This window comes from Methylophaga frappieri (assembly GCF_000260965.1).
GTDB classification, from domain to species: Bacteria; Pseudomonadota; Gammaproteobacteria; order Nitrosococcales; family Methylophagaceae; genus Methylophaga; species Methylophaga frappieri.
In genome coordinates this window covers 173,014-229,492 of record NC_017856.1, presented here as the reverse complement: position 1 = coordinate 229,492, position 56,479 = coordinate 173,014, and the positions used below count along the sequence as shown (strand labels likewise).

Below are 56,479 nucleotides of genomic sequence, written 5' to 3'. Positions count from 1 at the left end.
ATTGGCGGCTGAATCAGTGGCACGAGTGCCATGTAAGAATAGGAAGCAACAGCAATCGCACCCAATAATTCAGGTGCCAGTTTACTGGCAACATAAATTGAGGTTGGCCCATCGGCACCACCAATAATGCCGATAGCAGCAGCATCCGCAAGGCTAAAGTCGAAAACCCCCATCGCAGAAAGCAAGACAGCGCCCATTAAGGTAGCAAAAATACCAAACTGGGCTGCCGCGCCTAAAAACAAGGTTTTCGGATTGGCAAGTAACGGACCGAAGTCGGTCATGGCGCCAACACCCATAAAAATGATTAAGGGAAAGGCACCGCTTTCAATACCAACAGTATAAAAAATATGCAAAATACCGCCGGCTTCCGCCAGGCCGGCACCCGGAATGTTTGCCAATACGCCACCAAAACCAATCGGAACCAACAACAAGGGTTCAAAGTTTTTCTTGATAGCGAGATAAAGCAACAGCATGCCGATTAAAATCATAACGGCTTGACCAGCTTCTAGCTGATGGATGCCGGTTGCGTTCCAAAGTGTGACTAGTTTTTCCATGCTGCGCCTTTATCCAATCGTTACTAATACATCGCCGACTTTTGCCGTATCGCCCGGTTTAACATAGACACCGGTAACCGAACCTGCTTTTTCTGCGACAATCTGGGTTTCCATTTTCATGGCTTCAAGGATTAACAGAACATCACCTTCATTGACTTCTTGACCTTGATTGACAAGGACTTTCCAGATATTTCCCGATAAGGGCGCCTTGACAGGCTGGTCATTCCCAGAAGTCGCCGCAGGCGTTGCAGCAGCGGGTTGACTGGCTACCTGACCAATATCACCACCTTCGTTGACTTCAACAACATACTGTTGACCATTCACGTTAATGGTGTAAGTTTCAGGGCTATTTGCTGATTTTTGTGCCGTTGCCGCCGCAGCCGAGGCCAATGTCGGTACCGGCTCAAACGCATCTGGGTTGTGACGATTTCTCAAGAACTTCAAAGCCGTTTGGTGGAACAGGGCATAGGTTAATACGTCATCAATCTTCTGATCACCTTCAGCCAACTCGAAACCTTCTTCTGCAGCAAGGCTATCAAGCTCGCTGGTTAAGGTATCAAGCTCTGGATCTAAATTATCTGCAGGGCGGCAGGTAACAGGCTGATTGCCTTCCAATACCCGTTGTTGCAATTCCTGATTAAATGCCGCTGGCGCTGCACCGTACTCACCACGAAGTAAAGCCTGGGTTTCTTCGGTGATGGTTTTATAGCGTTCACCGGTCAGCACATTGATGACCGATTGTGTGCCAACGATCTGGGAGGTTGGCGTGACCAACGGGATAAACCCCAGGTCTTCACGGACACGTGGGATTTCTTTCAGAACTTCGTCCATTCGATCCAAGGCATTTTGTTCGCGAAGCTGGTTTTCCATGTTGGTTAACATACCGCCCGGAACCTGCGCGACCAGAATACGAGAGTCGACGCCACGCAAAGACCCTTCAAATTGCGCGTATTTTTTGCGAACTTCACGGAAGTAGGTAGCGACTTCTTCAAGCAGCTCAATATTTAGACCTGTATCTCGCTCAGTCTCTTCAAAAATAGCGACAACCGACTCAGTTGCTGAGTGGCCATAGGTCATCGACATTGATGAAATGGCACTATCAACATTATCAATGCCTGCTTCGACGCATTTCATAATCGTTGCGGTTGATAAGCCTGTGGTTGCATGAGACTGCATATGGATTGGAATAGTGACGGTTTGCTTAAGGCTTTTAACCAGTTCATAAGCTTTATAAGGCTTAAGCAAACCAGCCATATCTTTGATGCAGAGCGAATCAGCGCCCATTTCTTCAATACGCTTGGCCATGTCCAGCCACATTTGCAAGTCATGAACCGGGCTGATGGTGTAAGCCATAGTGCCTTGGGCATGTTTGCCGGTTTCTTTGACGGCTTTCAGGGCGACTTCCAAGTTGCGCGGATCATTCATCGCGTCAAACACACGAAATACGTCAACGCCATTGATAGCGGCGCGTTCTACGAATTTGCGAACCACATCATCAGCGTAGTGCCGATAACCTAATAGGTTCTGTCCGCGAAGCAACATTTGTTGTTGGGTTTTAGGCATCGCTGCTTTCAAGCTGCGGATACGATGCCACGGGTCTTCGCCTAAATAACGAATGCAGGCATCAAACGTGGCACCACCCCAGCTTTCTACTGACCAGAAGCCAATATTGTCGAGTTTGTCAGCAATAGGCAGCATGTCGTCGAGCCGAAGTCGCGTGGCAAAGAGAGATTGATGCGCATCACGCAGGACGACATCAGTAATGCCGAGTGAATTTTTGGTATCGCTCATAATAGGGCCTTAAGCAATTCGAAGGAACAAGAGGAATTATTTGTTTTTTTGCCGAAAACGATGAACGGCAGCAGATAAAACGCTGATAAGATTGGCATCTTTATCTTTCGTCGTGGTGTTATTAACCGGGTTGCCTAATACTGCCGTGGGCGCCGGAATGCCTTCTTCGGGCAATAAACCAACCCGTTTTTCATAAAAAGTAATGACGCGAGACATCAGTGCTGTTGCCACAACCAAAAGGGTGAGAAAGACAAAGACAAAACCCATTCCCAGCAACATCAAGTTAAGTCCTTCCGAAATCAGATCATTTTCTGTCATTTTGTTCTCCAGAGTGAACTGGCCATTAGCGTATGAATCTGTGAATTCAGGCAGTCCGGTTAAAACAGCCGGGCATTATAACATTCTTGACCGGTGTCACCTATTGTCACTTATTAATAACCTTTTACTGGGGATAACCAAGCGCTTGCTGCAATTTAATGCAAGCACGTTTGGCAGGGTATACTGCGAGGCTGAAAATATCATTTTAAGGAGTATTTGCGATGAATCCCGGGCGGACAGATTTTTGGTTTTTACCGCTGGGAGGGTGTGGCGAGATCGGCATGAACCTGAATCTTTATGGCCACAATGGACGTTGGTTGATGGTGGATTGCGGGGTCACTTTCGAAAACCCGGAAAATGACGCTCACGTGGCGAGCCATGCAGAAATTCAAATGGCCGACCCCCAATTTATTGCAGATCGTTATCAACAGTTGGATGGGTTGGTTATTACTCATGCCCATGAAGATCATATTGGCGCAGTAGCGTATTTGTGGCCAAGATTAAAGTGTCCTGTCTACACCACGGCATTTACGGCAGAAATACTTCGTCGCAAACTAAGCGAGGCAGGGTTAGCAGAGGTGGTTCCAGTCATCGTTGTTGACCCATCAGAAAGTCAACAAATCGGGGTATTTAATGTCAGCTGGCTGCGATTGACACATTCGATCCCAGAGCCATTTGCACTGCTGATTTCAACGTCTGTGGGTAAGGTTTTTCACACTGCTGACTGGAAACTGGATAAGTCACCGGTTGTTGGCGCAGCGTTTGATGCGGCGGACTTTAAAGCTTTGGCTGCAGCGCAAATCAATGCCATGGTGTGCGATTCTACCAATGCCAATATGCCGGGCTGGTCAATCAGCGAGTCAGCGTTGTATGAAGGCCTATTAAAACATGTCCAACATGCCACCGGCCGCGTCATTGTCACTTGTTTTGGCAGCAATATTGCGAGACTCAAGACCCTAGCGAGGATAGCTGATGAAACCGGGCGGCATTTGGGGTTAATGGGGAGGTCGCTTCGTAATAATTACAGTGCGGCCAAGGTGAGTGGATTTTGGGAGAATGCTGGTTCATTGGTTGATTCTTCACATTTGGGTTTTTTACCACGACAAACGGTGATGTTAATCGCAACGGGTAGCCAAGGCGAACCGCGAACCGCATTAAACAGATTGAGTCACCACAGTTTTCGAGATATGCAGCTTGAGGCTGGGGATACTGTTATTTTTAGTTCAAAGGTCATACCCGGAAATGAGCAGGCAATTGCTGAACTCATTGAACGACTAAAGGCAATGCAAGTTGATGTGATTGATGAGCATAATAGTGCATTACCTATTCATGCTTCTGGGCATCCAGCAACAGAAGAATTAAAAATGATGTATCAGTGGGTGCAACCGGATTGTGCGATTCCGGTTCATGGCGAAATGCATCATCTGCGTGCCAATGCCGGTATTGCTAAATCGGTTGGCATTCGTCAGCAGTTGGTTGGTCAGAATGGGGATATTTTTTATATTTCACCCGCGATCGGTATTCGGCGACATGCGGTGCCTGTTGGCCGACTTGGTATGCAAAGAAATGGAAAATTAAAAAAGCTCTACTAAGCTTCTGCATCAAATAACGGGCCACGTCTATCCGCTGAGACCCGCCGCTCAATAACGGGTTTTTTTGCTTGTCGCCGCCGCTCTTGATTTCGTCGCTCATGCATGATCATATTGGGTGCTTGAGAGACAATTGCATGCACCGGAGGTACCGATGTGTTGGGTGCTTGATAAGTAAATGTCTGCTGATAAAAACGTGGAATCTCAATCATGTCTGCACGATTATGTTGTTAACTACTAATTTTATCGGATTGATTTTTAATAACTTTAAAAATCAAGTTTGATACAAGACCGCCAACGTTTTTTGAAATGCGAGCCTAGTCAGCGAAGCCTGAAGAGCCTAATTCAGAAATTAAAGCTGTGAGACAGCCCAACTTTTTGTCAAAATCTAGGTCACAAATTTAATAACAACCGTTTGGTTGTGTTTCACACGGTGGAGTAGAGAGAGCAATGCAATATATTTTAGCGTTAGTAATGAGTTTGATGAGCCTGTCTGTTTCAGCTGAATCAGACAAAGTGTGTCCTGAGTTTCTGGATTACGAATTACCAAGATTACATTCGAATGAAACGGTTAATTTGTGCGATATCGCGGCTGGAAAACCGCTGATGATTGTCAATACGGCGAGCCATTGCGGATTTACTCGGCAATTTGAAGGCTTGGAAGCCGTCCATCAAAAGTATCAGGACAAAGGGTTGGTTGTTGTCGGTTTTGCCAGCAATGATTTCAATCAAGAAGCGAAAAGCGAAGCAGAGGCCGAGCGGATTTGCCGCGAAAACTTTGGTGTAACATTTACGATGATTGCACCGAGTTACGTAACAGGCGATCGTGCAAACCCCATTTTTCAGGAAATTAACAAACAGACGCGTGAGCCTGGCTGGAATTTCAATAAGTACCTGATTACACCGCAAGGTCGTGTCAGCGCTGCATTTCCCAGCAAAATTGAACCGGATAGCGAAACTGTGAGTGATGCGATTGCCTCACTTCTGCGATAAACTCACATTACGGTAGCTGAAATTAAGTGATTTCCCCTCAAGTAGGGGAAGTCACTTATTGGTTTTATATCGGTGTATTAATCATCTCAATAAACAGCATTACTTTTCTACGCGCTTCCTATCTCATTTTCCCAAGCAAATTCCATTTCATCTGCGCTATCGCTGGTTCAATTATGCTCAATCTATTTTTACTTGAATGTGGGTGAGGTTTTCTATAAATTTTCTATTTAGAATAAATTTTGTGGAAAATATAAAAATGCTGACTAAACGAGCCAAAGATACTCTCGTTTTTATTGAAAATTACATCCGCGAGCATCATGAAGCGCCAACCATTGAAGAAATTGCTTCTGGAATCGGGATTTCCTCTCTAGGCAGTACTTATACCTATATCAGTCAACTAGTTGAGGCTGGAAAATTAAAGCGGTTTAACAATAAGAGCAGAGGCCTTGAATTGATGTCTTTCACTACAGAGCAAGACTTTGCGCTTCCGATGATGGGTAAAATCGCCGCGGGTCGCCTGATAGAGGCGGTGCCAGATGAAACAGAAATTAATGTTGGGCAAATGTTTGCTGGGAAAGGGCGCTACGTATTAAAAATATCTGGCATGTCGATGATGAATGAAGGTATTCGATCTGGTGATTATGTCGTGATAGATAGCACACGCGCCGCCAAGCATAAAGATATTGTGGTGGCGCTTGTCGATAATACGGATGCAACGTTGAAAACGTTATTGATCAATGATGATGATACTGTGACATTAATGCCAGCAAACCCCGATTTTGAGGCGATCACACTGGGTGCCAGACGAGTTCGTATTCAAGGTGTGGTGGTAGGGCAAATGCGAACCTACCCATAATGCAAATCTATCTATGGGCCAGTTTGTGTTTGTGTAAGCATTCAGGGCGTTAGAAATAAACAAAAAAGGCCTAGCAATATTAGCTAAGCCTTTTATGATTATGGCGCGCATGGAAGGATTCGAACCTCCGACCGCCTGGTTCGTAGCCAGGTACTCTATCCAGCTGAGCTACATGCGCTAAAGCGGTAAATTATACTTTTTTTCTACATTGGTTAGCAATGATAAAAACAAGTAATTTGGCGGAGAGCGAGGGATTCGAACCCTCGATAGGGTATAAGCCTATACGCCCTTAGCAGGGGCGCGCCTTCAGCCACTCGGCCAGCTCTCCATCAAAGCCGGCTATTATACCAGCTATGATAGATTTGGCTAGTTAAAACCGAAGATTATCCAACATTAGATTGATCTTTTTCTGCCTGAATTCGATCATAAATTTCTTCACGGTGAACAGTAACGTCTTTTGGTGCATCCACACCAATACGAACTTGGTTACCTTTGACTCCCAAAACGTTGACTACAACATCATCACCGATGATCAGTGATTCTCCAACGCGTCGTGTAAGTATTAACATGGTATTCCCCTTACTCTGTTATTGACCGGACTGTACTTTATTTTAACCGGACACTTTTATCCTGTTTAACTTTTAAGCGGAGCTCTTTGTCTCCTGCACAATATCTGACAACGGAATTAAGTAATCTATCCGAAAACAGTTGTGCACTATTATATCAGGCTTTAACTGATATAATCAGGAATAAGTTCCTGATATCAATGGTTTAGTAACCCTGTTCAAGGTTGAAGGCTTTGTGTAAGGCGCGTACGCCAAGTTCAAGATATTTCTCGTCAACCACGACGGAAATTTTGATTTCTGACGTGGAAATCATACTGATATTGATATTCTCTCTGGCAAGTGCTTCAAACATATTGCTAGCGATACCAGCGTGTGAACGCATGCCAACACCCACTACGGATATTTTTGCAATATGGTCATCACCGGTGACTTTTCGTGCGTTGAGTTCAGTGGCGATGTTCTGCAGGATTTTCTGTGCGGCGAGATAGTCATTTCGGTGCACCGTGAAAGTAAAGTCCGTCGTGGCATCATGCCCCGTATTTTGAATAATCATATCCACTTCAATATGCTGAGCGGCAATCGGTCCCAGAATTTTGTGAGCAACGCCAGGTTGATCCGGGACCCCATCAATCGTCAACTTAGCCTCATCGCGATTAAAAGCGATACCAGAGATTAAAGCTTGTTCCATATTTGTTTCCTCAGATGTAATCAGTGTACCGCCACCTTCAGTGAAGGAGGAGAGTACCCGTAACGGAACATTGTATTTACTTGCAAATTCAACAGACCTTATTTGTAATACTTTGGCGCCCAAACTTGCCATTTCCAGCATTTCTTCAAAGGTAATTCGATCCAGTCGCCGTGCTTCAGGCACAACTCTAGGATCGGTTGTATAAACCCCGTCAACATCGGTGTAAATCTGACATTCGTCGGCCTTCAAAGCCGCAGCCAAGGCGACGGCAGTTGTGTCGCTTCCACCACGGCCAAGCGTCGTGATATTGCCTTGTTCATCGCAGCCTTGAAAACCAGCGACGACCACTACTTTGCCTGCCTCTATATCCGAACGAATTTTGGTTTCATCAATTTTGATAATGCGTGCTTTGTTGAAGGCATCATCAGTGAGAATTTTGATTTGAGGGCCCGTGTAAGATTGTGCCGTCATACCCGCTTGCATAAGTGCCATACTGAGCAGGGCAATAGTGACTTGTTCACCGGTTGACAGCAAAACATCCAACTCGCGACCACGAGGATCTTGGTTAATATCTTTGGCTAAGTTGAGCAAGCGATTTGTTTCGCCACTCATCGCGGAAACAACCACGACAATGTCGTGACCTTGTTGCCGGTATTGAATAACTTTTTTTGCGACTTCCTGAATACGTTCGACAGTGCCGACAGAGGTTCCGCCATATTTTTGTACAATAAGCGCCATAATTATGCTTCCAGCTTGTCAGTTACCCATTGGGCTACTGAATCAAGGGCTTGAGAGAGATTTTCGGGTTGATTACCACCGCCTTGTGCCATGTCTGGGCGACCGCCACCTTTACCGCCTACTTGTTTGGCAACATGCGCGACTAAATCGCCGGCTCGTACTTTTTCTGTTTGCGCCTTGGTGACACCGGCTATCAGGGTGATTTTGTCATCGCTAACGTTGGCGAGAACGATAACGGCATCTCCTAACTTATTTTTCAATTGGTCCATAGCATCACGAAGCGCTTTGACATCGACGCCATCTAATTTTGCGGCCAAAACTTTGACACCATGAATATCAATAGCCTCGTTCGCCATATCTTGTCCGGCGCTACTCGCCAATTTTGCTTTTAGTGATTCTAATTCTTTTTCCAGCTGCCGGTTTTTTTGAACCAATTGCAATGTCTTCTCTTCGACATTATCCGCTTTGGCTTTCACCAGATCAGAAATTTTGCTTAATCGATTTTCGGCATCTTCTACGATATCCAGGGCAATATCACCCGTAACGGCTTCTATTCTGCGAACACCTGAGGCAATGCCAGCCTCATTGATGATTTTGAACAGGCCAATATCACCAGTGCGTCCAACATGCGTGCCGCCGCAAAGCTCGATAGAAAATTCCCCCATGCTTAAGACACGCACCTCATCATCATACTTCTCGCCAAATAAGGCCATTGCGCCACAATCCCGGGCTTTTTCGAGCGGCATGAGTCGGGTTTCAACAGTATGATTGATACGAATTTGCTGGTTTACCAGACGTTCTATTTCTCGCACTTGTTCGGCTGATACCGCTTCGTAATGCGAAAAGTCAAAGCGTAAACGCTGCGCGTTAACAAGAGATCCTTTCTGATTGACATGATCGCCCAAAACTTGCCTCAGAGCGGCATGCAATAAATGCGTTGCAGAGTGATTCAGCGCGGTGGCCTGTCGGTTTGACTCATCAACATGGGCAATGATTTGTTGGCCAATTTCAAATTGACCATGTTTGCATTCCCCCATATGGGCAAAGGCTTTGCCCTGTTTGCGCGTATCCATGACAGAAAAGTGCGCACCGGCAGAATTGATTTCACCTTTATCGCCAACCTGACCACCAGATTCAGCATAAAACGGCGTATGGTCTAGCACGATAATACCGGTTTGACCGGCCTCGAGCGTATTGACGTTTTCGCCATCCACCAGTAATGCCATGATCGTGGCTTCTTGCCGGGTGTGATCGTAACCACAAAAAACGGTTTCACCATCAATAATCAAATTTTCTGACAGTCCACCAGCAAACTGACTGGCGTTACGAGCTCGATTTCTCTGAGCTTCCATATGCCGTTCAAAGCCAGCGATATCGATGGTAAGATTTCGTTCTCTTGCGATATCAGCAGTCAAATCAATAGGGAAACCATAGGTATCGTACAATAGGAAAACGGTCTCGCCCGGAATCTCTTTATCAGCCATCGCATCGATAGCTTGATCAAGGATTTTGAGGCCATTGTCGAGTGTATCCGCAAAGCGTTCTTCTTCCAGTGCCAAGGCACGTTCGACCAGGGGTTGTGCCTTGACCAGCTCAGGAAAGGCGTCTCCCATCTCGTTAACAAGCGGGGCGACCAGTTTATGAAAAAAAGCCTGTTTTAAACCCAGTTTGTGACCATGACGGATCGCGCGTCGGATAATGCGCCGTAGCACATAGCCACGACCTTCATTCGATGGCTGCACTCCGTCAGTAATCATAAAAGCACAAGAACGAATGTGATCAGCAATAACGCGAGCGGAGGTATGTGTCGTATCGTCAATACCCGCAAGTTGGACGATGGCTGTAATCAGATTCTGAAACAGATCAATGTCGTAGTTGTTGTGTTTACCCTGCAGAACGGCGGCTAATCGCTCCAGACCCATACCGGTATCAACCGACGGTTTCGGTAAGGGTGTTAACGTGCCATCAGCCGAACGATCAAATTGCATGAAGACCAGATTCCAGATTTCAATATAGCGATCGCCATCTTCCTCTGGACTACCTGGTGGTCCACCTGCAACTTCTTCACCATGATCATAGAAAATTTCTGAGCAAGGACCACAAGGGCCCGTGTCACCCATTGACCAGAAATTATCTTTGGCGCCAATACGCGAAAAACGGTCGGCGCTGATACCTACTTCGTTTAGCCAAATATCAGCCGCTTCTTCATCTTCTTCAAATACAGTGACCCATAATTTTTCTGGCGGCAGGGCCAATGAAACGGTCAAAAATTCCCAAGCATATTGAATTGCTTCACGCTTGAAGTAATCACCAAAACTGAAATTGCCGAGCATTTCAAAAAAGGTATGGTGCCTTGCGGTATAGCCAACATTTTCCAAATCGTTGTGCTTACCACCCGCACGAACGCAGCGTTGTGTACTGGTGGCACGGGGGATTTTTCGCGACTCATTCCCTAAAAAGACATCTTTAAATTGCACCATTCCTGCATTCGTAAATAGCAGGGTAGGGTCATTCGCAGGCACCAATGGGCTACTCTCGACCACCTCATGGCCTTTACCGGCGAAGTAGTCCAGAAATAACTGGCGTATATCAGCACTAGTTTTCATGGGTTGTTATTAAAACTTTCTTTAATCTCATCAAAAGTAAATCCCCGGTACTGCAAAAAACGTTGCTGTTTAGCTCGTTCTTTCAAGTCGCTGGGCGCTTTATTACCAAAACGTTTGCATCGTACGTTGACCGCTAATACAAACCAATCAATTTCTACTTCCATCATCGCCTGTTGAATGTGCTCATTCGTCAAGCCACGTTGTTGCAACTCCTGCTTTATCCGCAGGGCGCCATAGCCTTTATTAGCGCGATAACGCCAATATTGCGAGGCAAATCGCGCATCATCCTGCAAACCTTGTTCTTGTAACAACTGCAAAACGTGTTCAATTTCATTGTCCGAATACGCGTGTTGTGACAACTTTTGCCTTAATTCAAATGCACTGTGTTCGCGTCTTGCAAGCAACGAGATCGCATGCTCTTGGCAAGAGCGGCTCACGCCTCTGATTCAGTCTCAGATAAATCACTTTCCGGTTTTGCTTTGCTGTTTTTAGGCAGCATCACCGCGCGAATTTTGCTTTCGATATCCGCTGCGATGGCGTCATTATCTTTCAAATACTGACGGACATTATCTTTGCCCTGACCGATTCGGTTGCCGTCATAGCTATACCAAGCCCCCGATTTTTCAACAATATTCGCCGCCACGCCTAAATCAATGAGCTCGCCTTCGCGTGAAATGCCTTCACCGTAAAGAATATCAAACTCAACTTGCTTAAATGGAGGCGCGACTTTATTTTTCACCACCTTGACGCGCGTTTCATTACCTAAAATTTCATCGCCTTTTTTGATGGCGCCAATGCGTCGAATGTCCAAACGGACAGAGGCGTAAAATTTTAGGGCATTACCTCCCGTTGTTGTTTCAGGGTTCCCAAACATGACGCCAATTTTCATCCGAATCTGATTGATAAAGATAACGAGGGTGTTAGAGCGTTTAATATTGGCTGTTAACTTTCTCAATGCCTGTGACATCAATCGGGCTTGCAAGCCCATATGACTGTCGCCCATATCACCTTCGATTTCTGCTTTTGGTGTCAGGGCGGCGACAGAGTCAACAACAACAATATCGACTGCACCACTTCGGACCAGCATATCGGCGATTTCCAAGGCTTGTTCGCCGGTGTCGGGTTGTGAAACCAGTAAATCATCAATATTGACGCCCAGTTTTTCTGCGTACAATGGATCGAGTGCATGTTCTGCGTCGACAAAAGCCGCTGTGCCACCCATTTTTTGCATTTCGGCAATGGCATGCAGCGTTAAGGTGGTTTTGCCCGAAGATTCCGGACCATAAATTTCAATCACCCGTCCGCGCGGTAGGCCACCAATACCTAGCGCCACATCAAGACCAATTGAGCCGGTTGAAACAGCTTCGATATCACGGGCGGCGCTTCCATCGCCTAAACGCATCACGGCGCCTTTGCCAAATTGTTTCTCAATTTGACCTAAGGCAACGCCAAGCGCTTTTTTTCTGTTTTCATCCATTTGGAATACCCCTGATCTGGTTCATTTAAAACATGTGATTATCACATACTCGCGTTTGTCACTCTAGCATTTTGATGAGTTCAGTTAAGGCAAAGGCAACGGCTTGTTGCCTGACTGCGCTACGATCGCCAGTAAAGCGTTTTTGTGTGCAAAAAATGTTTTCAGAATTGGCAAAACCAAACCAAACCAGGCCAATCGGTTTTGCCTTGGTGCCACCACTTGGCCCTGCAATACCGCTGATGGCAACGCTGACATCGCCACCAAGTTGTTGCAAAGCGCCCATTGCCATGGCACGAACAACCGGCTCGCTAACGGCACCATGTTGCATGAGCGTCGCTTCGGAGACCTGAAGTAGCTGGCGTTTTAACGCATTGCTATAACTGACGATGCCGCCTTGAAACCAGACGGAACTGCCTGCCAAATCGGTGCAACACTTCGCCAGCCAGCCGCCGGTACAGGATTCCGCTGTAACCAACTGTTTTTGTTGTGCGAGCAGGAGTGATGCAAGTTTTTCAGTGTATTGATAAAGAGATTCATCGGAAACAAGTGGCATACGGTAGACTATTACTTATGAAAGACCTTTCTCATCATACCCCTATGATGCAGCAATATCTGCGGATTAAAGCTGCGCATCCCGATACTTTATTGTTTTATCGCATGGGCGACTTTTATGAGCTGTTTTATGATGATGCGCATAAAGCCGCTCAGCTGCTGGATATCACGTTGACAGCCCGTGGCAACAGCAATGGTGCCCCCATCCCGATGGCGGGCGTGCCGTATCATGCGGCGGAAAGTTATCTGGCAAGATTATTAAAGCAGGGCGAGTCCGTCGTGATTTGTGAGCAAGTAGGGGATCCGGCAACCAGTAAGGGGCCAGTTGAACGAAAAGTAGTCCGGACTTTAACGCCGGGTACGCTCACCGATGATGCGCTGTTAGACCAAGGTCGCGAGCATTATCTGGTAGCGATAGCGGGGAATGCCAAAGGGTATGGCCTAGCGGCAGCGGACCTGAGCAGCGGCCGGTTTTGGATAACAGAATTAAACGATAGTGCTGCGTTACAAGCCGAACTGGCCAGATTAAAACCAGCCGAAATTCTGGCTGATGACAGCCAAACATCACAATTGAGACATTATCAATCGCAATGGCGTGTTGTACCGGAATGGCATTTTGAAGAATCTGCAGCGCGCCAGCGTCTCTGTGCCCACTTTGAAACCAGCGATTTACATGGCTTTGGATGCGAATCAGCAACCTTAGCTATTCGAGCTGCTGGTTGTTTATTGAATTATGCTCAACAAACCCAACAAACCGCGTTACCCCAGATACGTTCGATCAGTTATGAATCCCTTGCCGACTTTATTCTGATCGACCCGCAGTCGCGGAGAAATCTCGAATTAGAAGTGAACTTGAGTGGGGGGAAGGCGCATACCTTAATTTCTGTTATTGATCGAACATTGACGCCAATGGGCGGACGCTTGCTTCGTCGTTGGCTGCTTCAACCAGATCGCCGTTCCAGTGTGATTAAAGAGCGTCACCAGGCTATTGAACAGATATCAGAACAAGACTTAGTGGCCGATCTGCAAGCCTGTCTGAAGTCGGTGTCGGATATTGAACGCATTATTACCCGGATTGAAATACGCTCAGCCCGGCCGCGGGACTTTACCCAATTACGACAGACATTGGCACAGCTGCCAACGCTGCATCATGCTTTGCGTGACGTAAATGGTCCTTTGAAGCAGGTGGATAGAAAGCTAGGCGAGTTTCGCGAAGTTAAACTGTTGTTGGAGCAGGCCATTATTGCTGAGCCACCGCTGTTAATTCGGGATGGCGGTGTGATAGCGGCAGGCTACGACGCAGAACTGGATCATTTACGCCAGATGCAGCACAACGCTAATGATTATTTGCAAGCCATAGAGAGTCGTGAGCGCCAACGAACGGGCGTCAATACGCTTAAAGTGGGCTATAACAAGGTACACGGCTATTTTATCGAATTAGGCAAAGCACATCAGCTTGATTTACCAGACGATTATCAACGTCGGCAGACGCTTAAAAATGCGGAACGCTATATCACCCCAGAGCTAAAAGAGTACGAAGATCAAGCGCTTCGTGCTAAAGATAAAGCGCTGGCACTGGAAAAATCGCTTTACGACGCTTTGTTTGACAAATTAGCACCGGATTTACCCGCCTTGGCAGAATCGGCACGAGCATTGGCATGTTTAGATGTGTTTTGTAATCTGGCTGAGCGTGCAAAGACATTACATTACAGCCAGCCAGTCTTGACAGAGAGATCCGAAATATCAATCACAGCCGGCCGACATCCCGTTGTTGAAGCGGTGCAAACTGCGCCGTTTTGCGCCAACGATCTGCGGTTTGACGCAACCCGCATGCACATTGTGACCGGGCCAAATATGGGTGGCAAATCCACCTATATGCGGCAAACAGCGCTGATTATCATCATGGCCGCGATGGGCAGTTATGTGCCAGCGGACAAGGCTTTTATTGGACCTGTCGATCAGATCTTTACTCGAATTGGTGCCACGGATGATCTGGCTGGTGGTCGTTCCACATTTATGGTGGAGATGAATGAAGCGGCAAATATTTTGAATAATGCAACAGCCAACAGTTTAGTACTGATGGACGAAGTCGGCCGTGGTACCAGTACCTTTGATGGGTTGGCATTAGCCTGGAGTTGTGCGGAAAAATTAGTCCGTGATATTGGCGCGTATTGTCTGTTTGCCACGCATTATTTTGAAATGACACGGTTACCAGAGCTTTATGAAGCCGCTGGTAATGTGCATCTGGATGCGGTTGAACATGGTGATGACATTGTTTTTTTACATCAATTAAAACCCGGTGCGGCGAGCCAGAGTTACGGTCTACAAGTCGCCAAGCTGGCTGGCGTTCCAAATGACGTTATCCATGCTGCTCGTCAGCAACTTACGCAATTGGAGCAGCAAACACGGCAACTGACGTCGTCTGAAAAGCCAGCTGATAGTGCAATTAAGCCGGATACGACCGCATTACTCGCTGCGATGCAGCAACTTGACCCAGATGAGTTAACGCCTAAACAGGCGCTTGAGACGTTATACCAGCTGAAAAAATTATTATGATGCGGCGGCGTTAGTCGCGCGTTCTTTTTCCAGCAGACTCATTGCTGATGGTGGCATTTGCAGGTAGAAACCTTGCTCTTGTAATTGTTGCATGACTTGATCAACATCTTCTCTTGCTAATGGCCGGTCAGAAGACAGACGCAATGTCATGACTTTTTCGGGAGCGGGCTCAAAAGCGTTTAGAAGCGTTTCTGGCACTACCGAAAAGTCATCTTCGACGAGCAAATACAAGTACATTTCTGCTTTGCGTTTGGATTTATAGATGTGGGTTTCCATAATGTAATCGTTTAATTAATTTCTTCAATATCAAAAGCATGACTGATTTCAGCTGTTTTACCGAGCATAATCGAGGCAGAACAGTATTTCTCGGTCGATTGTTTGATTGCCCGTTCGACAAAATTCGGTTTTACCTGCCGCCCTCGGATTTTGTAATGCACATGAATCTTGGTAAACACTTTCGGCATGTCATCAGCACGTTCTGCTGTGACACTGACATCACAATCACTGATTTCCTGTTTAGAGTTTTTCAGGATACCCACGACGTCATAGGCGGTGCAGCCAGCCATGCCCAGCAGTAATAACTCCATTGGCCGCATGCCCGTGCCTTGTCCACCGGCTTCAGCCGGGCCTTCCATCACTACGGTATGGCCAGTGCCACTTTGGCCCAGAAAAAGAACATCCTCAACCCATTTCACACGTGCTTTCATTAGATTCGATTACCTTATCGCTACATTGCTAAAACGTGACAATTTTGCCATATTCATCTGCATCGGGCAGTAACTGTTGTTTGGCATATGCCCCTTTTGGTTTGGAAAAAGCGATGGATTATCATAAACATAAAGCAATAGAATCTGGTTTGGCAGAATTTTTTCAGTTTTGTCACAGCCGGCATTATCCCGCAAAAACCATTATTGTCCGGCCCGGGGATGCGGCAGATAAACTGTATTATCTGCGTGAGGGATCCGTCAGCATCTGCATGGAAAACGAAGAGGGTGAAGAGCTTATTGTGGCTTATCTTAATCAGGGTGATTTCATTGGTGAGGTCGGTTTATTTTCAGAGGTCGGCGATCGCATGGTCACGGTGCGGGCGCGGAGTGACTGCCGCACAGAAGAAATCAGTTACCAACAGATTCGCAGTATGGCGGAAACCCACCTGAAAAACTGCTATCCAATGCTGTTACAAACCCTTGCAGAGCAATTAGCGCGTCGTTTATTAAGCACGACACGCAAAGCATCTGACATGGCATTTCTTGATGTGGCTGGTCGTGTGATGGCCGCATTGGAAGAATTATCTATCCAGCCCGATGCCATGCGTCATGAAGAAGGGATTCAGATTAAAGTGACGCGTCAGGAAATTAGCCGTATTGTTGGCTGTTCACGCGAAATGGTTGGCCGTGTCATGAAAGAGCTTCAAGAGCAGGGCACGCTATGGGCGCATGGTAAAACGGTTATCTTGTACGATGAGTCACATCGACGATCACCGGTTCAAATCAAAAAACGCGCAATTTAAGATTCGAACAAGGCTTTTAGTGCTTGTCCTGGATCTGGGGCGCGCATAAAAGTTTCGCCGATCAAAAAAGCGTTTACATCATGATTTCGCATTTGTTCAACATGCGCTGCGGTATGAATGCCACTTTCTGTTACGACAATCACGTCATCAGGGATTTGCGGCAAAAGTGCCAAGGTTGTTTGTAGCGAGATTTCAAAGCTCCGTAAATCCCGGTTATTAATGCCAATCAGGGGTAAATTCAAGCTTAGTGCCCTTTGTAACTCAATGGCATCATGGACTTCAACCAAGACATCCATATCCAGTTGCAAGGCCAATTGACTGAGGTTTTCTAACTGCGCATCGGTTAAAGCGGCAACAATCAATAAAATACAGTCTGCATTGATAGCCCTTGCTTCAAAGACTTGATATGGGTCAACAATAAAGTCTTTTCGAATCACGGGTAAGTCACAAGCTTCCCGTGCCTGTTGCAGATAGTCTTCGTGACCTTGAAAAAAATCTCTATCCGTTAAAACAGATAAACAAGCGGCACCTCCTGCTTGATAGGAGCGGGCAATCTCCGCCGGGTGAAAATCTTCTCGAAGCAGACCTTTACTTGGCGAGGCTTTTTTTACTTCGGCAATGACGGCGCTTTGTCCTGCCGCCAGTTTCGTTTGCATTGCCGTGACAAAGCCACGAACGGGCAGGGCTTGCTCAGCAAGCTGCTGCATTTTTTGCAATGGAACGCGACCGTTACGTTCGGCAATTTCCTGTTGCTTGCGTTGCAGAATTTTGTTGAGAATATCGGGCTTACTATTCATTTGTCAGTCCCTGACTGCATTGAATCAGTGCATCAAGCTTTTTGGCTGCTACACCGTTATCGATTAAGTTTTGTGCTAATTGGATGCCACTTGCCAGATCGTCACTTAAATCAGCGGCATAAATCGCAGCGCCCGCATTTAAGACAACAATATCTCTGGCCGGACCAGAATGCCCTGCAAAGATGGATTGAATCATCGCTAAACTTTCCGTGACATTATTGACACTAAGTGCGGTGATATCTGCACGCTGTAGACCAAAATCTTCGGGTTGAATCGTGTATTCGTTGATCTTGCCATCTTTGAGCTCTGCAATGGTTGTCTCTGCACCAATACTGATTTCATCCATGCCATCTGCTGAATGGACAACCAGGACATGACGACTACCCAGTTGCTGGAGCACCTCAGCAACTGGGCGTAACCATTGCCGATCATAAACCCCTAACACTTGATAGGGGGCACCGGCAGGATTGGTTAACGGGCCAAGCAAATTGAAAATGGTACGAACGGCCATTTCTTTACGTGCAGCAATGGCATGTTTCATTGCACCATGATGTTTTTGAGCAAAAATAAATCCGATACCGACAGTTTCGATACAATGCGCAACTTGTTCCGGGCTAATATCCAGATTAACACCCGCAGCCTCAAGCACATCCGCGCTGCCCGACGTGCTGGAAACGGAACGGTTGCCATGTTTTGCGACTTTGGCACCTGCCGCGGCGACAACAAATGCACTGGCAGTTGAGACATTAAAACTACTGGCGCCATCGCCGCCTGTGCCACAGGTATCAATGATGGGGGCGCTTTGAATCGTAACGGGCGTTGCCAGTTGACGCATGACTTTGGCTGCTGCCGTAATCTCAGCAACCGTCTCACCTTTCATTGCGAGTCCAATTAAAAAACCCCCAATCTGCGCATCGGTTGCCTGCCCCGTCATGATTTGCTGCATCACTTGCGTCATCTCTTCATCGGTCAGATTATCGCGCTGCATCACCCGTTTTATGGCTTGCGGCAGACTAAGCGTTAATACGCTCATTAGAGGGGCTCCAGAAAATTCTTAAGTAATTGATGGCCTTGTTCAGTCAGAATTGATTCTGGATGAAACTGGACACCTTCAACCGGTAATGTTTTATGGCGCAGGCCCATAATTTCATCAATCTGTCCTGGCTGACTTTCAGTCCAAGCCGTGATTTCAAAGCAGTCTGGTAAAGTTTGCTGCTTAACGACTAAAGAGTGATAGCGAGTGGCTTGTAGCGGATTATTCAATCCATTGAAGACGCCCCGGTCATGATGGTGAACCTGCGAGGTTTTACCATGCATGATTTCTCGTGCATGAACAACATCACCGCCGAATGCCTGGCCTATAGCCTGATGGCCGAGGCAAACACCTAACAACGGTTTTTTGCCCGAAAATTGTTTAATCACCTCCAGAGAAATGCCCGCCTCATTCGGCGTACATGGTCCGGGTGAAATAACAATCTGATCCGGGTTTAATTTGTCTATGTCTGCCAGTGTTAACTGGTCATTGCGTTTAACAACGACTTCGACACCTAATTCAGCAAAGTACTGAACCAGGTTATAGGTAAAAGAGTCGTAATTATCGATCATTAATAGCATATTTTCAGCTCACGACAAGTCACTGGTTGGAGGTTGCAAGCCGGCTTCAGCCATGGCTACAGCACGAAATACGGCTCTGGCTTTGTTCATTGTTTCTTGCCATTCTGACTCAGGAACAGAGTCGTAAACGATGCCGGCACCGGCTTGAATATGCAGTTGATCCTGTTTGATAACGGCAGTACGAATAGCGATGGCGGTGTCCAAGTTACCGGTCCAGGATAAATATCCCACAGCACCAGCATAAACGCCACGCTTAACAGGCTCTAGCTCATCAATGATCTCCATCGCCCGAACTTTCGGTGCGCCACTGACAGTACCGGCAGGAAACGTAGCTCGAAGCGCATCCATGGCATTGAACGTTGGTTTTAATTTACCGGTGACGTTTGAAACAATGTGCATGACATGAGAGTAACGTTCGATCACCATTTTATCGGTTAAATTGACGCTGCCGGTTTCACTGACGCGGCCAATATCATTGCGGCCCAAATCAATCAGCATTAAATGCTCAGCCAATTCTTTGGGATCAGCCAGTAGCTCATTTTCAAGCGCGACATCTTCGGCCTCTGTTTTGCCTCGCTTGCGCGTGCCAGCAATGGGGCGAACCGTGATTTCTTGATCTTCCATCCTGACTAGAATTTCTGGTGAGGAGCCAACCACATGAAAATCATCGAGATGCAGGTAAAACATGTAGGGTGACGGATTCAGGGTGCGTAAAGCACGATAAAGATCGATGGGCTCCGCTTTAAAGGGAATCGACAGGCGCTGCGATAAAACAACTTGCATGATATCGCCGTCAGTAATGTATTGCTTGGCTTTATCAACCGCATCAACAAAGCCATCGTGGGTAAAACCAGAAACAAAATCTTGTTCATCAACCTGGTTGCCAGAATATGCTTTTTTTCGTTTTGGTGTTGCTTCGCGTAATTGATCGACAAGGGCATCTAAACGCTGTTGCGCGAGTTCATAAGCCCCTTCGACAGCCGGATCGGCATGTACAATCAAATACAAACAGTTACTGAGATTATCAAATACGACCAGCTCATCAGAAACCATGAGTAAAATATCGGGACAACCTAGTGGGTCACTGGCAGGGGCATGGCCAAGTCTTGATTCAATGTAACGTACCGTGTCATAACCAAAATAGCCGACCAGTCCACCATTAAACTTCGGCAATCCATCGATTTCAGCAACACGAAAAGATTGCTGAAAACCTTCAATCCAGCGAAGCGGATCGGCTTCAATCAGCGTATGCGTCAATTCGTTATCTTTATAGATTCGAATTTGTGACCCATAAATGCGAATAACTTGATGGCAAGGCAGACCAATGATTGAGAAGCGGCCCCATTTCTCACCGCCTTGGACAGATTCGAACAAATAAGAGTAGGGGGCATCGGCTAATTTAAGATACGTACTGAGCGGCGTATCCAGATCGGCAAGCACTTCTCTTGACAAGGGAATGCGGTTGTAGCCCTCTGCGGCTAATTGTTCAAATTCTGCCTGTTTCATGCCTTCATTTCTACAAAAAGCCCGGCTTGCACCGGGCTAAGATTGGGGATGTCACTATCTTACACAGCTGCTTTGGCAAGTTCTTCGCGCATGGCAGCAAGAATAGAGTCATATTGATTCGGATCATCTGCTTTTGCCGCACCAAATACGGCGCTGCCCGCAACAAAAGTCCGCGCGCCTGCTTCAGCGATTTCACGAATGTTTTTCACGTTGACGCCACCATCGATCTCTAAATCGATATCGTAGCCACTTTCATCAATCATTTTGCGAGCTTGGCGCAGTTTTTCTAATGTATGAGGGATGAATTTTTGGCCACCAAAACCGGGATTAACTGACATCAATAAAATGCGGTCAACCTTATCTAAAACATGTTCAGCTAACGATAACGGGGTAGCAGGATTAAATACTAAACCAGACTTACAACCTTCAGCTTTGACTAATTGTAGACTGCGATCAATGTGTTCTGACGCTTCTGGATGAAAAGTAATATAACTGGCGCCAGCTTGGGCAAAATCAGGGATGATTCGATCCACGGGTTTGACCATGAGATGAACATCAATTTCTGCTGTCACACCGTGTTTGCGCAAGGCATCGCAGACCAATGGACCAATGGTCAGGTTTGGCACGTAGTGGTTATCCATTACGTCAAAATGCACAATATCTGCTCCGGAAGCCAGTACGTTTACTACCTCTTCACCCAAACGAGCAAAGTCAGCTGACAGGATAGACGGGGCGATTTTAAATTCGGCCATGGGATCACTCTCTGTAATTATCAGTTTTAAACGTATTACTTTACCGTAAAAAACGTCAACTTTCAGCTTTAGTGAGTGCTAATCTTTAGCCTATACTTGGCGTTATCAATGACATTTGGAGACCAAAAATTGTCGTGCCGGATTTTATTTGTCGGATTAATGACATTGGTATTAACGCCGGTGTGGGCGGAACAACAGAATGCAGGGTCGTCCTCGGCTTCGCCGCCAACAACATTAACTATCAAGGCGCAATCGACAGATCTTGTGCCCTTGCTGGTTGGGGAGAAGCACATTGCTGCGCATTATCTACCACAAACATTAGGCCAATTTCGCGGCAGCATCGTCTTGATGCATGACGTTGGTAGTCAGTTAGATGCCAAGCTGTTATCAATTATAAGGCATTATTTACCTGCGCATGGCTGGCAGACGTTAACCATTCCGCTAAACAATGCGGAGTTCACGGATTTAGTACCAAAAACGCCAGATTTGGCCGGTTCCACTGCGGTGGAAACCAGCCCAAATGCGTCTGAAGCAAGCTCAAGTGATCTTGAGGGTGACGCTGAACAAACGATTGATTCATCGCCGCTTAAAGACGAAGCCAATATTGAGTCGACGTCTCCAGGTAACATTGATAGAGCGATAGCGGCACTCGCATGGTTACAACAGAATAATCCCTCTAATTTAATTTTAATTGCCCACGGTCAATCAGCTGCATCAGCATTAAAAACGATCCATGCTTCGCCTCATAAAGCCAGTGCCGTTGTACTGATAGCGCCACCCTTAGAGATTGATATGGACTTACTTACCAAAGCGAAGCTGCCCATCATGACAGTGACTGGTGGCAGACTTGATTCTGAATACCAACAGGTCATGTCACAGCGACGTATTGCGATACGTCAGGCTAATGGATATGTCTTTGACCAGCGTCATATTGAGTCTGCCGGTGTTGACTTTCGTGGTGTTGAGGACTCGGTAGCAAGGTTGATTCATGGCTGGTTACATCGGCAATTAATACAAAAGGGTCAGCGCTAAAATATGCAGCTTTATGATGGACGACTGGTTTGGCAACAAACGAGTGACGATGGCGTTATTGAAGTGGTTGATGAAGGGGATATTCGCTCGCTGCATTTTGGTACGTTTCCCAAGCAAAGCAGCATGTCACGAAGACGTCCGCATCAATTAATCTTGTCGTACACTCAGGCGATGATGGCGGCTTTACTTCTGCAGCCAGAACCGAAGCGGGTACTCATCATTGGGCTTGGCGGCGGGTCGGTAGTGAAATTTTTATTGCACCATTGGCCAAACTGTCAAATTTGGGTGATTGAATACCGTCAGGACGTGATTCAAACCGCACAGCAATATTTTTCAGTCCCTGAAGATAATGACCATCTTACCGTCATTCATGCCGATGGTATCGACTGGGTAAGTGCGTGGTTTCATGAGCAACATGCGTTATTTGATATGATTTTTGTTGATGCTTACGACCATGAAGGTATGTCAGCTGGTATTGGCGCACAACTTTTTTTCGATGCTTGTGCCGGAGTGCTGACTGATAGCGGTGTGATGAGTATTAATCTATGGGGCAGTGATCGCAATGGGTTTACGCAAACCATGCAGCGTATTAATTTGAGTTTTAAAGATCAGTCGGTGTTGTTACCTGTTCCAGACAAAGGGAATGTCATTGCTTTGGCTAGTCACGCACCGCTAGATCGAAAGCAACTGAAACAGCGACAGAGTTTGGCTATCGAATTAGAGCAAGCCTTAACTTTACCGATGACGGCTTTTTTGCAACGAATTAACCGACATAATGGCTCTCTTCTCAGCAGATTGTTTATTTAAATTAAGGTTTTAGGCGTGACTTTTTAGTCGTTTTATGCCAAAAATACCGTAAAGTCAGCGATTAATAAGGCCAAAGTGATGTGGCGTCTGGTTATTTTATTGTTTTGTTTTTGTGTCAGTTTCCCTGTCACGGCAAACAGTGATGGTGTCGAAATTGTTATTGTTCGCGATCAAAACAAATTAGTGATTAAAAAAAATAACCGCACTATCAAAACGTTTCGCGCCGCATTTGGCAGTGGTGGGCGCGCCGCAAAGGTGCAAGAGGGTGACAGGCTGACGCCTAAAGGCCATTATCGGATCCACGAAGTCCGCAGCAGTGATTCTTTTCACACATTCATGCAGTTGAATTATCCCAATATGGAGGACGCTAAGCGTGCCCTCAAGGCTGGGATGATTGACCGGTATCAATATCGACGCATTCTTGGGGCGCATTTATATAATGAATTACCGCCTCAAAATACAGTTCTTGGCGGATTGATTGGCATTCACGGTATCGGAGTCGAGACTCAAGAAAAGCTGGAAATCCACGAAATCAGCAATTGGACAAAAGGCTGTATTGCCTTACGCAATAGTGAAATTGTTGAACTCAGCCGCTATGTCAGTCATGGCACGCCGGTCATTATCGTTGACAGTCTGCCAGAACTGGCGGCAAATGAAATTCGCTGAATTTTCAGTACCTTGATAGGGACAGTTTGATAGAATAACGTTTTGTTATTCTGAACTTAATTTAATCCCTATGCACGCTGCACCTGATATTTTTTCCTATCGCAAATACTGGGCACAACGCTTTGGTGTTGCCAAACAATTACCTATGACGCGCGCAGAAATGGCGGCATTGGGCTGGGATAGTTGTGATGTCATCATCGTGACCGGGGATGCCTATGTTGATCACCCCAGTTTTGGCATGGCTCTCATTGGAAGACTATTAGAGGCACAGGGGTTTCGAGTTGGCATTATTTCCCAACCTGACTGGACTAGTGCGGACGATTTCAAAAAGCTAGGTAAACCTAATCTGTTCTGGGGCGTGACGGGGGGCAATATGGACTCCATGGTCAATCGCTATACCTCAGATAAAAAAATCCGTCGTAATGATGCTTACACAGCTGGGGGCGAAGGGGGCAAGCGACCAGATCGGAGTGTCGTTGTTTATAGTCAGCGTTGTCGTGAAGCACATAAAGATGTTCCGATTGTGATTGGTGGCATTGAAGCCAGTTTGCGGCGTATTGCGCATTATGATTACTGGTCAGAAAAAATTCGTCGCAGTGTGATCATGGATGCGAAAGCAGACTTACTGGTCTATGGTAATGGAGAGCGCCAAGTTGTTGAGATTGCCCACCGTCTGGCGGATGGCGAATCTATTAAAACAATGACAGATATTCGCGGCACAGCTTATTTAACCAAACATGGGCGGCGTGATGGTTGGTGGGAAAAAGACTCGACGGATGTGGATACTCCCGGCAAATTAAATCCGCCGATTGATCCCTATCAAATGCAGACAGCCGCATCTTGCGACACGGCCAAAACAGAGTCAAAGCCGACGTCAGAAGCAGTCGCAAATAATGTTATAAAAATACATCGGATATCGCCGCGCCGATCGGCAGGGAAAACAGTAATTCGGTTACCAGCTTTTGAGCAGGTTAAAGCCGATCCAATTAGTTATGCACATACTTCTCGTATTTTGCATTTGGAAACGAATCCCGGTAACGCTTTGGCGCTAGTTCAGCAGCATAACGATTTAGATGTCTGGTTAAATCCGCCGCCGATTCCACTCACCACAAAGGAAATGGACGCGGTTTTTGATTTGCCGTATAGCCGTGTGCCACACCACAAATATGGGCAAATGAACATTCCTGCATATGAAATGATCCGATTTTCGGTCAATATTATGCGCGGTTGTTTTGGCGGATGTACGTTTTGTTCAATTACCGAACATGAAGGTCGCATTATTCAAAGCCGGAGCGAAGATTCGATTATTAAAGAAATCGAGACCATTCGTGATACCACCCCAGGTTTTACAGGAGTGATTTCTGATTTAGGGGGGCCGACAGCCAACATGTATCGGCTCGCCTGTAAAAGCGAAGAGATTGAAGCAAGTTGTCGACGACTATCCTGTGTATACCCAGGAATATGTAAAAACCTCAACACTGATCATACACCGCTGATTCAACTCTATCGCCGTGCCAGAAAATTGCCAGGCGTGAAAAAGATTTTGGTTGCGTCAGGGTTACGCTACGACCTTGCTGTTGAATCACCTGAATATGTAAAAGAATTAGTGACGCATCATGTTGGTGGCTATTTAAAAATTGCCCCGGAGCACACCGAAGATGGTCCATTGTCGCAAATGATGAAACCGGGTATGGGGACGTATGACGCATTTAAAAAACTGTTCGATAAGTATTCCAAAGAAGCCGGTAAAGAGCAGTATTTAATTCCTTACTTTATCGCTGCTCATCCGGGCACCAAAGATGAAGATATGTTGAATCTGGCTATTTGGCTAAAACGCAATGGTTTTCGGGCTGATCAGGTTCAAGCTTATTTACCCTCGCCGATGTCTGCTGCTGCAGCAATGTACCACTCAGGTAAAGACACACTTCGAAAAGTGCGTCGGCAAAGTGGTGATATCACGGTACCCAAAGGCTTAAAAAAGAGGCGGTTACATAAAGCCTTCTTGCGTTACCATGATCCTGAAAATTGGCCAATGCTGCGTGATGCATTGAAGTCAATGGGGCGGGCCGATTTAATTGGTAATGGCAAAAAACACTTAATACCGACCTACCAGCCAAAAGGCACAGGTAATCAAGGGGAAGGGCGTAGAGCGGAAAGAAAAAACCTGACGCCTGCAATGGCTGCAAAACAATTCCGAACACAGCACGTGCGAGGCAAATCTGGGAAAACAGCAGTCAAACGGAGTCGTAAACGTTAGTATTTTGTAGGGTTACCAGCCTGCAGAGCCAAGCATTAAAACGCTACTAATGATAGCAAACGGAGACGTTATAATAACCAGCGCTAAACGACCCAGCTCGCGACCGATATAAAGACAATCAATGAAAAACGCCATCTTACTCTCCTTGGTTCATCAGCTATCAATGTAAACCAAGTCAGTGACTTAGCGATGACACCTAAATGACAACTTCATGAAATTACTTGCATTAGATACCTGTACCGAAAATTGTAGTGTTGCCGTTTATCGCCACGGTGAGGTGTTTCTGGCGCATGAGATTGCAGGTCAGAAGCATTCTGAACGCATACTCAACATGATTGATTCCGTATTAGGGCAGGCGGGCCTAACATTATCCGAGATGGATGCCTTGGTTTTTGGACGAGGGCCCGGTTCGTTTACAGGGGTACGTATCGGTGTTGCTGTGGCTCAAGGGATTGCGTTTGCCCGTACGTTGCCGGTGATTCCGATTTCAACTTTGGCGGCGACAGCACAGCAGACCTATCTGCATACCAACGTAAAAAACATCAGTGTCGCCCTGGATGCCAGAATGGGCGAGGTTTATCATGCCGATTTTGTAGTAGAAAACGAGGTGGTTATACCGCTGAGCGAGGAGCGCGTTTGCCCGCCTGAGCAGGTAACATTAGCTGATACCAGAATATGGACGGCAGCGGGCAATGGCTGGTCGATTTATCCAGCACAATTACAACAACGGTTACAGCATCAATTGGCTGAAATCCGGGATTCAGCATTTCCTGATGCGGCTTCCATGTTGCCGTTGGCTGTTTCACAATATCAGTCAGGCAACATGCTCTCGGCAGACCAGGCATTGCCAGTCTATCTGCGTAACAATGTCGCACGTAAAAAAGCACCACAAACATGACCCGAAAAACCGATAATATTTACGCTTCGGCGTTGACAGAAATGGTCGATTTTCGCTTTGATGAACGTGTTGCTGATGTTTTTCCCGACATGATCCAGCGTTCCGTTCCCGGTTATGCAACGCTCATTGCGGGTATTGGTATTTTGGCAGACAAGTACGCCATTGAAAAAACCCATTGTTATGACCTTGGCTGTTCGCTGGGCGCGGTGACCTTATCCATGCGGCAGCGTATTAAAGCTGCACATTGCCGCATTATCGCCATAGATAACTCGGCAGCCATGATTGAACGGGCTGAACGCATTGTGAAGGCTGATAACAGCCGCGTGCCGGTGTCACTGCGACAGGAAGATATTTGTCATAGTCCGATTACCAATGCCAGTGTCGTTGTCATGAACTTTACTTTGCAGTTTGTGCCCGTCGACCAACGCAATGCGCTGATTGCCAAAGTGTATGCTGGCCTTGAGCCGGGCGGTGTGCTAATTGTCTCTGAGAAACTCACTTTCGATGATGCTGATTCGGCAGCGTGGTTTATTGATAGTCATCTCGATTTTAAACGGGCGAATGGCTATTCCGATATGGAAATCAGTCAAAAACGCAGTGCTTTAGAGCATGTGTTGATTCCGGAAACCGAGTCAGCCCACCATGCCCGGTTTGCACAGGCTGGTTTTCAGCGTTCACTACGTTGGTTTCAATGTTTTAATTTTGCTTCATTCATTGCTTTTAAATAAATGACTTATCAGCTTTTTTATGATTGGTTAGGCAGCGTTGGCCAAACCACTTGGCAACATCAGTTAGCGCAATATACGACAAGACGCCTCTCACCTGAGCAACATGGCAAGTTACCGGAGTGGCAAGCTATGCTGAAGGCGTTGCCAGTGATTAAACCCTCTGAGATAAAGTTCGATGATGTTATCCAGATTGGCAATGCGGCAGACGTTGATGCGCAGCAACGTGAGCAGATCCTGGCGGGATTAAAACTGTTGTTGCCATGGCGAAAAGGGCCGTATCAGTTATTTGATATCGAGATCGATACAGAATGGCGATCGGATTGGAAATGGCAACGGTTAAAACCCCATATTCAGCCGCTATCAGGACGTGCCGTTCTGGATATTGGTGGTGGCAATGGTTACCACGGTTGGCGGATGGTCGAGGAAGGCGCGCAAATGGTCATGGGTATTGATCCGACCTGGCTCTTTGTTATGCAGTATCAGCTGATGCAACACTTTATTCAAAGTGAACGACACTTTGTCTTTCCACTGGGCATCGAACATATGCCTCCAGAATTAGCCTTGTTTGATACCGTCTTTTCAATGGGCGTGTTATATCATCGTCGTTCACCCATTGATCATTTGATGGAGTGCCGACAATGTTTGAGAAGTGGCGGGGAACTTGTTCTGGAAACGTTGGTGGTTCCCGGTGAGGCTGGTTACGCACTCATGCCTGAAAATCGTTATGCCAGAATGCGAAATGTCTGGTTTATCCCTAGTGTGGATACCTTGATCCAATGGCTTACACGCTGTGGTTTTCAAGCAATTCGATGTGTTGATGTGTCGCCAACCTCACTAGCAGAACAACGGCGTACCAGTTGGATGCCGTCACAATCTTTAGCAGATTTTTTGACAGAAGATGGTGAATTAACGGTTGAAGGTTATCCGGCGCCGCTCAGAGCAATTATCGTCGCCAATTCGCCTTGAATTAAAAAGTCATTGGATTCGGTGAAACGGAAATCCATTTACCACTACGGTGGCGGCAAGCATCAAGCGGTTTAACAGATTCTTGATTTCCTTTGATAATCGTTAAATTGTAGGCAAGACAAGGATAGTTACCGTAGGTATAGCTGCGCTTGATATCAATCTTGTAGGCAATGCCGGTCTGGTCGTTATACCAGTGATGGCTTTTGTCGGTTTGCTGGGCGGTGAGAATTTCTTGTGTACGATCCAGATCAGGATTGGTCATTGCGGTGTCAGTTTCAATACCCGCCTCAACACCGGCGAGCAGATCCAAGGATGCTTGCGCGTGAGGCAAACAAATAATCAGAAAAGAGAAGGTCCCGACTTTGGTGATCTTAATCTTACTGAGCATGCTAATCCGTAATGACCTCAAAAAAAGCTATTTAAAACTGGTTTCCGGTTCCATGGATGAGCAAAGTCTCCTGTTTATACAGGATTTTTTTCCTTAAATCAAAGTGATTTAAATTGTGTCATTCTCGTGGAATGTTAAAATTGTGCATTCTGAACCATCACCGCAATCTATTTGCAATCGAATCGGTCGGCAGCAGACTTCACAGTCTTCTATATAATCCTGAAACACCTCACTGCTATCAATCAATAAGCTGATAACTTCACCACAATAAGGACAATTAACTGCGTGTTCTTGTATAGCCTGCATAAAAATTACCTCATAGTTTAGTGGCGGCGGCTGACGAAAAGTTTCGCTGCGGTTAAGCCTAATCGACTGGCTTCATATTGAGGCGGTTGGGGGAGGGGGATAGTGACCAGCCAAACAAATAACGCCGATCGCCAAGACCTATGCCCGAGGTCAGTTGAGTAAAACCATGTTTGCGATAAAACCGAAGTAATTCAGGATAATGTGCAACAGCGTCCAGTTGCAGTGTCTCACCCCCTGTCAGTTGCTGTTTTGCAAAATTAAGCAGTATCGATCCAAATCCGGATTGTTGCTCGTCAGGCATCACTGCCAGCATGGTCAGATACCAGTCTGCCATTGGAGCATCAGGCCAGCAATCTGCGTAATAGGGTGCTGGTATTGGTGATAAGGCGACACAGGCTTTGATTTGTTCTGATAGCACTAACTTGTAAACACTTTTAGTTTTAATTTGTTGTGTCACTGAGTCTAGGTCATAGACGCCTATCCAATGCGACATCCCTTGTGATTGCATGTGTTTGGCACAGCGAGTCAGAAGCTCACAAAGTGGTTGAGCGTCTTCAATTGTGGCCGTGAGTATATGGTGCTCAGGTTGCATGATTGTAATTAACGAAATACTAATTGAATAATCGGGCAGTCAGATTACCAACGTTGTGGGACCTCTCTTATTGCCTCAACATCATAGCCTTGATCGGCAATAAAACGTCGTAATTGTTGATAGTCTGCCTCACTTATTTCTGGTGTGCGAGCCATAATCCACACATAATCACGCTGCTTTCGACCAATCACTGTTTGCGTGTAATCAGCATTTAAATAAATGATCCGATAATCTGCTTTTATTGGCCAGATAAACTGCATGCCCCAAATTGCATTAGAACCGTTATCTTGCACAAAACCGGTCGGGTGATAGGTTTTTAAAGGGCCGTCATAACTGTCTTTTCGAAATTCAAAGGTAGTGGCAATTGAGCCATCCGAATTTCGTTCATATGATTCAAGTGCATTGTGAGCGCCCTTCTCAATAAAGGTGGGAATATTGGCAATCACATACCAATCCCCCATAAAACGATCCAAATCAACGTAATCTACCGTCGGCATTGGCGGGTGTGAGGCGCAACCTGCTATGAATAATAGTCCTGCACATCCCGTTGTCCACTTGGAAAACATAGCTTATTTCCTATCACGCAAAAAAGTTAACCTGCCTGATAGGTCGTGAACCGACTGTGAAGAATTATTTGGTCTGCTGGCGAACCAGTTCTTTAAGGGCTTGTAATTCGTGTAAAACATCATGCAGTGTTGGATCGTTTTTATGAAGCTGTTGTTGTGCTTCCTGACGTTCTTGCTCCATGACATTGACCACAATACCAATCAACATATTTAAAAAAGCAAAGGTATTAAGAAAAATAAACAGCAAATAAAATACCCAGCTGAGCGGATAAACGGCCATGGTTTCATACATGACGTCAGTCCAGTCCTCAAAAGTCATGACCCTGAATAAGGTCAGCATCGCGACCGCAATATCCCCCCACAAGGTTTCATTAATATCGGCAAAAAGTGATGTGCCCACGGCGGCAAAAATATAAACAATAATGAACATCATCAACGCCACGTAACTAAGCTGAGGCAAGGCTTTAAGCAATGAGTTCAGCAAATGGCGAAGCTCAGGAATGATGGAGACCATCCGCAGTACACGAAAAATGCGCAATAAGCGGCCAACAAAAGCGAGTTCACTGTCTTCGATTGGCACCAGACTGGCAATGACAATCAAGGTATCAAAGACATTCCACCCGCTTTTCAAAAAGTCACGTTTCCGTCGCTCGCCTAAAAATCGAATACTGATCTCAATTAAAAAGAACAGCGTAATGGCATAATCCAGCCACACCATTGTCCGCGATACACTGACCGGAATATCATAAGTTTTTGCGCCGGCAAGCAAGGCTGAAAAAATAATCACAGCCACCACCGACCATTCAAATAGGCGGTTATGACGTAGTTGTTCAAAATGGTCTTGGAAACTGAGAAAAGCGCGTTGTTGTGAAGGGTTCATCAGATTAATACACAGAGTTGGTCAATGAATTGACCGGCATCATAATCGTCGACATCGTAGTTGACCAGTCTTTAAAGACAGTGATTGGCAACAGGTTCGTTTTATACTCATCCTTAGGTCGGGTTGTTTAGTCTCTTTCTGGGGGGATTGCCAATGAAAGCGTTAACACCATTTGGCATGTTTTTGGTGTTTATCTTAGCTGTGGTTGGCGGCTATATGACCGGGCTTTTCGCGCGACTACTATATGAGCTAGCAGCACAGCGAATGCGACGCACTTTGGCCATTGCGCTTAACGCCGTATTTTTTGTGGTACCAATATGGGCGCTATTTCGTATCGTAAACAATGAGGGTCAGCTTTGGTTTTATCTTTTGCTGTTACTTTTCTACTTTCTTGGGCTTCGCGAAACCGTGCTGGCATCTCCAACAACCGACAGGCCCGACCGCAATTATGATATTGATGACGACTGATTCTGGTGACACGGAGCAGGGTATGACGACAACAAAACGAAAACGGCGGATATTACTGTTACTTGGCGTGTTGTTTGTCATTGCTTTTGTCCCGCTGGCGGATCTGGCGGCACCCCAATTAAGTGAGATGCTTCGTATTACACTCACGATTTATGCGTTGGCACGCGGATTAAATGCTGTGATTTCTGTGATGCAAGGCACCGAGTTGGCAATCGAACCGATGGGCGTCGGTTTGACCCTGACGCCGGGACAAATACTGGATCCGCTCAACGATCTTATCGAACAGGTTTCGACGGTTTTACTGCTGGCCTCAGCGTCGCTGGGCATACAACAGATTGTAATTACCGCGGCGGATATTAATCTGTTTCGAGGACTATTGGCGTTATTGATTGTACTGACAGCGATCCTAGTTTGGCACAGGCCGGGTTTGGACACAGCCAAGCCCATGCAGTATCTACTCAAATTGATTGTCGTCCTCAGTGTTCTGCGGCTAATCGTTCCGGTGACAGCACTGGTATCACATCAGGCACAGGTCTGGTTACAGCATGACAGACAGCAAGCCGTGGCAGTATTAGATGCAACGGAATCCAGCCTGCAGTCATTTCAACAGTCAGCCGGCAATGAAGACAAGAAATGGTATCAAGGCTGGCGGGATAATCTGGATATTAAAGCGAAACTTGAGCAGATTAAATTGCGTGCAGAGCAGGCCGTTGAGGCGGCTGTTTATCTGCTAGCTGAGTTTTTATTGATTATGGTTTTGCTACCGCTGCTTTTACTTATCATTGGTTGGCGATTTGTCACTCGTTTGCTTATACGTTGATTCAGGCTGATTTGGCTAACGGTGTTTGCCGAAGCGTTTCAGTGAGTGACTCCAATTCGCCTAATAGGGCAAGAAAATCGGATGAGTTGAGTTTTGTTTGACAAACAACCTGATGCTGAATATCGGCAATCTCGGCCTGCATATCGCGTGATTTTTTTGTTAAGAAGATGCGGACAATGCGTTCATCGCTATCATTGCGTTTTTTTGTTAACAAGCCGCCTCGTTCCAATCGTTTTAAAATAGGCGAAAGTGTGCCGGAATCAAGTCTCAATCGCTTCATTACATCACGGACTGCAACACCATCTTGTTCCCATAAAACCAACAACACCAGATATTGCGTATAGGTTAAGTCGTGGTCTGCCAAAAGTTGGCGGTAGACGCGAGTAATGGCATTGGTGGCACTATATAGTGCAAAGCAGAGCTGGTTATCCAGCTGCAAATTTTCAAATTTACTCATGGTTTCCTTTCCGGAAGGACCTGTTATCGCAGTTGATAACAGGCTAACTGACAGTGATGAAGTAATTATATCAAACTCAAGGCAATTCCGTTATTTCTGATTAAGGATTTTCACTTCACGTTGTGGGAACGGAATTTCAATATTATGTTCATGGAAGGCATCCCATAGCATCAATAAGAGATCGGCACCGACACGATTCTCCCCATCATCGATGCCTTCCATCCAAAATTCAACCAGAATATCGACACCAGAATCGCCAAAACCGGAAATTTCCGCATCAGGTCTTTCTTCGATGGGGACTTCGTCGCCACTGATGATGCGAGGATGACGTGCAGCCACTTCTCGAATCAGGTCAAAAAGAAAATGTAAGTCAGTTTTGTAAGCGACTTGAAAATTTAGTGCATAGCGTTGCTTGAAATTTTTATGGGTCCAGTTAGTAAAGCTAGTCGTAATGAATTGTTCGTTAGGTACCATAATGTCTTTGCCATCATAGGTTTCTAACGTGGTAGAGCGCATATTCAGCTCACGAATCGTCCCTTTTCGGCCATCTTCCATCTCGACATAGTCGCCGACGCTGAGCGATCGTTCCAGCAGCAGAATAATGCCAGAGATAAAGTTTGAAGCGATAGATTGCAGGCCGAAACCAAGCCCAACACCCAAGGCACCGCCAAATACGGCCAAGGCGGTCAGGTTAATCCCCATAATTTGCAGTAAAAGCAAGAATAGAACGAAAAACAACACGATTTGGAACAGTTTGGCAAACACTTCCCGGGTGCCAATATCCAAGTCTTCCTGACTGCGAATAATCTGCTGGCCAGCATGATTTGATAATCTCCCCAGCCAGAACAAAATAGAGCCAAAGATCAATACACGAACCACGCCATAGGCAGATAATTCAATATTACCCAGCGTGATAGAAATCCCTTCCAGGTATGTAATAACGGGGGGTAACCAGCCAAATACATGCAAAATGGCGATAGGCAGTAAAACGTAATATGCCAGCTTTTTGAATAGAATTTTTTGTACCAAGCGGTCAATGAGTTTGTACAGCATAAAAATGACTGCCCAACTCATTGCAATGGTAACCAAACCCGCTTTGCCAAGGACTGACTGACTAATATCGGCTGTAACTGATAAGAATAAGATCATCATCAGTGGCAAGAGAAGATCACGACTATTGTGAATAGAGGTCCGTAAATTAAGCAATGCGCCGCTTTTGGGCGGCTCTTTTAATAGCGGAATGTGGCGACGAATAAAGCTGGCGACTAATTGAGCTGCCAAGAACCCGAGAACAATAAAACCAATCTGGGAATAAAAGCTCGGACTGGTTGCTAGCGTCAGCGCGCTATCAAAAGCATTACTGAGAAAAGTCGTGATTTTATTCAAATCCATCGTTAGCAACTCGTAAACAAATCAGGTGAATGTAAAAGAATACCTAGTGATGTTCAAGCGAAATGCTGAAATGCTAGGCTGAAAACGCACTATCGTGGGAAATGTTAAAAAGACGAGACAAAAAAACCTTGTTACCTGCTAGAAGACGCAGATAACAAGGTGTGTTTGATAAATAGCTAGGTGAGAAGATTAATTAAACAGACCGCGAATGCCTTCGCGAATCACATCGCCTACGCCTTCTTTTGTGCCCTGTTTTGTCTGATCAGCTGCTTCTTGTTGCGTTTCGCTTAATAAATCACTTAAAAAGCCTGAACCTTGACCTGATTCAGCAGTGCCTGAAGCAGCATCAGTGCTTTTATTCATTTGGCCAAAAATATCAGGCATTTGTGTAACTTGAACGCCAGGAGGTAGCTGGAAGATGCCGTCTGATAAGTCATCTGTACTTAAGGAGACAAGTCGCATTTCATCGCTAACCAACATGCCATATTTGCTGACATCAATGCCTTCAACCTGATCAAAATTAGTCATGTTTTTGCCACCAAATACTTCAACCAGACGACGCATTGCCTGCATCGTGGGCAAGGTATCAGCAGATTTGCTTAATACCACTTCAGACTGTTTTTTCCACTCACCGCTCCAGTCATCACCGACTTCGACGCGGTAGCGTTCACCGCTGTATCCGGCGATCGTTTCTGATTGGCCCATCGGCGTCAGACGGGTTTTCTTTTCAGCTTGTTTGCCAAGCATACCTGCCATGCCCTTGGCTGACATCGCCGTCCAGTTACCATTGTCACGAGAAATCATGTATGGCTCACCGCCTGAAATCAGCATGAAGGTGTCATCGCCCGTCGCAAAACGCATGTGATTATCATCTTGATACTCAATGATAAACTTGCCATCAGGGCCTTCATATACGGCGCGGGTGTCAGCGATGGCGGTGTGAGTTAGCAATAGTAAGCTTGCAGCAGTCAGGCTAAATGTGGAGAGTCGTGTTTGCATTGGTATTTTCCCTAATTAACATTAATTCTGTATTCACACAGACGCAAAAAACGCATGTTCAGCTTCAAAAATACGCCCATCATACTGTTTAATCAAAAAAATGACAGACACGAGTATGGTTCGTTCATGGTCTGATTAACCACAAAATTTATCTTCTATTTACCAGGGAGAGCGCGCCGTTAAATACAGTCCTGATTGTATCGTTAAAAATCCGTTTCCGTGATTTTTATTGCCCGGAACATCGCGCATTTTCGAAAAGTGTCAATATCGGGTGCAACCTGCAGATTATTAGCGACGCGCAACACCAGTCGCAGCAGCATTTTCATATCACGTGGACTGATTTGTTCGAATGTTGCGAGTAGTTGCCCCAACAATTTATCCGTCAAATCGAATTGGTATTGCCGGGCAAAAACTTGCCATATTCTGGCTGCATTTTCTGGGGTCGGAATCGTGTATTCGATAATGGCAGCACAGCGGGAGATAATGGCTTCATCAATATCCGAAGGGCGGTTAGTTGTCATAAACAGCAAACCACTAAAATACTCCATGGTTCGTAAAAACTCAGCAACGATGGCGTTTTGCTCGATGTTATCGTGCCGTTTAACAATAAATACATCCGCTTCATCCAGTAACAGCACACAATTCCAGCGCTCACTGCGGGCAAAAATGGTTCTCAGGTTTTCCTCAATGTCCTTGGCATTGGTGCCGAGTGAACCGGAATGCAATAAGTACAGTGGCCGTTCGATTAATTCAGAATAAATCTCGGCAGTCAGTGTTTTACCCACCCCGGGAATGCCTTTACAAAGAATCACATTACCTGCTGTTTTGCCTTCAATAATATCGCCGCTGAATATATCGACATTGGTGGTTAGGACATCCAGCAGATCGTGATGGGTTTTTGGAAGAATCAACTTATCTTTTAGAGACTGATCATATTCATATGCCGTTAAGTAATCGGAATGAATCCAAAAAAACGCGTGGGTTTTCAGGTTAAAAACCCGTAGCAAACACCACTCCGGCAGGGGGAGTAAATTCTCCTCGTCGTCAACCAAACAGGACTCACGCAGCTGCGAGTAAGTTTTGACCTCATTGGCTGCCATGTCGTGAATCACTCTGGCTTTCACGGCAGCGCCATCGGAGTTGGCTTGTGCCCGGTCCGTAAATAAAAACCCTTCTGCAATAAATTGTTCGGAAAACTGCCCCTGAATAGCTTGGTAATACCGTGCCATACTGGCTTCATAATCCGCTTTAAGCGCGTCAGTTTCTTTATAGACGTGCTTCACTTCAAGCGCTTCAGCAATCCGTTTTTTATTTACCTCACTGGGGTAAAAAACAATGTAGTCATGCTCAAAGCCGTAATAGCCTTTGGTCATGCTGGGCGATAAATGGCAGACATGAATCAACAAAGATTCCTCTGCGTGGGCCGCGGCAGGTTTATAACTGAAATCAGTCACCAAAGCTGGATAGTATTTTTGGTCTGCTTTTTGGATATAAACCCAGCCGTCGATGAGGTTATGTTTCAGATAAGACTGCAGCGTGGAGGAAAACGCTTTGAAATTAGGAATCGGATTATCAAATTCACCATCCCGTGCCAGTAAAATTGCCTCAATGGCCCGTTTTGACTGTCTATCAGCTAATTTATCCGCTACCCGCGCCATATCCTGCAAGGCAATCAAAGAGAGTTGACGCGGCTCAACCTCAATTTCCGTTGATTTCACAATGCCCCGACTATCAGCTTCTTCGCGCGCTACTTTGTCCCGATATGGCGCCAGATCGCTGTGTTCAGTGGCTTTGATAAAATCATGAGAAACAATAAATGACACAACAAATCCGTTAAATTTAGTAGACAAGTCGATAGTATCAGCATCAAGCTGAGATACAAATCAGGGAAATGAAGCTGATTTGCACCGCTTGTAAAATGAGGGTGATTGAGAAGACGTTTTAACTGAATTATGTAACGTATTGCGCTATCAGAATTCGACCGCCAAGGTATATCACCCAGAAGATAGACGCTTAGCCAATATGATCGTCGAAGATAAAGCTTGGCTCAGTGCGTACGGCTGTTTAATGGTTAGATACTTCGTAAACGCCGTTGACATCAATCTTCACTGAATTTGATTTTGTATTCGTCGTCTCAATATAATTGATAATGACTTTCATTATCAACTACATCATTATGTCATTATGACAACTTCAGTTGACACCGCAGCAGGTATCGCAGATTTATATGATGCCCACCATGGGTGGTTAAAGTCGTGGCTACACGGCAGACTTCAACACGCCCCAGATGCGGCTGATATTGCTCATGATGTCTTTGTCAGATTAATCGTGAAGCCCGCACCACGAGGTCTTAAAACTGTTGCAGAAGCACGGTCTTATTTGCGAACTGTGGCAAATGGTTTGTGTATTAACCTCTGGCATCGTCGTGAAATAGAACAAGCATGGCTTGAAACCCTCACGCATCAGCCGGCTGAATTTTCACCATCAGCAGAGCATCAGGCAATCATCCTGGAAGCGTTGCATGAAGTCGGCATGATGTTGCTCGAGCTACCCACCAATGCGGCTAAAGCGTTTCTGCTCGCTGAGGCTTGTCAGATGACGCAAAAAGAAGTTGCACATGAATTAGGCGTTTCAACGCGTATGGTTCGCAAATATCTGGCTCAAGCCATGCTTCAATGTATGCTGCTTGAAGCCCGACATACTGCAAGTCATTTGTCAGTTTCGGAATTTCCGCATGAATCATAGCCCAACATATTCTGAACTTTTGGCTGGGTTATCACATCAAGCGATGGAGCAAGCGGCCAATTGGTATGCTTTATTAGGCTCTGATGGCGTTACTGAGATAGATCGCCAACAGTGGCGGCTTTGGTTAGAAAAAAACTCGGAAAACGAACGGGCTTGGTTATATGTTGAGTCAGTTAGCCGTCGGTTTAAACCACTGCGTTCGACACCCGATCCGAGGCAGGCAGCTGAGGGGGTATGGGAAGCAAACAAACGTATCCTAAAACGTCGCGATATTTTGGGCGGTTTGTTCAGCCTTTTTGGTGTCGGTGTGGTGACTTGGTCAACGTGGCGCTATACGCCAATAGCAATCATGGCTGAGGCCTGGCATGCGGAGTATCAAACTGAGGTTGGAGAAATCCGTGATGTGGTGCTCTCAGATGGCAGTCAGCTTTGGCTGAATACGCAAACGGCTGTTAGCGAGCATTTTGACAGGCAGCGGCGTCGACTAAAATTACATCATGGCGAGGTGCTAATTGATACCGCCGCTGATGCAAATCGACAATTTTCTGTTGTGACACCGCATGGCAATCTTGTGGCGCTTGGCACACGGTTCACAGTTTATACGACGGCTGAGACAAGCCTGATTGCCGTTTATCAGGGACGTGTCAGCATTCAGCCCACTACAACACAACCGATTATCATTGAGGCGGGCCAACAAATCCGCTTTGATTCGCACAGCTACGGTGCGCTTGAAAACGCAAGCAAAGCACGAACGTCATGGCATCGCCGCGTACTCGTAGCACAAAACCTGAGTTTGGCTGCGTTGGTCGGAGAATTACGTCGATATCGACACGGTCATGTGGGCTTGCACCCTGATTTAGAAAGCCTTGAGGTATTTGGTCAATTTCCCATCACCCAGACAGATGAGACGCTGGATATGTTGGCAGAGGTATTACCAATAAAAATACAACGCACCTTGCCATGGTGGGTAACGATTGAACCTAAATAAACGCTGTTTTATGCAAAGGGGTTCCGCTTTTTTGCTGCTCAATTGATTACTAAAGCAGACGCACAGATGACATCAGCATCATCGCTGGTTAAATGCGCGTAATTTGCCAATCAATTGTGAAGGAAAAATAGGATGCCAAATAGGACGCAGCCCTTTGATTTATATCCGACGGTTTTGTCGCCAAGCAAGCAGAGCGTGACCTCAACAAAACATTTTCCAGTTCGCTCTATCGTACTCGCGCTTCGGTTATCGCTGGCTACCAGCTTGCTTGCAACAGGAATAGGGCCTTTGCCGGCAATGGCCGAGTCAGATGTATCAAATTTAGCACCAGCCACTTCAACAACCCAACAACATTTTAATATCACTCCCGGACCTTTGGTTCAGGTTTTAACCGAGTTCTCGGGAGTGGCAGAAATCTATTTTGTCGGCGCTTCCTCACTTGCCGCAGATAAAACCAGTGCTGGTGTGAGCGGTAACCATACTATTCAAACAGCGTTAATTGAGATTCTCAGCGGGACCGGATTGCAAGCTGAGAGAAATAATCAAGGACGATATGTCTTGAGACGTGCGCCGGAACAGATTGCATTACCAACATTAGCGGTGATGGGGAGACTATATGGGGCAAAAGAAACAACTTCGTTAGCCGATTCATCTGCCTCGGTGGGTATCATCGATGAAAAAGCCATTGATTACGGCCAGATAAGCTATCTGCCACAGGCAATGCGGCGATTGGCAAACGTTGAAAAAGGAGCCACAAATAATACCGGGTTGGTTGTTCGGGGCATGAATTTTGAAGGGTTTTCTCCCGCCGGCGCACCAATGGGCTCAATTTATGTCGATGGGATCTTGCAGAGTCGTTATAACTCACGTTTTGGTGCGCGTAATCTTTGGGATGTTGAACAAGTTGAGTTATATCGAGGACCACAAACGACCCTGAGTGGTCGTGCAGCCACTGCTGGTGCCATTTATTTAAAAACGAAAGATCCAACATTTGATAAGTCCGTATCGCTGTCAGCAACCACCGGTAATAAAGACCTTAAAGGTGGTGGGTTTGTTGTTAATACCCCGTTAAGTGAAAAGCATGGCATTGCCTTTCGGGTATCGGGGATATATGAAGAAAATGAAACCGAAGTGCGTTATCCCAGTTATGGTGATTTTGCCAATTATGATGACTTTCGTACTGAGCTTAGTGGGGCTTTTCGTGCCAAATTGCTGATTGAGCCCGATACCTTGCCCGATACTCGGATAATGCTGACCTATGGGTATTCCAAGGATCGACCCAACGAACGTTTGGTTGGCCCCGACATTAATGATCGAGGCGATTTTTATCAGTTTTCCACTTTTGCTGAATATCGTGAGATTGACGTTCATAACACGGGTTTGGAGGTCACGCACGCCTTATCACCTTCACTGACTCTAACGTCACAAACGGGCTTGAGTCATGGCACCACGGATCGTGAGTCCATTGATAATGGAACACGCAATCTGGTCAATGCGTTTTACGGTACGTATGACGATACTTTGCTATCTCAAGAAATTCGCTTGAATTATGAACAAGACGAGTGGCGCTGGGTGGCCGGTATCTTTGGCAGTTATGAAGATCAAGACTCCGCCTTTTTTGCGCGATTAACCGAGTGGGGGATTGAGCAGGAACAATTTTACGATAGAAAAACAACGAATTTAGCGATTTTTGGTGAAGCGACCTATCAGTTTATGCCAGCTTGGAAAGTGACTTTTGGTGGCAGACTGGATTATCTGAAAGAAAAAACGGATGAAACGGACATTTTGGCATTTATTGGTGCCGGCGCCTCATCTTCGGTGAACAGCGCTGATATCAGCGAAGTCAACTTTGTACCCAAAGTTGGAATATCACGAGAGTTTGGTGAGGATCATATTGCCGGTTTTACTTTTTCACGCGGCTTTCGTACAGGTGGTTTCTATGTAGAGACTTCAACGGGCAAGGCCGAAACTTATGATCCTGAATATGCCAATAATTATGAATTTTATTACAAGGGATTGTTTCTGGATCAGCGTTTGCGCTTGAATGCGAATGTGTTTTATACCGAGTACAAAGATCAACAGGTTGAAACCTATCCTGATCCCAGCACACCAACCGGCACGATTGTGAGTAATGCGGCGTCATCTTACGTGATTGGTTTTGAGTTGGAACCCAGCTTTCAAGTCAATGAGGCATTATCGGTGTTTGCTTCTCTGGGATATTTACATACTGAGTTTCAGGACTTTAATCACTCAATTTACGGTGACCTTTCTGGCGAGCGTTTTCCTGAAGCATCAGAATGGAGCGTCGCTTTTGGTGGATTGTATGAGTTTAATAACGGGTTTTACGTAAGTTCGGATGCCAAATATCTGTCTGCTTACAATTCTCGATTTAGCACGAATCCGCCTCTTGATAAAATGTCATCCCGCTTCCTTGTGAATCTACAAGCGGGTATTCGTCGGGATAATTGGCAAGTGAATTTGTTTGCTGAAAATCTATTTGATAAACATTATTACACTATGACTGAATTGCAGGGTAGCCCCGTGTTTGGACAGGTGGGACCAAGCCGGTTAGTGGGGATAAACGTTAAAATAAACTTTTAAGAAGTTAACACAACCTGACTGCGATATTGACATCAGTTAGTCAATATCGCAGTCAGGTTATTTTGATATGGCTTATTATTTTATGGAATACGGATTCTGCAAAGTGTCCGTTTTCTCGATAGGTTTTGGCTGGTATGCCCAGATACTATCCCTTGCTTCACCGTGGTAGACGCGTCGCATCGTTGCTTTAGCGAGAGTGGCAAAGCCCCCAGCCATTAATAGCGCTATCGCATCAACCAGAAGTAAATTATATTCGGTGTGCATCCATAACCCTGTTGCTGGCACAATTAAACCAATCAAGCTGGATAGCGGGATCGCGGCTGTCAGAACGGTAGCTAACCACAATAAATCAACCAGACTTCGTGCTGCTCCGCGAAGCAAAGACCAACCAATCGCAGCAAAAAACATCAGGTAATACACCCATTGAAAGCTGGAAAACACAGCGATAGATTGCCCCGATAACCACTTAGTCGTGGCTAACATTAAGGATATGCCACAAACACTGCCAAGACAGACGCCGACGGTCAGTATAGCCAGGATAGTGACATCTTTGCGCTGAACGGGGTCGGGTTCTTTTGCTTTTTGTCTTTTACGCCGGTTTTCTAACCATAATAAATTGCCGGTATAGAATAACCAGGCACCAGCAAGGCCAAGGATAAAATAAGCCCAACGAATCGGGGAACCGCCATAGGTGGCAAAATGGAGTGCGAAGAAACTACTTACCGCGACCATGCCACCACTCTGCTTACCAGGCAAATATTCAGTTGATTGCACCTCACCACTATAGGGGTTAATGGCAACAAACCCACCAGGATGCCTTGGCGCTATTGCCTTATCATCGTGTCCCCATATGCGGACACTGGCTCGCGGTGTTGTCAATGCGGTGAATTCGATCTGATAAGGCTTAAAGTTAGGTGATAAGGCTTGAGCAGTGGCGATTAGCTTTTCTGTAGAAACCATCTCTGCTGGATTGGTTGATTGTCCGGTGACTGGTTTGGGGGCATCCGCAAAAAACGCCTCACGGATTTTGCCATCATGAATGAACTCGTTTTGTGCGCCATACAATAAGTCATGGTAAGCAAAAACAAAGGCCGTACAAACCATGATGATATGAAAGGGCAGGCTGGTGACGCCGACCACATTATGCGCATCCAACCAGACCCGTTTTGGTTTTCTGCCCAAACGGAAAGCGAATAATTCTTTCACCAGAATTGGCAACAGGATAATCAGACCAGAGACCAATGCTAAGGCATACAGACCTGAAAAAATCCCCATGATCCAGCGATTAGGATCACTGTCTACCGGCAAACCGACCACACGATGTAAGGTATCAATAAAATCGGCGACGGGGGCGGGGTGGACTTCTTCAGTTATTAATTCGTCATTCGTATTGAGGTGAGCCGTGTAATATCGATTCGCCGAAACATCATGATCACCCGCATTTTCATCTTCCACCATCCACAGAACTTGATGGGTATGTTGCACTTCCGGGTCCAGGCTGACTAATAATGTCCCTGTAGCTTCGGGTTCTGCCGCAATAATGCGTGCAATGAAATCAGGCATTTCTGCCAAGGGCGTGATCTCAGCCGATTCAATTGGTGGCGTTGCCCAGTCTGTAAGGGTGTCTTTAAAGATAGTCAGCGAACCGGCATAAAAGGCGATAAAGAGTGCCATACCACTAATAATACCAACCCAAGTATGAACAGATTTGTAGATGCGAATAACGTCAGCGTTTACTTTCATAGGTAAGGCTCTCAGACTTATTTGAACAAAAAGTAAATGGCGAACAAAATGATATTCGCACCCGTTAGCCATAGCCAAGCACGTAATCCAGAGCGAAACAAAAAACAGGTACTGAGAATCGTTAACCAGATCGGCGGCAATAACCACATGATTAATTGTGCTTCTGCGCTAATGCGTATCTTCAATGGCAGTAAATAAATCAGGCCGGTTGTGGCGAGCGCTATAAAAAAGCCAAGTATTAATCCAGCTAAGGTTTTCGATAGCCAATCGTTACGCATAGGTTCAGTTTTTGCTTTCATCGACGTGTTTTCCTAATCGATTTCCATACGCCAATATAAGGAAATAAAAACAGCATCAGCATGATCCAGGTCATCAAGACAAAAATAGCGGCGACAGTCTGCATCGCCGCAATCAACAGAATCAGACTGATAGTGAATAACAGCCAGCCGCCGCGTCTAAGCCATACTGGTGACCAGGTTGATTCTAGCCAGAGTTGATGTTTTGAGGCGAGATAGATAAAAACACTGCCAACGAGGGCTAACAACAGAGCGAGGTAAGCAAATAGAGACATTTTTGGCTCACTAAAATAAAAGCAGCCGCGTTAACGGCTGCTTTTGTTCTTTTCCACTATCGGTTTCTTAGAGGAAAGTATAGGTTGCTGAAATACCAACATGACGCGGTTCTACGAAGTCAGCATAAGGTACTGGGGTACGCGGTGGATTTGCTGGTTCATAAAGTCGACGTGCACGTTTATCTGTAATGTTGTTGACAAAGGCAGATAATTCCAAATCACCAATACGATAATTAGCGCGTAAATTGATCAGAGAAAAGCCACTGATTTCACGTGCTTTGGTATTATCGACATCACCGTAGTAGCCGCCGGTATAGTGAATATTACCGCCAAAGTCGAAGTTTTCATTCACGTAGTATGTGGCAGCAAGGTTAGCCGTGCGACGTGGTGCATCATTCAACTCATTGCCATCAAGACCGGCGAATTCATCGCCACCTTTCTTGATTTCAGTGTGAAGCAGGCCAACACCCAAACGCATTTCCAAACTGTCTGTGACCCAAGCCGTGCCTTCGATTTCAGCGCCATAGGTTTCAACCTTGTCGACATTAACCACTCGACGTGCTGCATTTTGACCTTGATACCCATCAAAATCATTAAAGAACACGTTTGCACGCAAGGTATAACGATTTTGGTCGAAACTGGTCCGAGCAAAGACTTCGTAGGTATTGACCTCTTCTTCGTCAAAGTAGTAGTAGTCATCATTTGTGATAGAAAGGGCACCCCCGCCAGAGTTATAACCTTTCGTGGCACTGATACCAACGCGGGTTTCTTCCGTGAGATCATATTGCAATGCCGCTTTCGGAAGTAAAATACTGTCATCTTCTTTTAGGTTGTAAGGCGAACCGGCAAAGGTAAAGTCACGATCTTGCGATTCATCCTGATAACGCAACCCAGCTGTCAGGATTAAACGCTCGGTCAGCCCAAAATTGATCTCACCATAAACGGCTTTAGAGTCAGTCGTATCATCACCGCTATATACTGAGCCGCCAGTGCTATCAATATCTTGATCACGATCGTAATAAGCAAATCCCAGGAAACCATTTAAGCTCTGGTTGTTTTCGCCAAAATTAATACGCGCGTCAAAGGTTTTGCTCCGCTCATCGATATCCAAAATTTGCGTCGCAGCAGGGTTTGCCTGATAGGTTTCAAAAGCGAACTGGTAATCAACCATCGCGATCTGAAAATCAAATGAAGTCGCTTCATTCAGTCGATAGTGAACGTCTAAACTATTAGTGACGTTTTCTGTATCCATGTCACGGAAGAAGGTTTTGTAATAGCCCTCTGTCTGGGTGTCTTCAAAGTACCGACGACCCGCATCGCCTTCTTCATCATAGCGAGAATGGGTAAACATGAATTCCAGGTTATCTGTCGGCGTCCACAATAATTTGGCGCGACCTTGCATCGTATCCAGCTCATTTAAATCAATACTGGTAGGGTTCGAAGCCACAGGCTCATTACTGGTATCGGTTTGACCATCAATTAATTGCCCGGCAAAGCGAAATGCCAAGGTATCTTCAATGATAGGGCCATTCAACATGATCGCCTTATCAAAATAACGCTCATTATTTCGATAGCCTAAACGGACTTTGCCTTCCCAATCAAAAGTAGGGTCAGCCGTCTCAATATACATAGCGCCGGCAATACTGTTGCGACCGTTATTGGTCGATTGTGGTCCTCGGAAAACCTCAACTTGCTTAATATCCCAAAGGCCGGAATCACCCGTAAAGTCAGCAATAAAAGGTTGAACGACACCATCAACCAAGGTCGTAAATCGAGAGCTCGCACCACCACTCACAGCATTGAAACCACCTGCTGCACCGTTACCAGTGACACCACGCACATTTGGCACCACGCCGGTTGGAGCGAGTACGTTTGGTACAGCGGTGATGACATCTCGTAAAGTACGATATTGGGTGGTTTTTAAGACCTCTGCATCGATAACCGATACGGATGAAGTGGTTTCTTTTAAGGAACGGGTCTGCTTTTCACCCTGTACCGTGATATTGCTGAGCTGAACACGGTTATCATCAGAGGAAGAAGTTTGAGTTTCTGCGCCGGCTTGTGCACTGATGCAGGCACAAATAGCGACGGTCAGGAAGCGTTTTTTCATAGCATATCCTTCGGGGTTAGGTCTCAACGTGGCAGGTAACCGGTTGAGCGCTAGACAAATAAGTTTTGGGGGATTACATGTAAATGCAAATCATTATTATTATATAATATGTCTAAGTAAAAAGTTCCCGAATAAATTATGAAAAAACATCAGTTTGTTATTGAAAATGAGCAGTATGCGTGTGTGATTTCAAACATCACAACAGATAAGAATAATTTTTCGATACCGATTTTTTATGCCATCAACCGACTTAAGCAGGACAAGGGGGACGTGTGATCGAAAAAGACAATGCTATTCGCTATGCTGATCTGCAACAGATGAGCACCCACTTCAATGTGTTTTCGAAAGATTTAGATCACGATCAAATTGTGCTCAAAGGTCTGTTTCATCACCGGTTTACGCAAGCAGGCTTGTCTGTTCATGCGGGCAATATGGTGGAAATGTATGACCGTACCAGCTTTGTTGAATTACCACCGGCAATTAGTTTTACTATTTTACTGCAAGGTCAGGTGTCATTTTCTCTTGGAGAAAAACATTATCAGTTAGGCGCTTCTGGTAAGGATGGGGAGTGCTCCGCCTTTGTGTTAAACCAGCCAGAAATTTTGAGCCGGCATTTTAAAAAAGGCATGCAGGTGGCGAAATTAAATGTGTTTGTTGAACGTGACTGGCTGGAAAGGCAGGCTCAAACTGACGAGGATATAACACTACTTGAACGTTTATTCGCCCATCATGCTGTGTTTCATACCTGGCCAGTTTCGAGCCATATCCTTCAGTTAACCCATCAATTCTTTGCCCTGTGTGGTCAGAATGGTCTTTCATATGAGCTGCAAAGAGCTTCGCTAGCTTTCCAGATTGTCACTGAAAGTCTTGAACGGTTAGCGAAGATAATCATTCACAAACCACAAACTAACCCTCAACTTAAAGCCTATAAATCTGAATCAGATAAACAACTTAAGCAACGGATTGATGAATTACTCTTAACAATGGACTCGCTTTCAGAAATGGCTGTCAAACTTGGCCTGAGTGTCAGCACATTACAGCGAAGGTTCAAGGCGGCTTATGGGATGACAGTCAATCATTATTGTCGGCAGCGCCGATTGGAGATGGCAAAAAAGGCCCTGCTCATTGATAAAAAAACCATTGGCGAAGCTGCTTATATTGCCGGATATAATCACGCATCCAACTTCATTAATGCCTTTAAAAAACAGTTTCACATCACGCCTTCAGAACTCGTTAATAAAAATCGTCATTAATACGCCAGCAGGCCGAACTCATCCGCATCTGCCATGACAGTCACGGCGTTTAAATATAACTATTTACTTTAATAGTATGTAATAAAATTATGTTTAAAAAGTAAAAATAAGACTAGTTGGCGTCAGGTCCTGTCGTGCATCCTGTATCACAAAGATAAGTTTTTCATCGTCGGCGGCATCGGATGTAGTCATCCGGAAATGATGTAGTTCGCCGTTTGGTGCGTTGTGCAATTTTTCTGTGATGCGATTCGCAATGCTGGTTGCCAACCCAGAGTCCAACCGGTTCGGTCCGTTTACGATCGGTGATTTCGGCACTAATGCCAATAACTTTGACTGGCCGCCGATTTTCCTCTTAGGCCCTGCCACCTTTTGGTGGCTGGTTTTTTTGAGCAAGCTGTAATTTTGATCATGATGGTTTGTCTGTTAAAACTAAACCGATAAATAGCGTTAGCAAGGAGAACAATGATTATGCAAAAAACAGAGCGTGCCATATTGGCCGGTGGTTGCTTTTGGGGAATGCAAGACCTGATTCGAAAATTGCCCGGTGTGATTGACTCTCGAGTGGGTTACAGTGGTGGTGACGTTGCCAATGCGACCTACCGAAACCATGGTACCCACGCCGAGGCGATTGAAATTATCTTTGATCCCGACTTGCTTAGTTACCGGCAATTATTGGCCTTTTTTTTCCAAATTCATGACCCGACAACGTTAAATCAGCAGGGGAATGATAGGGGGCAGAGTTACCGTTCAGCGATTTTCTATTTGAATGCCGAGCAAGCGGCCGATGCCCAATATGTGATTGCCGCAGTGAATCAATCTGGATTATGGCCAGGCCCAGTGGTGACTGAACTATCACCCGCTGGCGATTTTTGGGAAGCGGAACCAGAGCACCAGGATTATCTTGTCCATTACCCGATGGGCTATACCTGCCACTATATTCGTCCTGACTGGCAATTATCGCAATCCATATTGTCAAATAAATCAGAAGGTTAAAGTGTTATCTTAATAAATAAACAGTAAGCCAAATACCTGCAATCAGCGCCAATAGCGTGATAGATGCTTTGAGTTTATTCCGCTCAAACAGGCGCTGGGCGCGATTGCCAAATAACCACACTAATAGGCCCAGGCCAAAATATCGAATACCACGCGCTAACAAAGTCGCCAGTAAATAGAGCGTGAAACTGAACCCGGTGACGCCAGCAGCGAGCATAGCAATTTGAAACGGAATAGGGGTCACACCAACGCTGAATACAAACCAGAAACCCTGATCGTGCATGGCGTTGCTAACGGTGAGAAATTGCGCTGGAGATGACAACAAGCCAATCACATAATCGCCGACCAGACCAAATAAATAATACCCGACAAGATAGCCCGTCATGGCACCCAGCAGGCAGCCAAACAAAGCCATTAAACTGATTAACCAGAGTCGGTCACGTCTCGCTTGCATTAATGGCAGTAGAATGGCTTCCAATGGAATCGGGACAATCAAAGACTCCAGAAAAGAAGCGAAAGCAACGCCCCAAAGCATATGCCTTGAATACATCAAGCATTTGATAAAGCGGCTGATTTTTTGCACGGATTTTCCTGTTATTTGGCCATGCCATCTTACCGTGTTAGCCATACTAATGGCGGTCCGTTTTTAACCAACGGGGTTGAAAATACCGCAGCGCCCCCAACTCTTTCTAGATGACAGCTGAGATATCACCTAAAGAATCCGTATCAACTGAGGGGGAAGCCACGTATGATTTCAACCGCATTGAAACAAGCCGATTCAATCGAACAAGTGGTGCAAATAATTGATAATGGCGGCACAGCGCAGCATGGGCCAGAGGAAATTGCCGGCCAATATGCGTACCTTGTCATGCTGCATCAAAAAACGGTAGATAAACAAGCCGTAAAAAAACCGCTAGATGACTTAATGAGTCAGGGCGCGATGTTTGATTATGATCTGGCCCTTCAACAAGCAGAAAACTTATTGCTGAATCTGGTTGAAACCTAAGCCATTCAGCTCAATGTGATTGTTTCAGACGGTCAAAGCAAAAGAGAATTTTATTTTCGAAAAATCGCTTTGCCGTTAGAATCTGAAGCCAGTGTCGCCAAATGGAGTTGATGACGTGGATTCAATTGCACTAATTTTCGCTGCTTTTTTAAATACGCTGACCCAGCCTGTGCAAGATCATCTGTTTGACTCACTGGGATTGATGGTCGAGGCCAAGGTGGTTGCGTATCAATCACAGCAAATCGATTACCAATATCAACGATGGCTTATCAACCACGATTCGGTTTGCCAGCAGAAAAAATCACAGCTCATTAACAGCTATTCTGACTGCACCATTGCAGCAAAACAATTCTTTCAGGCGACTTGTAATCACCTGCAACTACCAAATCGGCGGGATCGCTATTTTCTGTTACATAAAAATATGTATTGCCATGCGGCGGTTTCTTACACACCGGTTATCGCTTCCATAGACAGATTGAGTGAGACCGAGTCAGAAATACTGGAAGCAAAACAAGCATGCGCGATGTTGACACTGAAGGCTGGCCGAACAGCCAGCAATGCCGTCGAAAAAAGCAGAAAGGAAGCATGTGCTTACGCCCAGCAAATTCGTGACAAATATAACCAGCCTTAAGCTGATCTAGATATTTTCAGCTGACAACAGACAAGTGAATTATCCAAACGTGATGACTATCAATTTGAAATAAAAAAGCCACCCGACGGGGTGGCTAATTCGATTGGTGGAGGCGGCGGGAATCGAACCCGCGTCCGCGAACTCTCGTCCATTGGATCTACATGCTTATTTTGTCTATTAATTTAACCGGTTGCTACCCGACAAACAGGGAAGACAAACGGCGATCTTGTAAGGTTTTAGTCTCTTCGCACCAAGCATACGTCAAGACGATCTCATGTGAGTCGACCCCTGAAACCTGAGCGCATGAGCACGGTATCAGTCAGGGGCTAGCGGGGATTAAGCCGCTAGAGCGTAGTTGTTATCGTTTGCAACTAGTTTAGTTGTAGTCTGTTTTACGAGAAGAACCACATACTCGGCATGCACCTCAGGATTTGTAACCCACGTCGAAGCCAGGTCGCCCCCGAAGTAACAGGTAATATGGTAACGCGTTCGTGATTTTTCAACCAGTATTTAGTTGAGTTGTTTAAATAATCGGGCTTTATCTCGCTGCCAATCGCGTTCTTTTATGGTTGCCCGTTTATCATGACTTTGTTTGCCTTTGGCGAGAGCGACTTGCAGTTTGGCATTACCGCGTTTCCAGTACATGCTGAGGGGAATGAGGGTATAGCCTTTTCGCTCCACAGCGCCGATGAGTTTATTGAGCTCGGGCTTTTTCAAAAGGAGCTTTCGGTCTCGCTGCGGGCGGGGCACAATGTGTGTTGAAGCCGTTTTAAGCGCGGTAACCAGCGCATTGGATAGCCAGGCTTCGCCATCGCGTAACAAAACATAACTGTCACTGAGCTGACATTTTCCTTCACGCAGGCTTTTTACTTCCCAGCCTTCTAAAACCAGCCCGGCCTCGAATTTCTCTTCAATAAAAAATTCGTGCCTCGCCTTGCGGTTTTGGGCGATGGTATTGTCGTCGTGTTGTGGTTTTTTTTTCGCTGCCATAGTCAGATTATAACGCAGCCTTGACCAGCTTGGCTTGAGGATTTAGTGAAATTCGCCCAAAATCGGGTAAATTTTGATATTCAGGATGTGCAATGAACAGACCTGTTCGATCCATGCATGGAGAGTGGACTTCTCGCTGGGCCTTTATACTTGCCGCGACGGGTGCGGCGGTTGGTCTGGGAAATATCTGGAAATTTCCATACATCACCGGTGAGTATGGCGGTGGTGCCTTTGTATTGGTTTATCTTGGCTGCATTTTGCTGATTGGGGTACCGGTGATGATGGCTGAGATCCTGATAGGGCGTCGTGGTCGGCAAAATCCGTTTAACAGTATAGAAAGCCTCGCTGAAGAAGACGAGCGTAGCCCATTGTGGAAGTATCTGGGGGCAATGGGTGTGCTGACCGGATTTATCATTCTGTCTTATTACAGCGTGATTGCCGGGCAGGCATTGGCTTATGTGTTTCGGGTATTGGGCAATATGTTTGAAGGCGTCACTGCAGATGGTGCACGAAGTATTTACGTCGATCTGATTAATCAACCCGAAAAATTATTAGCGTGGCATACCATTTTCATGGTCCTGACCATGATTATTGTCAGTCGAGGGGTGCAGCGCGGACTGGAAAAATCAGTACGATTCATGATGCCAGCCTTATTTTTAATTTTGCTGATATTGGTCTGGTATGCCTATCAGCAGGGCAATGCGTTTCAGGATGCGGTTAATTTTTTATTTACGGCAGATTTTTCAAAGCTAACGCCTGCCGGTGTTCTGACAGCAATGGGGCATGCCTTTTTTACGCTTAGCCTCGGTATGGGCGCGATTATGGTTTATGGCTCTTATCTGCCGCAAAAAACCTCTATTTTTCGCATGACATTAGCCATATCGGCCATGGATACTATTGTCGCCATCGTTGCCGGTTTGGCGATTTTTCCGCTGGTTTTTGCTAATGGCTTGTCACCTGGTGCTGGACCCAGCCTGATTTTCGAGACCTTACCCATTGCATTTGGTCATATGGATCATGGCGTGTTGTTTGGCGGCTTGTTCTTTATATTGCTGGTCTTTGCTGCCTTGAGCAGCGCGATTGCACTGGTGGAACCGGTCGTTACTTGGTTAGTTGAAAATTTTGACATCAAGCGACTCAATGCCTGCATTTGGGTGGGCGTATTGGTTTGGATGCTGGGGGTGTTAACCGTCTTCTCATTTAATATTGGCAGCGAGTGGACGATTGCTGGGCGAACTGCATTCGAGTTGCTGGATTACCTGACAGCCAATATCATGTTGCCTTTAGGAGGCTTGTTAATTGCTGTGTTTGCTGGTTGGGTGATGCGGCGGTCAAGTTCAGAAGCGGAGCTGGCACTCTGGCCAGCATTTATCTACCACGGATGGCGGTTTCTGGTTCGGTATATTGCCCCGGCAGCGATTTTGCTCGTTTTCGCCAATCTTACCGGTTTATTGTTTTAAAAATAGAAAAGCTGACAGCAGAATCAATGACTACCATTACCCGCAGTGCTTTGGTGAAATTCACGCCGCAACAGATGTTTGATTTGGTAAATGATGTTGAAGCTTATCCGGCCTTTTTACCTTGGTGTCGTGACAGCCGCATTATCAGTCAAAACGACCAGATTATTTGCGCTGCGTTAGACATTGCAAAAGGCGGGATTCACCATGAATTTTCTACGCGCAATGTGTTGACCGCCGGCGAGGCTATCCGAATTGAATTGATTGATGGTCCATTTCGACACCTTGAAGGGTTTTGGCAGTTTTCACCGATTGGCGCAGATAGTGGTTGCCGCGTTCAGTTGGATATGGATTTTGAGTTTTCTACGCGATTACTTGATTTAGCACTTGGGCCGGTATTTACGCAAATATCAGGTTCACTGGTCGAGGCATTTTGCAAACGGGCACGAGAGATTTATGGCTGAATCTGAGCCACAATTAATGACTGTCGAAGTGGCCTATGCATTACCCAACGAGCAGATTATTTTGCCGATTGAAGTGTTGCCAGAAACCACTGTGGAAGAAGCAATTAACCGTTCCGGCATCTTAGCGCGCTACAGCCAGATTGATTTAAGCAAAGATAAAGTGGGCATTTTCGGTAAGATTTGCAAACTTAACGCGACCTTGCAGCATAAGGATCGCATCGAAATATACCGCGGGCTTATCGCTGACCCTAAAGAATCCAGACGTCAGAAAGCGGAAATGGAAAAAAAGAAAAAGCTGGCGCAGTCAGAAGACAATTAACGGTTGGTCAGCCACGTCAGTTCTGCTTCAGTAAAGCCTGCCTGTTCCCGGGCTTCAAGATGAAACGGACCGCGAATTGCGCCGTGAAAATGGGTTTCCAGCAAGGCGGTGAATGTGTTTAACGGATCCAGTTGTCTTTGATCGCAGAGATAATTAAACCAGCGTGTGCCAATGGCAACATGACCAATTTCTTCCTGCAAAATGATTTCCAGAATGTCGACCGCACCCAGATCGCCACTTTGACGTAATTTTTCCATCATCTTTGGCGTGACATCGAGGCCTCGTGCTTCCAGAACTCGTGGTACCAGCGCCATTCTGAGTAACGGATCATGGTGGGTTTTTAGCGCCATTTCCCATAGTCCGTTGTGTGCTGGAAAGTCGCCATAGGCAAAGCCACTGCTGTGCAGGTGCGCACTCAACGTTTGAAAATGACGGGCTTCTTCATCCGCCACTTGTAACCAGTCGGCGTAATACTGATCCGGCATATTGGTAAAGCGTGCAATGGCATCCAGCGCCAGATTGATAGCATTAAATTCAATATGACAAATCGCGTGAATCAGACTGGCGTGACCGGTGTCTCGATTGTTACGTCGTCTGGGGAGCTCTTTAGGGGCAACCAGTTCGGGTTTGTCGGGGCGGCCGGGGTGATCGGCGACGGCCAGGGGCTGATGCGAGAGGTGATAACCCTGTTCTCTGCAGCGTGCTGCTAAATCCCGGGTCTGCAGGGCTTTTTGTTCGGCGTTAGAGACTGCCAGCACAGCTTGTGCCTCAAGTCGCAACGCAATGGTTTCACTCGGCTTAGTCATTCAGGCGTACACGTGGGTCAACTAACGTATAAGAAATATCGGTCATTATCAGACCGGCGATATACAGCACCGAGCCCAGAAAAACCATGGCCCGAACGATGGCAAAATCCTGCGCATTAATGGCATCAATGGTATAGCTGCCCAGTCCTGGAATGCCAAAAAACGATTCCAGAATCAAACTCCCCATAAACAAGGTCGGCAGCAGCACTACCGCGCCAGTCAAAATCGGCAACATGGCGTTTTTGAGAACATGGCCAAACAAAACACGTAATTCGGATAACCCCTTGGCCCGTGCCGTTCGGACATAGTCTTTAGTGACTTCTTCTAAAAACAGGGTGCGATACCAACGTGCGCCGGCACCAATGCCTGAGACAATGCCGACTACGATTGGCAAAATCATGAATTTTAATGCCATCCAGCCATCACTGAATCCGGAAATCGGCACCAGTTGCAATAGTTTTCCGACAACAAACTGACCGGCGATGATGTAAAACAGACTGGAAATCGACATCAGCATCACACATAAGACCACGCCGCCCGTATCCAGATAACTGGCACGAAAAAACACCATCAACATGGCAAAAGTGATATTGACCATAATGCCAATAATAAATACGGGTAAAGCGATGGCCAGACTGGGCCACATTCTGTCCTGAATATCCTGCGCAATATCACGACCATCATCTGCCCGGCCAAAATCAAAAACGAACAAACGCACCGATTTTTCAAAAAAGATGGTGTCCGTGAGTTTTTCCTGACCGGTTGCCTGCGGATTAAACAGTAATGGTTTGTCGTAGCCGCGCTGCGCTTTCCAGTTATCGATGGCCTGATCACTGATGTAGCGATCACCAAGCTGCATGCGTGCCATATCGTCCGGTGTATTGACCAGAAAAAACAACGAAAAAGTCAGCAGATTGACGCCAATCAAAATGGGTACAGCGTAGAGTAAACGTCGAATAATATAGGCCAGCATCAGGTATTTCCGGCTGATAAATCAGTGCCAAACGGGGTTGGCTTTGCGATAGGATAGAGGCATTGTAACAGGCGACGTGTTGGACAAAACCAATCGCGTTGCAATGTGTCTTAATTATTATATCTGTCAAGGAGGTAAATCATGGCCAAAACCGCAATGGATTTAGTTCAAGCTGCCAAAGCGGCGATTCAGGAAGTGAGTGTATCGCAAGCACAACAAATGTTACGGGAAGATAGTATTGCGCTGGATGTCCGTGAGCCAGTGGAATTTGAGGCCGGTCATATTGCCGATGCCCGTCATATTCCTCGCGGCCTGCTGGAATTCATGGTGGGCAATCATCCCGACTTTCAGGATAAAACCCGCTCGATTGTTGTTTATTGCAAATCAGGTGGTCGCGCTGCACTCGCCACCGCAACCTTACAACAACTTGGCTATAGCAATGTCGTCAATGTGATTGGTGGCTATGATGCCTGGCAAGCAGGAAGTTAAGATGAATGCGATACGACTTTTATTGACCACTTTATGTCTGTCTTGGGCATTTTCGGCAGCGGCAGAACCAACACAGATCATGGTGCGGGCCAAAGCCGTTGATGCGAAATTTATCGGTACCAGTGTCGGCGGCGTTAAAGCCGTTATTGAAGATGCGGAAACGGGCGAAATTCTGGATACCGGCTGGATTAGCGGCGATACCGGTGATACGGCTGTTTTGATAAAAAATCCGCTCGAACGCGGCCAGCGGCAAACAACCGATACTACAGCCGGTTATCTGGCAACCCTTGATATCGAGACGCCACGACTGGTTCGAATTAGCTTGTTTGCACCCTACGGTTATCGTCAATCGTTACAAGCGGCTTCGGTGACAACCTGGGTGATTCCCGGCAAACCTATCTTAGGCGACGGCATTATTCTGAATATGACCGGATTCATTGTCGATGCCTGGACGCAGGTGTTGGAAAGCGGCGAGGTCAATATTATGACCAAGGCGGCGCTGCTTTGTGGCTGCCCGATTACCCATGATGGTCACTGGCAGGCGGATAATTATCAGGCCACTGCGATTATCATGAAGGAAGACAAAACTATTACCGAGGTGCCAATGAAATTTGTGGGCCCGGTGGGCATGTTTCGTGGCAAAACAACATTAACC

Annotated in this window: 61 protein-coding genes, 2 tRNA genes and 1 other RNA gene (2 of these 64 running past the window's edge); 26 read left to right on the top strand and 38 right to left on the bottom strand. The window is 46.1% G+C overall.

Features of this window, described 5'->3' with window-relative positions; genetic code table 11:
• The 3 genes in view from Q7C_RS01115 to Q7C_RS01105 are tightly spaced (at most 36 nt apart) and all read right to left on the bottom strand, a layout consistent with a single transcriptional unit that may run on beyond the window.
• On the bottom strand, positions 1-554 hold the start of the coding sequence (locus Q7C_RS01115) for a sodium ion-translocating decarboxylase subunit beta (protein ID WP_014702862.1). 583 nt of this gene lie to the left of the window's left edge; only the first 554 of its 1,137 coding nucleotides appear in the window; its start codon is at positions 552-554; its stop codon lies off the left edge, out of view.
• A 9-nt stretch (positions 555-563) separates the two neighbouring features.
• Entirely contained in the window at positions 564-2,345 is a 1,782-nt protein-coding gene (gene oadA / locus Q7C_RS01110) for a sodium-extruding oxaloacetate decarboxylase subunit alpha (RefSeq protein ID WP_014702861.1), read from the bottom strand.
• 36 nt (positions 2,346-2,381) lie between these two features.
• Positions 2,382-2,663 carry an OadG family protein gene (locus tag Q7C_RS01105; protein WP_014702860.1) on the bottom strand — a complete coding sequence of 94 codons (282 nt, stop codon included), beginning with the start codon at positions 2,661-2,663 and terminating at the stop codon, positions 2,382-2,384.
• Between the two features lie 281 nt (positions 2,664-2,944).
• Here Q7C_RS01105 and Q7C_RS01100 point away from each other — a divergent pair, with 281 nt between their 5' ends.
• The gene (locus Q7C_RS01100; RefSeq protein ID WP_014702859.1) at positions 2,945-4,255 is read left to right on the top strand and encodes a ribonuclease J; all 1,311 of its coding nucleotides are present in this window, start codon (positions 2,945-2,947) and stop codon (positions 4,253-4,255) included.
• On the opposite strand, the gene Q7C_RS01095 is transcribed toward Q7C_RS01100, so the two are convergent.
• Positions 4,252-4,464, bottom strand: coding sequence for a hypothetical protein (locus Q7C_RS01095; RefSeq protein WP_014702858.1), 213 nt, complete (start codon positions 4,462-4,464; stop codon positions 4,252-4,254). The two genes, Q7C_RS01100 and Q7C_RS01095, sit on opposite strands and share 4 nt — an antisense overlap.
• Before the next feature lie 238 nt (positions 4,465-4,702).
• Between Q7C_RS01095 and Q7C_RS01090 the strand changes: the two genes are divergently transcribed.
• Together Q7C_RS01090 and lexA are read left to right on the top strand one after the other, a co-directional pair.
• A complete protein-coding gene (locus Q7C_RS01090) occupies positions 4,703-5,245 on the top strand; it encodes a glutathione peroxidase (RefSeq protein WP_014702857.1) in 543 nt (180 codons plus the stop codon).
• A gap of 256 nt (positions 5,246-5,501) precedes the next feature.
• A complete protein-coding gene (lexA, locus tag Q7C_RS01085; protein WP_014702856.1) occupies positions 5,502-6,101 on the top strand; it encodes a transcriptional repressor LexA in 600 nt (199 codons plus the stop codon).
• A gap of 101 nt (positions 6,102-6,202) precedes the next feature.
• On the opposite strand, the gene Q7C_RS01080 is transcribed toward lexA, so the two are convergent.
• From Q7C_RS01080 to Q7C_RS01045, 8 genes are all read right to left on the bottom strand, one after another.
• Positions 6,203-6,279, bottom strand: a tRNA-Arg gene (locus Q7C_RS01080).
• A gap of 59 nt (positions 6,280-6,338) precedes the next feature.
• Positions 6,339-6,429: transfer RNA gene (locus Q7C_RS01075), tRNA-Ser, on the bottom strand.
• 55 nt (positions 6,430-6,484) lie between these two features.
• On the bottom strand, positions 6,485-6,670 hold the full coding sequence (gene csrA / locus Q7C_RS01070) for a carbon storage regulator CsrA (protein WP_014702855.1): 186 nt from the start codon (positions 6,668-6,670) through the stop codon (positions 6,485-6,487).
• Between the two features lie 202 nt (positions 6,671-6,872).
• The gene (locus tag Q7C_RS01065; protein ID WP_014702854.1) at positions 6,873-8,093 is read right to left on the bottom strand and encodes an aspartate kinase; all 1,221 of its coding nucleotides are present in this window, start codon (positions 8,091-8,093) and stop codon (positions 6,873-6,875) included.
• 2 nt (positions 8,094-8,095) lie between these two features.
• Positions 8,096-10,699 (bottom strand): alanine--tRNA ligase, encoded by a 2,604-nt coding sequence (alaS, locus tag Q7C_RS01060; RefSeq protein WP_014702853.1) that lies wholly within the window; start codon positions 10,697-10,699, stop codon positions 8,096-8,098.
• Positions 10,696-11,136: a recombination regulator RecX gene (gene recX / locus Q7C_RS01055; RefSeq protein ID WP_041366337.1), complete on the bottom strand. Its 441-nt coding sequence runs from the start codon at positions 11,134-11,136 to the stop codon at positions 10,696-10,698. Before recX ends, alaS begins: the two co-directional genes overlap by 4 nt.
• Positions 11,133-12,176 (bottom strand): recombinase RecA, encoded by a 1,044-nt coding sequence (gene recA, locus Q7C_RS01050; protein ID WP_014702851.1) that lies wholly within the window; start codon positions 12,174-12,176, stop codon positions 11,133-11,135. The genes recX and recA overlap by 4 nt, the downstream gene beginning before the upstream one ends.
• A 58-nt stretch (positions 12,177-12,234) precedes the next feature.
• Complete coding sequence (locus tag Q7C_RS01045; protein ID WP_014702850.1) at positions 12,235-12,729, bottom strand: CinA family protein; 495 nt, start codon at positions 12,727-12,729, stop codon at positions 12,235-12,237.
• Positions 12,730-12,746: 17 nt separating this feature from the next.
• On the opposite strand from Q7C_RS01045, the gene mutS reads away from it, so the two are divergent.
• The gene (gene mutS / locus Q7C_RS01040; protein ID WP_014702849.1) at positions 12,747-15,284 is read left to right on the top strand and encodes a DNA mismatch repair protein MutS; all 2,538 of its coding nucleotides are present in this window, start codon (positions 12,747-12,749) and stop codon (positions 15,282-15,284) included.
• Here the strand turns inward: mutS and Q7C_RS01035 are convergent.
• Positions 15,279-15,560 (bottom strand): YcgL domain-containing protein, encoded by a 282-nt coding sequence (locus tag Q7C_RS01035; protein WP_041366335.1) that lies wholly within the window; start codon positions 15,558-15,560, stop codon positions 15,279-15,281. The genes mutS and Q7C_RS01035 overlap by 6 nt on opposite strands.
• 11 nt (positions 15,561-15,571) lie before the next feature.
• The gene (locus tag Q7C_RS01030) at positions 15,572-15,991 is read right to left on the bottom strand and encodes an OsmC family protein (RefSeq protein ID WP_014702847.1); all 420 of its coding nucleotides are present in this window, start codon (positions 15,989-15,991) and stop codon (positions 15,572-15,574) included.
• A 113-nt stretch (positions 15,992-16,104) separates the two neighbouring features.
• Here Q7C_RS01030 and crp point away from each other — a divergent pair, with 113 nt between their 5' ends.
• Complete coding sequence (gene crp, locus Q7C_RS01025; protein WP_050954371.1) at positions 16,105-16,794, top strand: cAMP-activated global transcriptional regulator CRP; 690 nt, start codon at positions 16,105-16,107, stop codon at positions 16,792-16,794.
• Here crp and trpC read toward each other — a convergent pair.
• The 5 genes from trpC to rpe are packed head-to-tail and all read right to left on the bottom strand — an operon-like array spanning position 16,791 to position 21,463.
• Positions 16,791-17,591, bottom strand: a complete 801-nt coding sequence (gene trpC / locus Q7C_RS01020) for an indole-3-glycerol phosphate synthase TrpC (RefSeq protein ID WP_014702845.1) — start codon at positions 17,589-17,591, stop codon at positions 16,791-16,793. The two genes, crp and trpC, sit on opposite strands and share 4 nt — an antisense overlap.
• Positions 17,584-18,624 (bottom strand): anthranilate phosphoribosyltransferase, encoded by a 1,041-nt coding sequence (trpD, locus tag Q7C_RS01015; protein WP_014702844.1) that lies wholly within the window; start codon positions 18,622-18,624, stop codon positions 17,584-17,586. The genes trpC and trpD overlap by 8 nt, the downstream gene beginning before the upstream one ends.
• Complete coding sequence (locus Q7C_RS01010; RefSeq protein WP_014702843.1) at positions 18,624-19,205, bottom strand: aminodeoxychorismate synthase component II; 582 nt, start codon at positions 19,203-19,205, stop codon at positions 18,624-18,626. Before Q7C_RS01010 ends, trpD begins: the two co-directional genes overlap by 1 nt.
• 9 nt (positions 19,206-19,214) lie before the next feature.
• Positions 19,215-20,711 (bottom strand): anthranilate synthase component I, encoded by a 1,497-nt coding sequence (trpE, locus tag Q7C_RS01005; RefSeq protein ID WP_014702842.1) that lies wholly within the window; start codon positions 20,709-20,711, stop codon positions 19,215-19,217.
• 59 nt (positions 20,712-20,770) lie between these two features.
• The gene (gene rpe, locus Q7C_RS01000; RefSeq protein WP_014702841.1) at positions 20,771-21,463 is read right to left on the bottom strand and encodes a ribulose-phosphate 3-epimerase; all 693 of its coding nucleotides are present in this window, start codon (positions 21,461-21,463) and stop codon (positions 20,771-20,773) included.
• A gap of 159 nt (positions 21,464-21,622) precedes the next feature.
• Between rpe and Q7C_RS00995 the strand changes: the two genes are divergently transcribed.
• The 7 genes from Q7C_RS00995 (at position 21,623) to cmoB (ending at position 28,817) form a co-directional block, all read left to right on the top strand.
• On the top strand, positions 21,623-22,495 hold the full coding sequence (locus Q7C_RS00995) for a DUF3530 family protein (protein WP_014702840.1): 873 nt from the start codon (positions 21,623-21,625) through the stop codon (positions 22,493-22,495).
• A gap of 3 nt (positions 22,496-22,498) precedes the next feature.
• Positions 22,499-23,302: a spermine/spermidine synthase domain-containing protein gene (locus tag Q7C_RS00990; RefSeq protein WP_014702839.1), complete on the top strand. Its 804-nt coding sequence runs from the start codon at positions 22,499-22,501 to the stop codon at positions 23,300-23,302.
• A 78-nt stretch (positions 23,303-23,380) separates the two neighbouring features.
• Complete coding sequence (locus tag Q7C_RS00985; RefSeq protein ID WP_014702838.1) at positions 23,381-23,968, top strand: L,D-transpeptidase family protein; 588 nt, start codon at positions 23,381-23,383, stop codon at positions 23,966-23,968.
• A gap of 70 nt (positions 23,969-24,038) precedes the next feature.
• Positions 24,039-26,225 carry a YgiQ family radical SAM protein gene (locus Q7C_RS00980; RefSeq protein WP_014702837.1) on the top strand — a complete coding sequence of 729 codons (2,187 nt, stop codon included), beginning with the start codon at positions 24,039-24,041 and terminating at the stop codon, positions 26,223-26,225.
• A gap of 211 nt (positions 26,226-26,436) precedes the next feature.
• Positions 26,437-27,123: a tRNA (adenosine(37)-N6)-threonylcarbamoyltransferase complex dimerization subunit type 1 TsaB gene (tsaB, locus tag Q7C_RS00975; protein WP_014702835.1), complete on the top strand. Its 687-nt coding sequence runs from the start codon at positions 26,437-26,439 to the stop codon at positions 27,121-27,123.
• Positions 27,120-27,851, top strand: a complete 732-nt coding sequence (cmoA, locus tag Q7C_RS00970) for a carboxy-S-adenosyl-L-methionine synthase CmoA (protein WP_014702834.1) — start codon at positions 27,120-27,122, stop codon at positions 27,849-27,851. The genes tsaB and cmoA overlap by 4 nt, the downstream gene beginning before the upstream one ends.
• A complete protein-coding gene (cmoB, locus tag Q7C_RS00965; RefSeq protein WP_014702833.1) occupies positions 27,852-28,817 on the top strand; it encodes a tRNA 5-methoxyuridine(34)/uridine 5-oxyacetic acid(34) synthase CmoB in 966 nt (321 codons plus the stop codon).
• Position 28,818: 1 nt separating this feature from the next.
• On the opposite strand, the gene Q7C_RS00960 is transcribed toward cmoB, so the two are convergent.
• The 5 genes from Q7C_RS00960 to Q7C_RS00945 form a co-directional block, all read right to left on the bottom strand.
• On the bottom strand, positions 28,819-29,205 hold the full coding sequence (locus Q7C_RS00960) for a hypothetical protein (RefSeq protein ID WP_050954369.1): 387 nt from the start codon (positions 29,203-29,205) through the stop codon (positions 28,819-28,821).
• A 108-nt stretch (positions 29,206-29,313) separates the two neighbouring features.
• Positions 29,314-29,511 (bottom strand): CPXCG motif-containing cysteine-rich protein, encoded by a 198-nt coding sequence (locus tag Q7C_RS13440; RefSeq protein WP_083839436.1) that lies wholly within the window; start codon positions 29,509-29,511, stop codon positions 29,314-29,316.
• Positions 29,512-29,569: 58 nt separating this feature from the next.
• Complete coding sequence (locus Q7C_RS00955) at positions 29,570-30,019, bottom strand: GNAT family N-acetyltransferase (RefSeq protein WP_014702830.1); 450 nt, start codon at positions 30,017-30,019, stop codon at positions 29,570-29,572.
• A gap of 128 nt (positions 30,020-30,147) precedes the next feature.
• On the bottom strand, positions 30,148-30,669 hold the full coding sequence (locus Q7C_RS00950; protein WP_014702829.1) for a lipocalin family protein: 522 nt from the start codon (positions 30,667-30,669) through the stop codon (positions 30,148-30,150).
• Between the two features lie 64 nt (positions 30,670-30,733).
• Positions 30,734-31,549, bottom strand: coding sequence for an ion transporter (locus tag Q7C_RS00945; protein ID WP_014702828.1), 816 nt, complete (start codon positions 31,547-31,549; stop codon positions 30,734-30,736).
• Between the two features lie 153 nt (positions 31,550-31,702).
• Here Q7C_RS00945 and Q7C_RS00940 point away from each other — a divergent pair, with 153 nt between their 5' ends.
• Positions 31,703-32,017: a hypothetical protein gene (locus Q7C_RS00940; protein ID WP_014702827.1), complete on the top strand. Its 315-nt coding sequence runs from the start codon at positions 31,703-31,705 to the stop codon at positions 32,015-32,017.
• Between the two features lie 22 nt (positions 32,018-32,039).
• Positions 32,040-32,837: a hypothetical protein gene (locus Q7C_RS00935; RefSeq protein WP_014702826.1), complete on the top strand. Its 798-nt coding sequence runs from the start codon at positions 32,040-32,042 to the stop codon at positions 32,835-32,837.
• Between the two features lies 1 nt (position 32,838).
• On the opposite strand, the gene Q7C_RS00930 is transcribed toward Q7C_RS00935, so the two are convergent.
• The 4 genes from Q7C_RS00930 to Q7C_RS00915 all read right to left on the bottom strand — a co-directional run bounded on the left by Q7C_RS00930 (position 32,839) and on the right by Q7C_RS00915 (position 37,508).
• Positions 32,839-33,294: a MarR family winged helix-turn-helix transcriptional regulator gene (locus Q7C_RS00930; protein WP_014702825.1), complete on the bottom strand. Its 456-nt coding sequence runs from the start codon at positions 33,292-33,294 to the stop codon at positions 32,839-32,841.
• Between the two features lie 90 nt (positions 33,295-33,384).
• A complete protein-coding gene (locus Q7C_RS00925) occupies positions 33,385-34,686 on the bottom strand; it encodes a mechanosensitive ion channel family protein (protein WP_014702824.1) in 1,302 nt (433 codons plus the stop codon).
• Between the two features lie 189 nt (positions 34,687-34,875).
• Positions 34,876-35,685, bottom strand: coding sequence for a hypothetical protein (locus Q7C_RS00920; protein WP_014702823.1), 810 nt, complete (start codon positions 35,683-35,685; stop codon positions 34,876-34,878).
• Positions 35,686-35,888: 203 nt separating this feature from the next.
• Positions 35,889-37,508, bottom strand: coding sequence for an AAA family ATPase (locus Q7C_RS00915; RefSeq protein ID WP_014702822.1), 1,620 nt, complete (start codon positions 37,506-37,508; stop codon positions 35,889-35,891).
• 361 nt (positions 37,509-37,869) lie between these two features.
• On the opposite strand from Q7C_RS00915, the gene Q7C_RS00910 reads away from it, so the two are divergent.
• The 3 genes from Q7C_RS00910 (at position 37,870) to Q7C_RS00900 (ending at position 42,019) form a co-directional block, all read left to right on the top strand.
• On the top strand, positions 37,870-38,430 hold the full coding sequence (locus Q7C_RS00910) for a sigma-70 family RNA polymerase sigma factor (RefSeq protein ID WP_041366327.1): 561 nt from the start codon (positions 37,870-37,872) through the stop codon (positions 38,428-38,430).
• A complete protein-coding gene (locus Q7C_RS00905; protein WP_014702820.1) occupies positions 38,420-39,418 on the top strand; it encodes a FecR domain-containing protein in 999 nt (332 codons plus the stop codon). Before Q7C_RS00910 ends, Q7C_RS00905 begins: the two co-directional genes overlap by 11 nt.
• Positions 39,419-39,550: 132 nt before the next feature.
• A complete protein-coding gene (locus tag Q7C_RS00900) occupies positions 39,551-42,019 on the top strand; it encodes a TonB-dependent receptor (protein ID WP_014702819.1) in 2,469 nt (822 codons plus the stop codon).
• Between the two features lie 75 nt (positions 42,020-42,094).
• Here the strand turns inward: Q7C_RS00900 and Q7C_RS00895 are convergent, their stop codons facing one another.
• The 4 genes from Q7C_RS00895 to Q7C_RS00880 form a co-directional block, all read right to left on the bottom strand.
• Positions 42,095-43,762 carry a PepSY-associated TM helix domain-containing protein gene (locus Q7C_RS00895; RefSeq protein ID WP_014702818.1) on the bottom strand — a complete coding sequence of 556 codons (1,668 nt, stop codon included), beginning with the start codon at positions 43,760-43,762 and terminating at the stop codon, positions 42,095-42,097.
• Between the two features lie 17 nt (positions 43,763-43,779).
• A complete protein-coding gene (locus tag Q7C_RS00890) occupies positions 43,780-44,061 on the bottom strand; it encodes a hypothetical protein (RefSeq protein ID WP_014702817.1) in 282 nt (93 codons plus the stop codon).
• Positions 44,058-44,333, bottom strand: a complete 276-nt coding sequence (locus Q7C_RS00885) for a hypothetical protein (RefSeq protein WP_014702816.1) — start codon at positions 44,331-44,333, stop codon at positions 44,058-44,060. Before Q7C_RS00885 ends, Q7C_RS00890 begins: the two co-directional genes overlap by 4 nt.
• A gap of 67 nt (positions 44,334-44,400) precedes the next feature.
• Positions 44,401-46,443, bottom strand: coding sequence for a TonB-dependent receptor (locus Q7C_RS00880; RefSeq protein ID WP_014702815.1), 2,043 nt, complete (start codon positions 46,441-46,443; stop codon positions 44,401-44,403).
• A 272-nt stretch (positions 46,444-46,715) separates the two neighbouring features.
• Between Q7C_RS00880 and Q7C_RS00875 the strand changes: the two genes are divergently transcribed.
• Positions 46,716-47,696, top strand: a complete 981-nt coding sequence (locus Q7C_RS00875) for a helix-turn-helix transcriptional regulator (RefSeq protein WP_014702813.1) — start codon at positions 46,716-46,718, stop codon at positions 47,694-47,696.
• A gap of 93 nt (positions 47,697-47,789) precedes the next feature.
• Here Q7C_RS00875 and Q7C_RS13580 read toward each other — a convergent pair whose 3' ends face one another.
• Positions 47,790-48,089, bottom strand: a complete 300-nt coding sequence (locus Q7C_RS13580; protein ID WP_151194701.1) for a hypothetical protein — start codon at positions 48,087-48,089, stop codon at positions 47,790-47,792.
• A gap of 75 nt (positions 48,090-48,164) precedes the next feature.
• On the opposite strand from Q7C_RS13580, the gene msrA reads away from it, so the two are divergent.
• The gene (gene msrA, locus Q7C_RS00870) at positions 48,165-48,689 is read left to right on the top strand and encodes a peptide-methionine (S)-S-oxide reductase MsrA (protein ID WP_014702811.1); all 525 of its coding nucleotides are present in this window, start codon (positions 48,165-48,167) and stop codon (positions 48,687-48,689) included.
• A gap of 4 nt (positions 48,690-48,693) precedes the next feature.
• Here msrA and Q7C_RS00865 read toward each other — a convergent pair whose 3' ends face one another.
• Positions 48,694-49,272: a YqaA family protein gene (locus Q7C_RS00865; RefSeq protein ID WP_014702810.1), complete on the bottom strand. Its 579-nt coding sequence runs from the start codon at positions 49,270-49,272 to the stop codon at positions 48,694-48,696.
• Positions 49,273-49,437: 165 nt separating this feature from the next.
• On the opposite strand from Q7C_RS00865, the gene Q7C_RS00860 reads away from it, so the two are divergent.
• Both Q7C_RS00860 and Q7C_RS00855 read left to right on the top strand, forming a co-directional pair.
• A complete protein-coding gene (locus Q7C_RS00860) occupies positions 49,438-49,695 on the top strand; it encodes a hypothetical protein (RefSeq protein WP_014702809.1) in 258 nt (85 codons plus the stop codon).
• 115 nt (positions 49,696-49,810) lie between these two features.
• Positions 49,811-50,326 (top strand): hypothetical protein, encoded by a 516-nt coding sequence (locus tag Q7C_RS00855; protein WP_014702808.1) that lies wholly within the window; start codon positions 49,811-49,813, stop codon positions 50,324-50,326.
• A 104-nt stretch (positions 50,327-50,430) separates the two neighbouring features.
• Here the strand turns inward: Q7C_RS00855 and ssrA are convergent.
• Both ssrA and smpB read right to left on the bottom strand, forming a co-directional pair.
• Positions 50,431-50,788: a transfer-messenger RNA gene (gene ssrA / locus Q7C_RS13435) on the bottom strand.
• Between the two features lie 48 nt (positions 50,789-50,836).
• Positions 50,837-51,316, bottom strand: a complete 480-nt coding sequence (smpB, locus tag Q7C_RS00850) for an SsrA-binding protein SmpB (RefSeq protein ID WP_014702807.1) — start codon at positions 51,314-51,316, stop codon at positions 50,837-50,839.
• A 92-nt stretch (positions 51,317-51,408) separates the two neighbouring features.
• On the opposite strand from smpB, the gene Q7C_RS00845 reads away from it, so the two are divergent.
• The 3 genes from Q7C_RS00845 to Q7C_RS00835 are packed head-to-tail and all read left to right on the top strand — an operon-like array spanning position 51,409 to position 53,556.
• Positions 51,409-52,776 carry a sodium-dependent transporter gene (locus Q7C_RS00845; RefSeq protein ID WP_014702806.1) on the top strand — a complete coding sequence of 456 codons (1,368 nt, stop codon included), beginning with the start codon at positions 51,409-51,411 and terminating at the stop codon, positions 52,774-52,776.
• 26 nt (positions 52,777-52,802) lie between these two features.
• A complete protein-coding gene (locus Q7C_RS00840; protein ID WP_014702805.1) occupies positions 52,803-53,237 on the top strand; it encodes a type II toxin-antitoxin system RatA family toxin in 435 nt (144 codons plus the stop codon).
• Positions 53,230-53,556, top strand: a complete 327-nt coding sequence (locus Q7C_RS00835; protein ID WP_014702804.1) for an RnfH family protein — start codon at positions 53,230-53,232, stop codon at positions 53,554-53,556. The genes Q7C_RS00840 and Q7C_RS00835 overlap by 8 nt, the downstream gene beginning before the upstream one ends.
• Here the strand turns inward: Q7C_RS00835 and Q7C_RS00830 are convergent.
• The gene (locus Q7C_RS00830) at positions 53,553-54,362 is read right to left on the bottom strand and encodes a ferritin-like domain-containing protein (RefSeq protein ID WP_014702803.1); all 810 of its coding nucleotides are present in this window, start codon (positions 54,360-54,362) and stop codon (positions 53,553-53,555) included. The genes Q7C_RS00835 and Q7C_RS00830 overlap by 4 nt on opposite strands.
• Positions 54,355-55,335, bottom strand: coding sequence for an ABC transporter permease (locus tag Q7C_RS00825; protein ID WP_014702802.1), 981 nt, complete (start codon positions 55,333-55,335; stop codon positions 54,355-54,357). Before Q7C_RS00825 ends, Q7C_RS00830 begins: the two co-directional genes overlap by 8 nt.
• Before the next feature lie 141 nt (positions 55,336-55,476).
• Between Q7C_RS00825 and Q7C_RS00820 the strand changes: the two genes are divergently transcribed.
• Both Q7C_RS00820 and Q7C_RS00815 read left to right on the top strand, forming a co-directional pair.
• Positions 55,477-55,824 (top strand): rhodanese-like domain-containing protein, encoded by a 348-nt coding sequence (locus tag Q7C_RS00820; protein ID WP_014702801.1) that lies wholly within the window; start codon positions 55,477-55,479, stop codon positions 55,822-55,824.
• Position 55,825: 1 nt separating this feature from the next.
• Positions 55,826-56,479, top strand: partial view of a hypothetical protein gene (locus tag Q7C_RS00815; protein WP_014702800.1) — the 5' portion only. 99 nt of this gene lie beyond the right edge of the window; 654 of the gene's 753 nt are visible here — the first part of the coding sequence; its start codon is at positions 55,826-55,828; its stop codon lies beyond the right edge, outside the window.

Excerpts from the sequence above, each read along its gene's own strand:
- oadA (WP_014702861.1), bottom strand. The coding sequence starts at position 2,345 with ATGAGCGATACCAAAAATTCACTCGGCATTACTGATGTCGTCCTGCGT.
- Q7C_RS01105 (WP_014702860.1), bottom strand. The coding sequence starts at position 2,663 with ATGACAGAAAATGATCTGATTTCGGAAGGACTTAACTTGATGTTGCTG.
- Q7C_RS01100 (WP_014702859.1), top strand. The coding sequence starts at position 2,945 with ATGAACCTGAATCTTTATGGCCACAATGGACGTTGGTTGATGGTGGAT.
- Q7C_RS01095 (WP_014702858.1), bottom strand. The coding sequence starts at position 4,464 with ATGATTGAGATTCCACGTTTTTATCAGCAGACATTTACTTATCAAGCA.
- Q7C_RS01090 (WP_014702857.1), top strand. The coding sequence starts at position 4,703 with ATGCAATATATTTTAGCGTTAGTAATGAGTTTGATGAGCCTGTCTGTT.
- lexA (WP_014702856.1), top strand. The coding sequence starts at position 5,502 with ATGCTGACTAAACGAGCCAAAGATACTCTCGTTTTTATTGAAAATTAC.
- csrA (WP_014702855.1), bottom strand. The coding sequence starts at position 6,670 with ATGTTAATACTTACACGACGCGTTGGAGAATCACTGATCATCGGTGAT.
- Q7C_RS01065 (WP_014702854.1), bottom strand. The coding sequence starts at position 8,093 with ATGGCGCTTATTGTACAAAAATATGGCGGAACCTCTGTCGGCACTGTC.
- alaS (WP_014702853.1), bottom strand. The coding sequence starts at position 10,699 with ATGAAAACTAGTGCTGATATACGCCAGTTATTTCTGGACTACTTCGCC.
- recA (WP_014702851.1), bottom strand. The coding sequence starts at position 12,176 with ATGGATGAAAACAGAAAAAAAGCGCTTGGCGTTGCCTTAGGTCAAATT.
- Q7C_RS01045 (WP_014702850.1), bottom strand. The coding sequence starts at position 12,729 with ATGCCACTTGTTTCCGATGAATCTCTTTATCAATACACTGAAAAACTT.
- mutS (WP_014702849.1), top strand. The coding sequence starts at position 12,747 with ATGAAAGACCTTTCTCATCATACCCCTATGATGCAGCAATATCTGCGG.
- Q7C_RS01035 (WP_041366335.1), bottom strand. The coding sequence starts at position 15,560 with ATGGAAACCCACATCTATAAATCCAAACGCAAAGCAGAAATGTACTTG.
- Q7C_RS01030 (WP_014702847.1), bottom strand. The coding sequence starts at position 15,991 with ATGAAAGCACGTGTGAAATGGGTTGAGGATGTTCTTTTTCTGGGCCAA.
- crp (WP_050954371.1), top strand. The coding sequence starts at position 16,105 with ATGGATTATCATAAACATAAAGCAATAGAATCTGGTTTGGCAGAATTT.
- trpC (WP_014702845.1), bottom strand. The coding sequence starts at position 17,591 with ATGAATAGTAAGCCCGATATTCTCAACAAAATTCTGCAACGCAAGCAA.
- trpD (WP_014702844.1), bottom strand. The coding sequence starts at position 18,624 with ATGAGCGTATTAACGCTTAGTCTGCCGCAAGCCATAAAACGGGTGATG.
- Q7C_RS01010 (WP_014702843.1), bottom strand. The coding sequence starts at position 19,205 with ATGCTATTAATGATCGATAATTACGACTCTTTTACCTATAACCTGGTT.
- trpE (WP_014702842.1), bottom strand. The coding sequence starts at position 20,711 with ATGAAACAGGCAGAATTTGAACAATTAGCCGCAGAGGGCTACAACCGC.
- rpe (WP_014702841.1), bottom strand. The coding sequence starts at position 21,463 with ATGGCCGAATTTAAAATCGCCCCGTCTATCCTGTCAGCTGACTTTGCT.
- Q7C_RS00995 (WP_014702840.1), top strand. The coding sequence starts at position 21,623 with ATGACATTGGTATTAACGCCGGTGTGGGCGGAACAACAGAATGCAGGG.
- Q7C_RS00990 (WP_014702839.1), top strand. The coding sequence starts at position 22,499 with ATGCAGCTTTATGATGGACGACTGGTTTGGCAACAAACGAGTGACGAT.
- Q7C_RS00985 (WP_014702838.1), top strand. The coding sequence starts at position 23,381 with ATGTGGCGTCTGGTTATTTTATTGTTTTGTTTTTGTGTCAGTTTCCCT.
- Q7C_RS00980 (WP_014702837.1), top strand. The coding sequence starts at position 24,039 with ATGCACGCTGCACCTGATATTTTTTCCTATCGCAAATACTGGGCACAA.
- tsaB (WP_014702835.1), top strand. The coding sequence starts at position 26,437 with ATGAAATTACTTGCATTAGATACCTGTACCGAAAATTGTAGTGTTGCC.
- cmoA (WP_014702834.1), top strand. The coding sequence starts at position 27,120 with ATGACCCGAAAAACCGATAATATTTACGCTTCGGCGTTGACAGAAATG.
- cmoB (WP_014702833.1), top strand. The coding sequence starts at position 27,852 with ATGACTTATCAGCTTTTTTATGATTGGTTAGGCAGCGTTGGCCAAACC.
- Q7C_RS00960 (WP_050954369.1), bottom strand. The coding sequence starts at position 29,205 with ATGCTCAGTAAGATTAAGATCACCAAAGTCGGGACCTTCTCTTTTCTG.
- Q7C_RS13440 (WP_083839436.1), bottom strand. The coding sequence starts at position 29,511 with ATGCAGGCTATACAAGAACACGCAGTTAATTGTCCTTATTGTGGTGAA.
- Q7C_RS00955 (WP_014702830.1), bottom strand. The coding sequence starts at position 30,019 with ATGCAATCACAAGGGATGTCGCATTGGATAGGCGTCTATGACCTAGAC.
- Q7C_RS00950 (WP_014702829.1), bottom strand. The coding sequence starts at position 30,669 with ATGTTTTCCAAGTGGACAACGGGATGTGCAGGACTATTATTCATAGCA.
- Q7C_RS00945 (WP_014702828.1), bottom strand. The coding sequence starts at position 31,549 with ATGAACCCTTCACAACAACGCGCTTTTCTCAGTTTCCAAGACCATTTT.
- Q7C_RS00940 (WP_014702827.1), top strand. The coding sequence starts at position 31,703 with ATGAAAGCGTTAACACCATTTGGCATGTTTTTGGTGTTTATCTTAGCT.
- Q7C_RS00935 (WP_014702826.1), top strand. The coding sequence starts at position 32,040 with ATGACGACAACAAAACGAAAACGGCGGATATTACTGTTACTTGGCGTG.
- Q7C_RS00930 (WP_014702825.1), bottom strand. The coding sequence starts at position 33,294 with ATGAGTAAATTTGAAAATTTGCAGCTGGATAACCAGCTCTGCTTTGCA.
- Q7C_RS00925 (WP_014702824.1), bottom strand. The coding sequence starts at position 34,686 with ATGGATTTGAATAAAATCACGACTTTTCTCAGTAATGCTTTTGATAGC.
- Q7C_RS00920 (WP_014702823.1), bottom strand. The coding sequence starts at position 35,685 with ATGCAAACACGACTCTCCACATTTAGCCTGACTGCTGCAAGCTTACTA.
- Q7C_RS00910 (WP_041366327.1), top strand. The coding sequence starts at position 37,870 with ATGACAACTTCAGTTGACACCGCAGCAGGTATCGCAGATTTATATGAT.
- Q7C_RS00905 (WP_014702820.1), top strand. The coding sequence starts at position 38,420 with ATGAATCATAGCCCAACATATTCTGAACTTTTGGCTGGGTTATCACAT.
- Q7C_RS00900 (WP_014702819.1), top strand. The coding sequence starts at position 39,551 with ATGCCAAATAGGACGCAGCCCTTTGATTTATATCCGACGGTTTTGTCG.
- Q7C_RS00895 (WP_014702818.1), bottom strand. The coding sequence starts at position 43,762 with ATGAAAGTAAACGCTGACGTTATTCGCATCTACAAATCTGTTCATACT.
- Q7C_RS00890 (WP_014702817.1), bottom strand. The coding sequence starts at position 44,061 with ATGAAAGCAAAAACTGAACCTATGCGTAACGATTGGCTATCGAAAACC.
- Q7C_RS00885 (WP_014702816.1), bottom strand. The coding sequence starts at position 44,333 with ATGTCTCTATTTGCTTACCTCGCTCTGTTGTTAGCCCTCGTTGGCAGT.
- Q7C_RS00880 (WP_014702815.1), bottom strand. The coding sequence starts at position 46,443 with ATGAAAAAACGCTTCCTGACCGTCGCTATTTGTGCCTGCATCAGTGCA.
- msrA (WP_014702811.1), top strand. The coding sequence starts at position 48,165 with ATGCAAAAAACAGAGCGTGCCATATTGGCCGGTGGTTGCTTTTGGGGA.
- Q7C_RS00860 (WP_014702809.1), top strand. The coding sequence starts at position 49,438 with ATGATTTCAACCGCATTGAAACAAGCCGATTCAATCGAACAAGTGGTG.
- smpB (WP_014702807.1), bottom strand. The coding sequence starts at position 51,316 with ATGGCAGCGAAAAAAAAACCACAACACGACGACAATACCATCGCCCAA.
- Q7C_RS00845 (WP_014702806.1), top strand. The coding sequence starts at position 51,409 with ATGAACAGACCTGTTCGATCCATGCATGGAGAGTGGACTTCTCGCTGG.
- Q7C_RS00840 (WP_014702805.1), top strand. The coding sequence starts at position 52,803 with ATGACTACCATTACCCGCAGTGCTTTGGTGAAATTCACGCCGCAACAG.
- Q7C_RS00835 (WP_014702804.1), top strand. The coding sequence starts at position 53,230 with ATGGCTGAATCTGAGCCACAATTAATGACTGTCGAAGTGGCCTATGCA.
- Q7C_RS00830 (WP_014702803.1), bottom strand. The coding sequence starts at position 54,362 with ATGACTAAGCCGAGTGAAACCATTGCGTTGCGACTTGAGGCACAAGCT.
- Q7C_RS00825 (WP_014702802.1), bottom strand. The coding sequence starts at position 55,335 with ATGCTGGCCTATATTATTCGACGTTTACTCTACGCTGTACCCATTTTG.
- Q7C_RS00820 (WP_014702801.1), top strand. The coding sequence starts at position 55,477 with ATGGCCAAAACCGCAATGGATTTAGTTCAAGCTGCCAAAGCGGCGATT.